This window comes from Saccharopolyspora antibiotica, assembly GCF_047200635.1.
Lineage (GTDB): Bacteria > Actinomycetota > Actinomycetes > Mycobacteriales > Pseudonocardiaceae > Saccharopolyspora_C.
Map to the genome: position 1 here is coordinate 169,761 of NZ_JBJZOI010000009.1, position 54,362 is coordinate 224,122.

Consider the following 54,362-nt stretch of genomic DNA (forward strand, 5'->3'; position numbering starts at 1 on the left):
GTGCTCGGGCCGCGCGCGAGCTGGTTCACCGAGGAGGCGCACCGCGCGCTGCTGGCCGAGCCGTTCGCGGTGAGCTCCGAGATCGACCGCGTCGGGATGCGCCTCGACGGGCCCGCCCTGCCGCGCGCCCGGGCCGACGAACTGCCCAGCGAGGGCGTGGTGCTGGGCTCGCTGCAGGTGCCGCCTTCGGGGCGGCCGACGCTGTTCCTCGCCGACCACCCGGTGACCGGGGGTTATCCGGTGATCGCGGTGCTGCTCGCCGCCGACGTGGACCGGGCCGCGCAGGCCCGGCCCGGACAGCGGGTGCGCTTCCGCGCGGTTCGGGGCTGAGGTCCCGGCCGAGGGGGCGTCCGATCCGGCGAGGTCTTCCCGAACGAGCCGCGCGCCCGCCCCGCGCGCGGATCATCTGTCGAGGCGGGGCGGAACGATCTAGGCTGGGTGGATTCGCGAACCTGGGGGTGGGCGATGGGAATCCGATCGGACGAGGTCGGTCGACGCGTGCTGGCCGGGCCGGAGCGGCCCGACGTGCCGTCCGTGGCGCGCGTCTTCGACCACCTGCTCGGCGGGACCAGCCACTTCGAACCGGACCGGCAGCTCGGCGAAGACCTGCTGCGGGTGCTGCCGGGCATCGCCGAGCACGTCCGGGTGGTCCGCGGTTTCCTCGGCCGCGCGGTGCGGTTCCTCGCCGCGAGCGGCATCGACCAGTTCCTCGACCTGGGCACCGGGCTGCCCACGGTCGGCGACGTGCACGGCACCGCGCAGCGGGTGGATCCGGGTGCCCGGGTCGCCTACGTGGACGCCGATCCGTTCGCGGTCCGGCTGGCGGAGGCCCAGCTGGGTGGGACTCGCGGGGTGACGGTCACCCGGGCGGACCTGTGCGAACCGGCCAGCGTGCTCACGGCGCCGGGCGTGACGGGGCTGCTGGACTTCACGCGGCCGGTGGCGGTGCTGGCGATGGGCGCGCTGCCGTTCATCACCGACGACGACGAGCTCTCCGGTGTGGTGGCGGCCTACCGGGACGCCTGCTCGGTGGGATCGGCGCTGGTCTGCTCCCACCTGTCGGCCGTCGCGGCGACCGCCGACGAGATCGAGCTGCTCGGCGACCAGGCCCAGCGGATCGGGCGACGGCCGGTCTGGCGCTCGCCGGAGGACTTCCGCGCCGTGTTCAACGGCTACGAGCTCGCCGAGCCCGGCCTGGTGCAGACCGCGCGGTGGCGGCCGGAGCTGGGCGAGGTCGGCGTGGGCACGCCGGGTGCGCTGGCCGCGGACACCTGGTCCGGGGTGGGCCTGCTGGTGTCCCGCCCGACCCCACCCGCGCTGCGGTTCTAGCCCCGCAGGTGTGCCGGGAATTGTTTTTCCGGGCGCCGAACGCAATTGTTTCGGCCTGCCGAAAAAGCTGTTCCGCCGCCGGGTCACCGTGAATTCGAGAAAGCGATCTCCCGTGAATTCATTGATTATCCCGATGCGGTGCGTACCCTTGTTCCGAGAAGGGGAGTAGCCCTCAATTCCGCGGTCGACATGCTGGCGCCGACGACGTGCGCCCGGGTGCGGAGCCTCTCGGGAGGCGGGCGAGACCTTCGATCCGATGCCAGTCGGATCGGAGGCGTGCTGCGCCCTGGTCCGCCCCAGGAGAGAGGTGTTCCCACCGTGCTGACCGGATTCGCCGTCAGTTCCGCGGCCATCTTCGTGGCCGAACTCGGTGACAAGTCCCAGCTGATGGCGATGACCTTCGCCACCCGGTACCGCGCCTGGCAGGTCCTGCTCGGCATCACGATCGCGACCACCGTCGTGCACGCCGCCTCGGTCGCCCTCGGTTTCGGCATGGGCTCGTTGCTGCCGACGGAGTGGATCGGGCTCGTCGCCGGGATCGCGTTCCTCGGCTTCGCCGCGTGGACCCTGCGCGGGGACCACCTGACCGACGCGGAGAAGAGCAAGGCGGGCCAGACCGCGCGTTCCGCCGTGATCGCGGTGACCGCGGCCTTCTTCCTCGCCGAGCTCGGCGACAAGACGATGCTGGCGACCGTCACCCTCGCCTCGCAGCACAACTGGCTGGGCACCTGGATCGGCTCCACGGTCGGCATGGTCGCCGCGGACGCGCTGGCCATCGGCGTCGGGCTGCTGCTGGGCAGGCACCTCCCGGAGCGCTTCATCCGCTACGGCGCCGCGGCGCTGTTCGCGGTCTTCGGCGGCTGGCTCGTCGTCGAGTCGGTGCTGGGCCTGATCTGATCGATCCCGGTGCGCGGGCGACCCCGCTCGCGCACCGGGATCGCGAGGGCCGGGGCGACCCGTGACCCGCCCGGCGTGTTCTCGTTGGACCGGGATGACGACGGGAGGTTCGCGGTGAGCTGGATGATCTACGGCGCGACGGGCTACACGGGACGGCTCATCGCCGAGCGAGCCGTCGACCGGGGGCAGCGGCCGGTGCTGGCGGGACGGGACCCGGCGAAGGTGGCCCGGGTGGCCACCCCGCTCGGCCTGCCGCAGCGGGTGTTCGACCTGCGGGACCGGGCCGCCGCCGAGGCGGCGCTCGCGGACGTCGAGCTGGTGGCGCACTGCGCGGGCCCGTTCTCGGCGACCTCGGCGCCGATGGTGTCGGCCTGCCTGGCGACCGGCACGCACTACCTGGACATCACCGGCGAGATCGACGTGTTCGAATCCGTCTTCGCCAGGCACGAGGACGCGGTGGCCGCGGGAGTGGTGCTGCTGCCGGGGGCCGGGTTCGACGTGGTGCCCACCGACTGCCTGGCCGCGATGGTCGCCTCGGCGCTGCCGGGGGCGACGAGCCTCGACCTGGCCTTCCAGGCCAGCGGCGGGATCAGCGGCGGCACCCTCAAGAGCGCGCTGGAGGGCGCCGCGCTCGGCGGCCGGGCCCGCGTCGGCGGTCAGCTGCGCGAGGTGCCGATGGGCTGGCGGCACCGCGAGGTGCCGTTCCCGTCCGGGCGGCACGCGGTGACCTCGCTGCCCTGGGGTGATGTGAGCACCGCCCACCGCAGCACCGGCATCCCCGACATCACCACCTTCACCCGCGTCCCGGGCCTGCACCGGATGGGGCCGCGCGCCAGCGCGGCCGGGCGCGCGGTGCTGGGCACGCCGCTGGCGCAGCGGCTCGGCAAGGCCGCGATCGGCGCCCTGGTGCGCGGTCCCGGCTCGGCGCGGCGTTCGCGCAGCTGGGTGGAGGTGTTCGCGGAGGCCACCGACGCGGACGGCCGCTCGGTCTCCGCCGCGCTCATCGGGCCGGACACCTACGAGTTCACCGCGGACGCGGTGCTGCGCATCGCGGACGGCCTGCTCGGGAGCGGCGTGGCCCCCGGTGCGCACACCCCCTCGACCGCGTTCGGCGCGGACCTGGTCCGCCGCCTGCACGGCGTTCGCGTCATCGAACCGGTGGCCTGAACCCGCTCACCCGTTCCGGCCGGGGGAGTGGGCGACCGACCTGAAGCTCACGGGCGCGTCGCGGAGGCGGCCCGCCCGGGGCGGGGTGGGGCGCTCCTCGCCGGGGACGTGCCGAGGGCCCGTGACGAGGTCGCCGAGCGACGTGCGCAGGGCGCGGGCGGCGAGCTGGCGGCGCACCGAGCGGGGCGAGAGCTCCGCCAGCAGCCAGCCGATCGCGGGCGGCAGCACCCGGGTCAGCCGCTCCCGCGCGCAGTGCCCCGCGCCCGGCACCAGCCACACCTGGGCCTCCGGCCGGTCGGCCAGCGCGACGGTGTCCCGCAGCGGGACGTAGGGATCGCTCGTGCCGTTGATCGCCAGCAGCGGCGCGGCCGAGGCCGAGCTGAGCAGGCCCTGCCTGCGCAAGGAGAACTCCAGCGAGAACCGGTCCGCGTCGGCCCGCTCCGGCAGCGCGGGCAGGTCCAGCGCGTTGCCGATGATCCCCGCCATCCCGTGCGGCAGCCCGAGCACGTCCACCGCGGACCCGTTCGCGCCGATCGGCCCGCCGAGGTCGATCGCGGCGTGCACCCGCCCGGTCAGCGCGAGCTTCGCCGCCCAGTGCCCGCCGAAGCTGAACCCGAGCACGGCGCTGCGCGTGCACCGCGCCCGCTCCGCGAGCCGGCGCACGGCTCCCGCCAGCAGCAGATCGGAGTCCGGTGCCATCGGCACCTGGGACTCACCGGTCCCGGGCATGTCCACGGCGGCCACGGTGAGCCCGCTCAGCAGCGCGATGCGCAGCGCGGTGCGGTGCAGCTCCACCTTCCAGGCCGCCGCTCCGCCGCACACCACCAGCAGCTGATCGCTGACCGCCCGGGGCCGCCGGTAGACGTGCGCGACCACCCGGGTCGTGGCGCCTCCGCGCGGCACGTCCACCGCGTAGCGGCGGAAGCTGACCGGCAGGTTCGCCGAAGCTCGCTGGAAGCACGCGAGCTGGCGCTCGTAGGCCTCCATCCGGTCCGGAGTGGCCAGGCACGGGAAGCGGGCCGCGCCCCAGCAGGCCGCGGCGCCCGCCCAGTCCAGTTCGGACTCGGCGCGGCGCGCTTCCGCGGCCCACAGCGGAACCCAGGCGGTGCGGCCGCGCCCCCACATGTCGTCGACGCGCTCGTGGACGCGGTGCAGCACGGGCGTGGGGACGCCCCAGCTGTGGAACTGCCGGGCGAGTTCGGTGAGCAGTTCCGCCGGGTGCACGGGGAAGGTGAACATGACCGCCTCCGTCATGTCAGGTGCTTTTCCGTCGTGGCGGGCGGGAAAGCCGGTGCCGTGGCCTGTCCGCCGATGGTCCCCCGGCTGGTGGGGGGGGCACCAAGCGACGTGGCCGGACACTACCCGAAAATACGTGCGCGAACGTGCGTTGATCTTGGTTACGCGCCGGTAGCACCCGTTTCCGGGACCACTCCCGGGCGAACGGGACCGCTCGGTGACGCACTGTTCCCGGCGCCGCCCACCCTGAACCGGCCTCGGGCCGCGCGGCCCGGAGGGGCGCTCAGTCGCGGGGGTAGTGCCAGTTGGTCCCGGTGCCGCGGTACTGCTCGACGGGGATCGGACTCGCGTCCGGCGCCAGGTGGTCGGTGCAGAGCACGCCGCAGAGGTGGTCCACCTCGTGCGCGACCAGCCGCGCGATGCCGTGCTCGAAGATCGTGATCCGCCGTTCCCCGGTGATGTCCTGGTGCTCCACGTGCACCACCACCGGCCGCGGGATCGGGCTGCGGACGTCGAAGAAGCTCAGGCAGCCCTCGTACTGCTCGTCCCGCTCCTCGCTGGACTCGATGATCCGCGGGTTGAGCAGCGTGATCAGGTCGTCGCTGCCGGGCGGGCGGACGATCGCGGCGGCTCGCTCGATGCCGATCTGCGGAGCCGCGATGCCCATGCCCTTGCCGAAGGTGTGCGCCTTCGCGATCCGCTGCGTCGCCGAGTGCAACTCGTCGATCACGCGCCGGGCGTCCTCGGCCTCCGCGGGCAACGTGAACGGCCGGGCCGGGCGCCGCAGCACCGGATCGCCCTCCTGCAGGACGCCCAGCGCCGTCATGGTCTCGCTCGGCTTCGGCGGTCCCGCCGGGGTCGCGGGGGCGTGGTTGCGGAAGTGCCACTCCAGCCGGTAGCGCGCGTGCAGCGGCGGATCCTCGGTCGACCAGGCGTAGACCGTGCGGTCCTGCTCGTGGCGCGTCTCGATCGCCGTGTGGAACGGCATCGACTCCGCCGTCATGGAGGTGTGCAGCCCCCACACCGCGGGTTCCAGCTCCGCGGGGAAGTTCAACGTCACCGATAATCGCGTCGTCGGCAGCCGCACCGCGCGGCGGAACCAGTGGCCCCACTTGTCGTCGCTGACCGTGTAGGTGTACTCGATCCAGGCGCTCTCCCCGGGGTAGAGCGGGAATCGCCCGGAATCGTTGGCGAACAGCAGCCACACCTCCTTGAAGGCGTCCCGGTCGTGCTGCACGCTCCAGCGCATCGGTTCCTCGCGCCGTTCTCCGTGCCAGGCCTGGAGGTCGATCTCCTCCCAGGTCAGCGGCGCGTCCCGGTACAGCCGGTTGGAGCGCTCCGGGGCGCCGGGGAACCGGTCCACCGAGATCCGGATCAGGTAGCGGGTGATCGGCTCGGTGCCGTTGTTGACCAGATGCCGCCGCATGGTGGCGCGGTAGGAACCGTTGACGTAGAACAGTTCCGCGTGGTCGTGTTCGACCACGAGCCCGCCCGCGGGCTCGATGACCGGAGCCGCCTGCTGCGGCGGGCTCGGCTTGCGCGGGACGGGGACCGCGTTCTGCTCCCGCCACGCGCGGCGCAGCGAACCGCCGGCGTTGAGCGCGCCGTCGGCGGCCTGGGCGAACTCGCGGGAGGCGTGCTCGCCACCGCTCTCGACCTTCGACACGTACGACCTGCTGTACCCCATCTCCCGGGCCAGCGCGGATCTCGACAGACCGCGGACGTCGCGCCACCGCCGGAACTCGGCCACGAACACGTCCTGCTCCGCCGCCGGGTCGAGATCGGCTTTCGCCTGGCCGGTCATGGTCACCATCCCCATCACGTCCGGCGTGCGTGTGCGTGAGCTCACCGTGAGCAGGCGCTCAGCCTACGCACACGCACCCCGGGTGCGGTCCCCTGCGAACGAGGTTCTCCGACGCCGACCGCAGCAATCACACAGATGGCGGGTAGCTGAGCGAAAAATGTTCCCAGAAGTATTCGCGCGCACAACGATCTCGCGTCCGCCGGCCTCCTCCCGGTGGTGCGGACCCCAAGGATCTGATCACGTGAGCAGTCCCCTCGCGATTCACGGCGGCCCGCCCGCGGTGCGCTCGGCCGCCCCGCAGGTGACCTGGCCGCCGCTCGACGTCGGCAGAGCGGTGGCCGTGACCGCGCAGCTCTGCACCCGCGTCTCACCGCCCGGTCGCGGCGGCGTCATCGCTGAGCTGGAGGGCGGGCTCGCGGAGTTCTTCGGGGTGCGGCACGCGGTGCTCACCTCCTCCGGGACCGCCGCGCTGCACGCCGCCTACTCGGCGCTCGGGCTCGCCGACGGCGACGAGGTGATCGTGCCCGCCTACACCGCGCACCCGACCGCGACCCCGCTGTTCCACCTGCGGGCGAAACCGGTGCTGGTCGACTGCGACGAGCTGGGCAACCTCGACCCGCTGGGGGTGGAGGCCGCGATCACGCCGGCCACCCGGGCGATCGTGGTCACGCACCTGTGGGGCGTGCCCGCGCGGATCGAGGCGCTCGCCGAGATCGCGGAGCGCCACGGGCTGCGACTGGTGGAGGACGGCTCGCACGCGCACGGCGCGGCCGTCGGCGGCCGCCGGGTCGGCACCTTCGGGGACGTCGCGGCGTTCAGCGCGGGCGGCACCAAGCCGTTGTCGGCGGGGGAGGGCGGATTCGTGCTCACCGATGACGACGACCTGTACTACGGGGTGCTGCTGCACGGCCAGGACGGGGCGCGCTGCCGCGCCGAGATTCCGATCGACCACCCGCTGCGCCGCTACGCGGTGACCGGCACCGGTCTGGCGCAGCGGATGCACCCGCTGGGGGCGGCGGTGGCGCTCGGCCAGCTCGGCGAGCTGGACCGGCGGCTCGGCGGGCGGCGGCAGCTCGCCGCGCGCATGATCGCGGAGCTGCGCGGGCTGCCCGGCATCTCCGTGCCCGAGGTGCCCGCCCGATCCGCCCCCGCCTGGTACGCGCTGGCGCTGCTGCACCGGCCGGAGGAGCTGGGCGGACTGCCGGTGGACGCGCTGGTCGCGGCGCTGCGTGCGGAGGGCTGCCTGGAGGTCGAACACCCGAGGTCCCCGCGTCCGCTCAACGAGCACCCGCTGTTCGACGCCCCGAACCGGATCTTCCCGAACCTGCCGGAGGGCTGGCCGCGTTACCGGGCGGGCCAGTACCCGCGAGCGGAGCGGCGGCACCGCAACACCCTCACCGTCCGCGTCCCGCACGACGACCCGGTCCTGGCCGAGGGCTACGTCCGCGCCTTCCGGAAGGTCATCGCCCACCACCGCGCCCTCATCGAACCGGCACCGTGACCGGTCGCGGCGCGGGTTCGCGGCCAGCGGTCACAGGGCGCGGTCCCGCAGGTCGGCGAGGAGGGCGGGGAGGACGGTCTCCTCCTCCACGGCGCGGGCGGCGGTGGACATCAGGTCGGCGAGCTGCGGGTCCCACGGGCTCCCCACCGGGGAACCCACCAGGTTCGGCAGGTCCGCGCGGTCTCGCGCCGCGCGGTCGAGCGCCTCCCGGTAGTCGGCAGCCGACATGCGCCACGGGCCCGCGCCGTGCTCCGACCACAGCGAGCCGGCCAACGCGAGGCCCGGCCAGTCGAAGTCGCCGTGGTAGCGCAGCCGCGCCCCGTCGGCGCGCAGCCGCCGCAGCAGCTCCAGCGCCACCGGCGGGGGAGGCCCCGCCAGGCACACCAGCGGATGCCGGATCCCGGCCCGCACGGCGGCTTCCAGCACGCGCGGGGTCTCGCAGACCGCGATCGCGGTGTCCGGGGCCACCAGCCGCTCCGGCGCGACGGCCAGGTCCCGGTGCGAGAGCTGGGCCGGCAGCGCCAGCGCGGTGCGCTCGGTGATCGACCGGGACCAGGCGTCCGCACCGGTCAGCGGCAGCGCCCAGGTCAGCACCGAGCCCGCCACGGCGTCCACGACCACCCCGCAGCGCTCCCACAGCGCCTGCCGCTCCCGCGCGTTCCCGGGGGGATCGACGTCGTGCGCCAGCGCCGCCGCGCGCAGCACGATCCGGCTCAGCGCGCCGCCGTCGTCGAGCTCGTGCGGGGCGTCCGGCGCGGCCAGATCGGCGCGGGAGACCCAGCTCGCCGGAGTCCGCGCCGGGTCCAGGTCGAGCGCCGCGAGCACCGCCGCCGCCCGCGCGGCCGCGGCGGGCAGTTCCGCCTCGGCGATCCGGCCGTACTGGTGCAGCCAGCGCAGCCACGGTTCCGCCCAGGGCGCCCGGTCCAGCCCGTGCGCCGCGAGCGCGGCCAGCGCCGGGTCCGCCGCGGTGGTCTCGGCACCGGTCGGCCCGGGTTCGGCGACCGGTCTGCCGTGCAGGGCCTCCAGCACCCGGGGCAGGTCGAGCCCGGCCTGCTCGCGCACCACCCGGTCCAGCTTCGCCAGCATGATCCGCGAGTGCCCCAGGTGCAGCGCCCGGCCGTAGACCGCGCTCACCGCGGCGCGGGTCGCCTCGTCCGGCAGCGCGACGCCGAAGCGGTCCGGCCGCTTCGGCGATTCCAGCGCCTCCCGGGCGCCCTCCCAGAGCCCGCGCAGCTCCGGTCCGCCCCAGGTCTCCCGGACCTCCGCCTCAGCCATCGGTGCGCTCCATGTCCCGGCCGTCCCAGGTGGTGTGGGTGCAGGCGATCCCGTGCCCGCTGCGCGGCCGCAGCACGTCGTAGATGTGCATCTTCGGGATCTTCGGCGACACGCCCCACCCGCTCGGCCAGGTGATCAGCCAGTCCATGTCCAGGTCCACCAGCAACCCCAGCATCCGCGCGATCGTCGGATCGTCCAGCCGCTCGAACGCCTCGTCCAGCAGCACCAGCCGCAGCGGCCCCCGCCCGCCGGAGGACACGCTCACCGCGTCGTAGAACGCCGCCGCGGCCGCGAACAACGTCACGTAGGAGATCAGCCGCGTCTCGCCGGAGGACAACTGCCGCAGCCGCCGGACCCGGGGCCTGCCCTCGGGGCCGGTGTCGCGCACCCGCACGGTGAACGCGAACCAGGAGCGGTAGTCCAGGGCCCGGGACAGGATTTCCGCGTAACCGCCGGAGGCGCTGTCCCGCTCGGCCTCGATGAGGTCGGTGAACACCTTGCGCAGCAACGAGTCCTGGTCGTCGCTGCGATCGGAGAACGGGGTGCGCACCAGGTCGATGGCCTGCTTGATGTCGTCGCCGAGCGAGGGCGCGGGCTCCCACTCCAGCTGGACGTGCACGCCCTGGCTGGAGCGGGCGCCGTCGAGCACCTCGTTCATCCGCGCGCACAGCGACTCGGCCACGGTGACCTGGCCGCGCAACCGCTCCGCGAGGTCGCGGATCAGGTAATCGGCGAAGATCGACCGGTACCGCTCCCCGAGGAAGCCCCGCTGCTCGGCCAGGCGCTCGGCGACCCGGCGGGCCGCGTCGGCCACGGGCTGCGGACCTTCCTCGCCGGTGACGGTGACGGTGAGCAGGCCCCGCTGGTCGCCGGCGGCGATGTCGTAGCCGCCGCTGAGCGAGTTCTGCAGGGCCTGGAACCGGTTGAGCACCGCGGTCTCGCCCGCGGTCTTGCGGTCGGTGACCGCCGCCAGCAGCTCGGCCGCCTCCGCCGGATCGGCCGGGGGTTCGACGCGGTGCGCGCCGTCCTCGCCCACCACCTCGGCGGCCGCCCACACCCCGGGCACCCGCAGCGCGGCGGTGAACGCGGATTCCGCCGTCGTCGCCTCGGATTCGCGTCCGGCGAGCTGCGCCTGCCGGGTCTCCTGCTGGGTCTCCAGCCGCACCACCTGCTCGCGGGCGGTGCCGATCCGCTCCCGCGCGGCGGGCAGGTCCTGTCGCAGCCGCGCCCGTTCCCGCTCCAGTTCGCCGACCTTGCCGGAGATCTCCTGCGCCTGCCCGCCGACGGCCTCGCTGAGCTCGGCGAGCCCCGCCGCCTGCTCGGCGTGCTCGGCGCAGCGCCGCTCGGCCTGGGACTCGGCCTCCATCCGGTCGGCGATCGCGGCGTCGTGGTGCAGCGCCAGGTCGCGGAGGTCGGCCAGCGTCGTGAGGCAGCGGGACTCCACGACCTCGCGGAGGGCCTCGATCGCCGAGCGCGCCTCGCTCGCGGCCCGGTTGGCCTGCTCCAGGGCCTGCGTCTCCGGTGGCAGCTCGGCCTCGCCCGCCGCGCGCACCAGCTCGGCGCGGGTCGCCTGCCAGCGCTGCTCGGTGCCGTCGAGCTCACCGCGCGCCTGCCTGGCGTGTCGGTCGGCGTCCTCGGCGGCGTCGGTGGCCGTGGCGACCTGGGCGTGCGCGGTGACCAGGTCGGAGTCGTCGGGGAAGGATTCCAGGTGCCGTTCCAGGGCCTCGCCGTGCTCGGTGGCTTCCCGGTGCCGCCGCTCCACCTCGCCGATCTGCTCGCGCAGCCCGGCGAGCTCCTCCTCCAGCTCCGCGACGCGCCGGGCGCGGGAGGCCTCGCGGGCACCCGCGCCGACGAACTCGGCGGCGTCCTTGCGCCAGGTCCCGGACAGCACCCCGGCCCGCCAGCCGCCGTCGGTGCGCACCACCAGCCCGGGTCCATCCGATGTGGACACCGAGGCGAGCAGGGCGGCGACGTGCCGCTCGGCGACGGGGCCGTCCGGTTCGGGCGTCGGCACGAGCAGTTCGGCCAGCGTTCCCGTCGCGCTCCCGGTCCCGGGAGCGGCGAGCACGTCCGCGAGCTCGGCGACGGCGCCCCCCTCCGAGACCCAGGCGTTGAGCAGCCCGCTGGCCTGCAACGCGGCCTCCAGCCCGGCCCGCTCCCGCTGGTCCAGCGACGGCCGGAAGTCCACCAGCCGGTAGAACGCGCTGCCCCGCTGACCGTCCCGCTCCGCCGAGGCCCACTCCGGGCGAGGCGGGGTGCGCTCCACGCCGGAGCGCAGCTCGGCGAGCTCCCGCTCGCCGGTGCGCACCCGCGCGCGGACCTCGCCGAGCTCCTGCTCCACGGCCGAGATCCGCTGCCGCGCCTCCTGCGAGCGGGGTCGCGCCCAGCGCCGGGCCCGCTCCCGCGCCTCCCGCGCGGCGGACCGCTCCGCGAGCAGCTCCTCCGCGGCGGGCGGCCCGGGCACCGGATCGTCCGAAGTGGACTCCGGATGCGCGGCGGCCCAGCGGCGGGCCAGCTCGCGCCAGTCCTCGGCGGCGGCCGCGAGCCGCTGGTGCGCCTGGTTGCGCCGCCCCACCGCTTCCGTCGAGATCAGCTGGGCCTGCCGCGCCTGCTGCTGAAGCTTGCCGACCTGCTCGCGCTCCCGGTCCAGCTCCACCGCCCGCTGGTGCAGCGCCAGGGTCAACGCGCCCCGCCGCTGCGCCTCCGCGCCCGCCTGAGCTGCCCGGTCCGCCGCCGCGCGGAAGCGCTCGGCGAGCGCGTCGGTGTCCACCTCGGGCGCGCTGCGCCGGTCCACCTCCACCAGCTCCGCCTCCGGCTCCGGCGCGGCCCGCACCCGGTCCGGGGTGCTGATCGGCTCCGCCTTCGGCACCTCCGGGGGGCGGGGCACCAGCCCGGCGTCCAGCCCGGCCGCGCCGAGCTGCCGGTTCGCCCGCTGCGCGGCCTGCTCGGCGGCCTCCGCGTCGCCGACGAGCCTGCGCAGCGTGCCCAGCACCGATTCCGCCGAGCGATCCTCCTGCGCGCGGTGCCGCGCGGCGGTCTCCAGCGCGGACACGGCCGCCGAGCGCGAGCCCTCCACGACCCGCTCCCGGTCCCGCAGGTTCTGCAGCTCCGCGTAAGCGGGGTGCGAGCGCAGCGCGTCGATGCTCGACTCCAGCGAGCCCTCCCGCTGCTCCAGCTCGGCGACCGCGCGCTGCGCGGACTCCCGCTCCGCGCGGTGCTGAGCGACCTGCCGGTCCAGCTTCGCCAGTTCCTTGCGCAGCGAACCCAGCCGGTCCTGGGCCGCGCGCATCGACTCGGCCCGCTCCCGCAGCGCCCCCAGCGCGTAACCGGAGTAGGTGGACAGGAAGGCGCTCAGCGCCTTGTCCGCACCGGTGAGCCGGACGATGTTCTCCCGGATCGACTCCAGGTCGTCGAAGGAGCTGGCCAGCCGCTCGATCAGCGCGGGCTCCAGCGGAGGCAGCGCGTCGGAGAGGATCTGCTCCAGCTGCCCCTCCAGCACCTTCAGCCCGACGTCCGGGTTGCGCAGCGTCCGCTGCAGGTGCAGCAGGTCGCCGTAGCGGGCGGCGGGCACGCCGTAGACCTGCGCGGCGATCTTCGCGCGGAAGCTCTGGTCGTCGAGCACGCAGTCCGCGCCCAGGGCCTCCCGCAGCTGAGCGGGCCCCAGCGGTACCCGGTCGGCGCCCACCAGGTGCAGCGTCATCCCCACCCGGCGGCTCGTGACGAACCGCCAGGAGTCGCTGACCGCCTGCGAGGTCTTCGAGGCCTTCACCCCGATCCCGCAGGTCAGGAACTCCTCGCCGCCCTCGGGGGAGTCGCGGCGCAGCTCCACCCAGGCGTAGCCGATCCGGTTCGGACCACCCGGGTACTCGTCGAGCATCAGCCGCCGGATGCTGACCGTGTCGAAGCCCTTGGAGCCGAGCTGGCGCAGGTCGCCGTCCAGGCACAGCGGCAGCAGCAGCTCCAGCGTCCGCGACTTCCCGGAGCCGTTGGTGCCCTGGAAGATCGCCCGCCCACCGGAGAGGTCGAAGGTGTGCTCGGCGTACTGCCAGATGTTCACGATCCCGCCCCGGTGCAGCCGCCAGCGGTGCACCGGTCCCGCGGACAGCGTGCCGCCCGCGTCCGGGGTGGTGGCCTGGTCGGCCGGGGGCGCGTCGTCGGGGCTCACCGTGAACCGTCCTCTTCCAGATCGTCGAACAGGGACAGGCCCGGAGGTTCCGGCGCCGGTGCGGGTTCCGGTTCCCGGCCGGGCGCGGGCGTCGCGTCCGGCTCCGGCAGCCACCGGTGCGCCGCCGGGCTCAGCCACCAGGTCGATCCGGCGGGACCGCCATGATCCTCCCCGGCGAGCGCGGTGCCGTCGGCGGCCTCGGCGCGCAGCACGCCGAGCCTGCGCAGCAGGTCCACCACCGAGCGGACCAGCTCGGCTGGCTCCTCGGTGGCCTGCCGGGACCAGGCGGCCGGGTAGGAATCGACGAGCTCGGCGCACACCTCCTCGAAGTCCCGCCAGGTCACCGGGTGCCTGCCGTCGGTCTCCCTGGGCGCACCGCGTTCCAGCAGCGGGGGCAGCGCCAGCAGCGCCACCCGGGCCACCGTGCCGGTGCCGGGGAAGGGGGTGTCGGTGAGGTAGTCCTCCGGGTCGCTCACCACGATCCCCTCGGAGCGGATCTCGGTGACCAGCCCGAAGAACCGCTCCAGCAACCGGGATTCGGCGGTGAGGTTCCGCAGCAGCCAGTCCCGCTGCTCCGGCGGCAGGTCGGCGTGCAGCACGACCGGGTCCTCCACGAGCCGACGCCGCACCACGTGCTCGATGCTGCGCGGGCCCGCCTGCGCGGCGGCCGCCACCAGCTCCGCCGGTCCGGCCGAGGCCCCGATCGGGCCCGCGGGCAACTGGCCCAGCAGGTCGGTGTCGATCGTGATGAGCGCTTCGGCCGCGGAGTCGGTCGCGGTCACGGTGCCCTCGGTCTCGCTGATCACTCCGAGGGCGACCAGGTGCCGCAGCGCGGCCGTCAGCGCCCGCCGGTCGGGCTGGTCGTCGACCACCGCCACGCCCGCTTCCACCGCCGCGGCCCGCACGTCGACCACCAGCCGCGACAGCAGCACCTGGCGGCCGATCCCGGTGAGGGTGGCCAGCGTGAGCGCCACGTAGGCGTAGCCGCGCGGGGTCAGCGCGGGCTCGCCGCGCGTCGCGTCCTCGCCCGGCCCCGCCTTGTAGAGCCGCGCGAACCGGCGCTCCACCACCAGCCGGTAGCCGAGCAGCGAGGAGAACACCTCGTGCAGCGCGGCCCGCTGCCGGTAGATCATCGGCAGCAGGTCGCCGTCCGGCGCGCCCTCCCGCAGCAGCGGGCGGCGCAGCAGCGCCCGCGCGCAGCGCACCACGTTCGAGGCGTCGATGGCGGAGAGGTCGTCGAAGGCCCTGGTCGCCGTCATCGCACGGCCTCCGCCGGAACTGCCCCGTCGCCGCGCAGCTCCAGCACCGCTCCGGAGAGCGTGAGGCTGCCGGAGGTGCTGCGGATGCGGGTGTCCGTGCCCGGTTCGGGGCGGATCGTTACCCGCAGCCGGTGCACCGGGTCCAGCGCCGTGCCGGGGTCCTCGGAGCTGTCCCGCTGCGCCATCGCCAGCGTGAGCAGCTCGCACAGCACGCCCAGCGCCTCCCCGGACAACCGGGTCTCGGCCAGCGCCCCGCCCGCCGCCGCGAGCTCGGCGACCGCCGCCCCGCGCCGCGCGTCCTCCTCCCGGGCCTCCGCCAGCAGGGACTCCTCGGTCATCGGGTCGTCGAGCACCCGCGAGGTGCGCCCGCGCGCTCCGCGATCACCCCGGCTGCGCACGCTCACCGTCACGTCCTGCACCGGGCCGTCGCGCCAGGCGACGTCGTGGTTGTCGCTGTCGTAGTCCGGCGCGGGCAGCAGGTGCCGCGCCGAGTGCAGCCCGAAGGCGGCGGCGTAGAGCCGGTGCGCCTCGTGCGGCTCGGACTCGTCGAACCAGCGCGCCAGCTTGAGCAGCTCGCCCCGGCGGCCCGGCAGCAGCCCGCCGCCGGAGGTCGCTCGCTTCACGCTCGCCAGCAGGGAGCCGATGGCCCGCGCGGTCGCCTCGCGCAGCGCCGCGACCTGGCTGGGCCGCCCGGGGGCGTCCACGAACCAGTCGGTGAGCTCCTGCCAGTCCGCCGCGGTGCGCCCGCGCGCCCGCTCCACGTCGGTGCCCAGCTCGTCGGCGGGGCCCAGCAGCCGCAGCAGCTCGCCGCGCGCCCTGGCCAGACCCGCCAGCGAGCCGGCGATCGTCTCGGTGTGCCGCAGCACGTCCTCCACGACCATCTGGATGTACTCGACGAGCAGGTTGCGGAACCCGGAGATCTCGTCCGGCGCCAGGTGGTGCCGGGTGACGATCTCGCCGAGGTAGGCGTAGAAGTCGCGGACCGTGGCGGCGAGCTCGGCGTGCTGCAGGAACACCGTGGTCACGTGCTCGGCCAGCCGCTCCCGGGTCTGCCGGGACCGCTTCGAGCCCGGATCCCCCGACTCGGCGGTCAGCGCCGCCGACAGCGCCGAGCCGATCTCGCCGAGCCCGCGCTCGATGGCGGGCAGCAGCTCGCGGGAGACCTCGCGGGCCCCCTCCGGGACCCGCAGCAGCGCGTCCACGTCCCGCTGCACCCGCACGGCGAGCTTGCTGACCTGGTAGCGCACGCTGCCGTGCTGGAACTCGGCGATGCTGGCCGCGATCGTCTCGCGACGGCCCAGCACCAGGTTGCCCCAGCTGCGCAGCTGCTTGAGCCGCTCGACCACGGTGTCCACATCGGACTCGCCGGGATCGATGCGATCCTCCCGCTCGGCGGCGGCCAGCGCCGCGGTCACCTCGCCGATGGAGAGGTCCGCGAGCAGCGTCGAGGTGAACAGCCGCATGATCGCCAGGTAGGTGCGGTGCTCGCGCGCGCTGAGGTAGGCGAACAGCCGCAACCGCTGCTGGTCCGCCCGAACGTCGTCAGCCGCCTGCGCGGGGGCGGCGGACTCCGCGTCGGTGCCCGCCACCCCCGCGCGCAGCACGTCAGCTTCGTGATCCGGGGCCGTCACGGTCGGCCACGATAACCCGAGGCTTGGACACTCCCCGTCAAGAGCCCGGGGAAGCGCTCGCCCCGCGAGCCCCGGCGGCGGGGACGGCTGCTCGCACCGCGCTCGGTGGCGGTAGCGTTCTGTGCTGCCCGGACGGGCGAACGAAGGGGGAGTCGCAGCGGTGAGCGCGGGACGAGCAGTCGGATTGCTACTCGGAGTCGCAGCGGACGCTGCACTCGGTGACCCCCGGAGGAGGCATCCGGTGGCCGGTTTCGGCAAGATCGCGCAGACCGCCGAGACCCTGCTGCACCGCGATCACCGCGCCGCCGGCGTGCTGCACGTCGGTGTGCTCGTCGGCGGCACCGCCATCGCGGGCGTGCTCGTCGAGCGCGCCGCCCGGCGCAGCCCCGTGCTGGAGGCGGCCGCCACCGCGCTCACCACCTGGGCCGTGCTCGGCGGGGCGTCGCTGGCCGACGAGGGCACGGCGATGGGCAGGCTGCTCGACGCCGGCGATCTCGACGGCGCCCGCGGCCGCCTGGCCCACCTGTGCGGCCGGGAAGCCGCGCACCTCGACGGCCAGGGCCTCGCGCGGGCCACCGTGGAGTCCATCGCGGAGAACACCTCCGATGCCGTGGTCGCCCCGCTGGTCTGGGGCGCGGTCGCCGGGATTCCCGGCCTGCTCGCCTACCGCGCGGCGAACACGCTGGACGCGATGGTCGGGCACCGCAGCCCGCGCTACCTGCGGTTCGGCTGGGCGGCGGCCCGGTTCGACGACGCGCTCAACCTCGCCCCGGCCCGGCTGGCGGCGTTGCTGACCACGGCCTGCGCCCCCGTGGTCGGCGGCTCGGCGGGCGGGGCCTGGCGCACCTGGCGCCGCGACGCGGCCGCGCACCCGAGCCCCAACGCGGGGCAGATCGAGGCGGCCTTCGCCGGGGCGCTGCAGATCCGCCTCGGCGGGCGCACCGTCTACGGGCACACCACCGAGGAGCGGCCGATCATGGGGGAGGGGCGCACCGCCGACGCGGGCGACGTGCGCCGCGGCGTGGAGCTCTCGCGCGTCATCGGCTCGGTCACGGGCGTGCTGGCCGCGACCGCCGCCCTGCTGCGCGGACGCCGCTGAGGTCTTCTCGGGAACGGCTTCCCCGGCAGCGTCCGGGGAAGCAGGTCACTCGCCGCGCGCCGCGGCCTCCTCGCGCTCGCGGCGCTCGTCCTCGGCGACCGCCTCGGCCACCGAGAGCTTCCGCGGCTTGCGGTTCTCCGCGGTGCGCGGAGCGCTGAGCTCGGCGTGCACCAGGTAGCCGATCGCGGCCAGCGCCATCACCCCGAACGCGATCCACTGCAACGCGTAGGAGAAGTACGGTCCCGCCGACAGCTGCGGCAGCGGCAGCGGGCCGAGCACCCCCGGCTGGCCCTCGACCAGCGCGAAGTACCCGGGCCGCAACGGCACGCCGCTGCCCGCGCCGACCACGCGCGAGTCCACCGAGTACGTCCACCGGTGGCCCTGGCGCTCGAACACCGGCCGGTGCTCGGTGTCCCGCTCGTCCATCCGGATCCGCGCGGTGATCGTCACCTGCCCGGCCGGGGCCGGGTCGTAGGCGGGGGCGTCGGTGCCGACGGGCCGCACGAACCCGCGGTCCACCAGCAGGACCTCGCCGGTGGTGGTGCGGAACGGGGTGAGCACCTCGATGGCCGGTTCGCCCTGCACCGAGCGCAGCCAGGCCAGCGTCTCGCCCTCCGGCAGGTAGCTGCCGGTCGCGGTGATCTTGGTCCACTCGGTCGCCCGGTCCGGGCGCGCGCTGGCGGGCAGCACCTCGGTCAGCGGGCGCGGCTCGGCGGTGAGCGAGCGGGAGATGGCGTCGTTGCGCGCCTGGGTCTCCTCGTCCCGGCCGAACTGCCACGGCGCGAGCAGCGTGAAGCACAACGTGGCGAACAGCACGACCAGCAGGATCAGGCCGATCCAGCCGGGCCGGAGCAGGAACTTCAGGCGCACGCTCCCACGGTAGGCGGCCGCGCCCCGCCCGCGCCGCCCGCCCCCGAGGCGGCCTCGGTCACAGCGGGGCGGCGCGCGCGGCGGCGACGGCCTGCCGCGCGTACCCGCCGCCGAACAGCACGGCGTGCACCAGCAGCGGGAACAGCTGGTGCACGCCGATCCGGTCCTCCCAGCCCGGCGCCAGCGGCCGGACCTCCCGGTAGGCGGCCCGCAGCCGGTCCAGGTGCGGGCAGCCGAACAGCGCGAGCATCGCCAGATCGGTCTCCGGGTGCCCGCCGTGCGCGGCCGGGTCGATCAACCACCCGGCGCCCCCGCTCCAGTGGACGTTGCCCGCCCACAGGTCCCCGTGCAGCCGCGCGGGCGGCGCCCCGGCGCCGGGCAGCTCGGACAACCGCCCGCAGACCCGTTCGACGAGCGCGGACTCCTCGGCGTCCAGCAGCCCGCGGTCCGCGGCGCCGCGCAGGTAGGGCAGCACGCGGTGCTCGGCGTAGAAGGAGGGCCAGTCGGCGGCGGGTTCGTCGCGCATCGGCGCGAGACCGATCCAGGCGTCGGCGGGCCCGCCGGGCGGCGGCGAGCCGTGCGCGGGCGCGCCCGCGTCGTGCAACCGGGCCAGGCCGCGGCCGAGCTCCTCGGCGGCCGCCGCGTCCGGCCGACCGGGCTCCAGGTGCTCGGTGATCAGGTACCGCTCGGTGCTGCCCAGCACTTCCGGCACCGGCACCACCCCGGGCTCGGCCAGCCAGGCCAGCGAGGCCGCTTCGGCGGCGACGGCCCCGGGCAGCTCGGGCGGGTTCGCCTTGACGAACACCCGCCTGCCGTCGGCCAGCAGCACGGAGCGCGCCGCGCCCGCGTCCCCACCGCCGAGCTCGCGGACGTCGGCGACCTCGCTCCCGGTGAGCCGCCGCACCACCTCGTCGATCTCACCCATCGCGCACCTCCGGAACAGCACCCCGCGAGCGGGGTGCGCGGTTCGTCCGCCGGACGCTCAGCAGCGTTCGCGGGTCCAGTCGAGGAGTCCGGGCACCGAGGCCTCGATCATGGCGAGGACGTCCTCGAAGCCGCGGTCCCCGCCGAAGTACGGGTCCGGCACCTCCGCGCCCTCCGCCGAGGCCGGGTCGAAGGAGCGCAGCAGCCGAACCCGTTCGGGCTCCTCCAGCGCGTCGCGCACCACCCGCAGGTGTCCGGCGTCCATCGCCAGCACCAGGTCCGCGCCCAGGTGCTCGTCGCCGAGCTGCGCGGCCACGTGCTCGGTCGGGTAACCGTGGTCGGCGAGCACCTTCAGCGTCCTCGGGTCCGCGCCCTCGCCCACGTGCCACGGGCCGGTACCGGCGCTGCTCACCTCGATCCGCTCGTCCAGGCCCGCCCGGCGGACGTGTTCCCGGAACACCACCGCCGCCATCGGCGATCGGCAGATGTTCCCGGTGCAGACGAACGACAGGTGCACGGCTACTCCTCCGGCGGGGTGAGCTGGGCGGTCGGCCACCGACGGTACGGGGCGCGGTCGCGGGGCACTTCCGGGGCCGCCGATGATCATCAGCCGCTCGGTACACTCCCCGTGATGACTAGCGAAAACGAGCTCGATCCGCTGCGCCACCACGGTGATGTGGACGCCACCGCGGGCCTGCTCGACTTCGCCGTCAACGTCCGCCTCGAACGCCCGCCGCGCTGGCTGCGCGAGCACCTCGCGGGCGCGCTGGAGGACCTGGGCCGCTACCCCTCGGCCGCCGACGACCTCGCCGCCCGCACCGCCGTCGCCGCCCGGCACGGCCGGGACCCGGCGGAGGTGCTGCTGCTGTCCGGGGCGGCCGAGTGCTTCGCGCTGCTGCCCGCGCTGCGCCCGGAGCTCGCCGCCGCCGTGCACCCCTCGTTCACCGAGCCGGAGTTCGCGCTGCGCTCGGCGGGCGTCCCGGTGGAGCGGGTGCTGCTGCCGGACCACCGGCTCGACCCGGCGCTGGTGCCCGGCGCGGCGGACCTGGTGGTGCTGGGCAACCCGACGAACCCGACCTCGGTGCTGCACCCGGCGGAGGCGATCCGCGCCCTGGTCCGGCCGGGCCGGCTGGTCGTGGTGGACGAGGCGTTCTCCGACGCCGTGCCGGGGGAGCCGGAATCGCTGGCGCCGCACCGGATCCCGGGCGTGCTCGTGGTCCGCAGCCTCACCAAGACCTGGGCGCTGCCCGGCCTGCGCGCCGGGTACGCGCTCGGCGAGCCGGAGGTGCTGGACCGGTTGCGCGCTCCCCGGCCGCACTGGCCGCTGGGCACCCTCGCCCTGGCCGCGATCGCCGCGTGCAGCGCTCCGGGCGCCGTCGAGGAGGCCGCCCGAGCCGCCGTCGAGATCGCCGCCGAGCGGGACCGCTTCGCCGCCGAGCTCGCCGCCGTCCCCGGGATCGAGGTCGCGGGCCCCGCCCGCGCGCCCTTCCTGCTGCTGGACGTCCACAATGGTGCGAAGGTGCGCCGCGCGCTGCGGGACCGGGGGATCGCGGTCCGGCGCGGCGACACCTTCCCCGGGCTCGGACCGGACCACCTGCGGGTGGCGGTCCGCGACCCGCGGCGCAACGCGGTCCTGGTCGGGGCGTTGCGCGAGCTTCTCGGATAGTGCGAAGACCGAACCAAGGGGTGCGATTCGGATGACCGTGCGGATTCAGGACGTCGTGGAGTCGCTGGAGGCCGCCTACCCGCCGGAGCTGGCCGAGAGCTGGGACGCGGTGGGGCTCGTCTGCGGTGATCCGCAGGCGTTGGTGCAGCGGGTGCTGATCTGCGTCGACCCGGTTGAGTCCACTGTGGACGAGGCGATCGGATTCGGCGCGCAGCTGGTGGTCGCGCACCACCCGCTGCTGCTGCGCGGGGTGCACGGGGTGCCCGCCGACGACCCGAAGGGGCGGCTGGTGCACCGGCTGATCCGCTCCGGCATCGGGCTGTACTGCGCGCACACCAACGCCGACAGCGCGGCGGTCGGCGTCTCCGACGCGCTGGCCGAGGCGATCGGGCTCACCGTCACCGGTCCGCTCTCCCCGCACTCGCCGGGGGCCGCCACCGGGCTCGGCCGCATCGGTTCGCTGCCGGCACCGGAGCCGTTCGGCGGCTTCGTCCGGCGGGTCGCGGAGAACCTGCCCACGACCGCCTGGGGCGTGCGCGGCGCGGGAGACCCGGACCGGGAGATCCGGACCGTGGCGGTCTGCGGCGGCGCCGGGGACTCGCAGCTCGCGGCTGCCGCGGCGGCGGGCGTCGACGCCTACGTCACCGCCGACCTGCGCCACCACCCGGCGGACGAACACCTGGCCAGCGACGTCCGGGCGCCCGCCCTGGTGGACGTCGCGCACTGGGCGAGCGAGTGGCCGTGGTGCCAGCAGGCGGCCGACGTCGTGGGCGCGGCGCTACCGGATACTGTCGAAGTTCTCGTCTCCACTCGCCGCACCGACCCGTGGACCACCCACGCCACCGGTGCGACACCCGACTCCGGGAGGACCCCCGCGTGAAAGCCGACCCCGCCGTGCAGCGCCGGTTGCTCGACCTGGCGGAGGTGGACGCCGAGCTCAACCGCGTCAACCACCGCCGCCGGACGTTGCCCGAACTGGAGGAGATCGGCCAGCGCGAGCGCGCGCTCCAGACCCAGCGGGACTCGCTGGTGGCCGCGCAGACCTCGTTCGGCGACATCGACCGCGACGCCAAGCGCCTGGAAGCGGAGATCGACCAGGTCCGCAAGCGCGAGGACCGGGACCGCAAGCTGATGGAGTCCGGCGGCTCCGCCAAGCAGCTGGAGGACCTGCAGCACGAGCTGCAGACCCTCGCGCGCCGCCAGGGCAACCTGGAGGACGAGCTGCTGGAGGTCATGGAGCGCCGGGAGGCGCTGGAATCCGACGTCGAGCGCGCCCGCGCGGGGGTCGCCGAGGCCGAGGAGCGGCTGGCCGACGTGCAGCACCAGCGCGACGAGGCGATGGCGGACCTGGACTCCGCCGAGGCGAAGCGGACCGTGGAGCGGGAGTCGCTGGCGGGGACGCTGCCGGAGCCGCTGCTGGCCCTCTACGACCGGATCCGCGCCGCGAAGGGCGTCGGCGTCGGACCGCTGCAGGGCAACCGCTGCGGGGCCTGCCGCATCGAGCTCGACCGCTCGAAGCTCAACGACCTGCGCGACGCGGCCGCCGACGACGTGGTCCGCTGCGAGGAGTGCGGCGCGATCCTGGTTCGCACCAAGGACTCCTGATGCGCGTCCTCGTCGAGGCGGACGGCGGGTCGCGCGGCAATCCCGGTCCCGCCGGGTGCGGAGCCGTGGTGCGGGACGCGGCGGGAGCGGTGCTCGCGGAGCGCTCGCGCTGGCTCGGCACCGCGACCAACAACGTCGCCGAGTACGAGGGCCTGCTCGCCGGGCTCCGCGCCGCGGCGGAGCTCGGCGCGGACGAGGTCGAGGTCCGGATGGACTCCAAGCTCGTCGTGGAGCAGCTCTCCGGCCGGTGGAAGATCAAGCACGAGGCGCTGCGGGCGCTCGCCGAGCGGGCCCGGGAGCTGATCGCCGACTTCGACGCGGTGACCTTCGAGTGGATCCCCCGGGCGAGCAACGCGCACGCCGACCGGCTGGCCAACGAGGCGATGGACACCCGAGCCGATCGCGACGGCGGGGGCGAGGCCGCTCCCGGGCCGGCGACCGAGCAGCGGATCCGGCCCTCGGGCTGGAACGGCGCGACGGGCTCGCCGACGAAGCTGCTGCTGGTGCGCCACGGGCAGACCGCGATGTCGATCGACCGCCGCTACTCCGGCCGCGGCGACGTGCCGCTGACCGAACTCGGCGAGCAGCAGGCGCGCGCCGCCGCCGCCCGGGTCGCGGGCCTGGACGGGGTCGACGGCACCGCGCCGGTGCTCGCCTCGCCGCTCGGGCGCACCCGGCAGACCGCCGAGGCCGTCGCCGCCGCGACGGGCGGGGAGCTCCGCTTCCACGACGGCCTGCTGGAGACCGACTTCGGCGCCTGGGAGGGGCTGACCTTCCTGGAGGCGGCCGAGGCGTACCCCGAGCTGCACCGGTCCTGGCTCGGGGACTCCACCGTCGAACCGCCGGCGGGGGAGAGCCTCGAAGCCGTCTTCGAGCGGGTCACCGCGGTCCGCGACGAGATCGTCGAGACCTGGGCGGGCCGGACGGTGATCGTGGTCAGCCACGTCACCCCGATCAAGGCCCTGCTGCGACTCGGCCTCGGCGTGGGGCCCGCCCTCTACTACCGCCTCCACCTGGACCTGGCGTCCCTGTCGATCGTCGAGTTCTACCCCGACGGCAACGCCTCGGTCCGCCTGGTCAACGACATCTCGCACCTCGTCTGAATTCCCCGCGCGTCCTGGCGGGCTGGGGGGTCGAGCCCCGGCGGCGGTGCCGGTCGCTCGGGCCCGCCCCGCTCGGCGGCGGTGCCGTCGGCGGGCCAGCAGCGCGGATTCGGGCAGCGAGCGCCGCGGACGTGCCCGGATCGCGGCCGCGTTGATCATCTCGGCGGTGGACCAGCGCGAAGATCGGGCGGTCCACCGCTCCCGCGGCGCGGGGAGGAGGGGGTGGAGGAGTCGGCCTGTAAGCCGGATCCTGTTCCCGGAGATCTCGCGATGCTCCGGTCGGCGACCATCCATCTCGGCCTGCCGTCACCGGCAGGCTCCAGCGGCCTACCCGCAGGCTCGGGCGGGCAGCCCTCGATCACCTGCGCAGACGCCCGGGGGCGTCCTCTTGGCCTTGCTCCGGGTGGGGTTTACCAAGCCGCCCCGGTCACCCGGGGCGCTGGTGGTCTCTTACACCACCGTTTCACCCTTGCCCGGTCGGCGAACCGTCCGGGCGGTCTGTTCTCTGTGGCACTGTCCCGCGGGTCTCCCCGGGTTGCCGTTAGCAACCACCCTGCCCTGTGGAGTCCGGACTTTCCTCGACGCGGGCCGTGCCCGCGACGCGGCCGCCCGGCCGACTCATCCACCGCCCCCAGTCTAGCCACCGGACTCGTCCGCCCGGCCCGGCGGCCTGCGCGGATCCGGGCATTCCGGGCGCCGCTGATCGGGCTCGCTGGTCACTGCCCGTGGAGGCACCTGCACGCGGTGGTGGCCGGTGGAGCCGCTACGCTGGATGCAGTCAAGATCACGTCCGGGTGGCGGGCGTCGAGCGGTGAGGAGATCGCCGGATCGGTGCCCGTGATCGGGTTCCAGCGCCCCGCAGCGGGGTGTGCGGAATTCCACTGACCGGCCGATTCGTGCACGGTGCGTGAGGAGGGGGCTCGCAACAGGGTGAACGATCAGGAGTTCCCGATCCGGCGCGGGTTCGACCGCCGCCCCTCTGCCCCCGTTGATCCATTCGAGGTAAGCCCGATCGGCGCAGTCGATGGCTGAGCGGGTGCGCAGCGCTACCCGATGGCGCCGGATCAGCCACTACTGCTGGTGACCGTGTCATGTTCTACTCGTATCGTCGCGACCGGAAGATCCGGACGGACGCATCCGCCCGACGACCCTTCACGCACTCAGGGGTAACAAGATGACCGCCATGCCGCTGGAAACGTTGGCGCACGTGAACGTGCTGGCCGCGCTCGACCCGCTGGCGCAGCAGACAGGTCTCGGGACCGAAGGCATCCGCGGGTGGATCATCAACAACCTGCTGCCGCTGCTGCTGCTCGCCGTCGCGCTGCTGCTGCTGTGGCTCGGTGGCGGCAAGGGCGACAACGCGGGCGTGATGCGCCGCGTCATGGGCGTCTTCGTCGCGCTCGCCCTGATCGGCTTCGCGGTCACCGGAGCGGGCGTGGACATCGGGACGTTCATCGCCGGCCTGTTCAGCACCAGCGGGTGATCGCCAGTGCGGATCCGCACCGATGACGAGATCTACCGGGTGGACGCCGTCTGGCTCGGTCCGCCGAAGGCGACGTTCCCCTGGCGGGTGCGCTACGTGGCGTGGGGCGTCGGGACCGTGGTCCTGCTGTTGGTCCTCGCCGTGGAACGGCGGATGAACATCGGCTTCGGCTTCTTCTCGACGGCCTGGGCCGTGGTCATCACGATCGTGGTTACGCGGATCGTGTGCTCCCGGATCACCCACGAACGGCCGCTGGGAGCGGTCATGGTGATGTGGTTGCGTGAGCTGACCGCGCCGCGGGAGCGCACCACCGGCAGCGGCGGAGCGGCGGGCGCGGACCGGATCAAGGTGCGCGCCGACCGGCCACGACCCAAGCAGAAGCAGCCCAGACAACCCACCCAGCGCGGCCGATCCACCCCGGCGCCGCAGGCCCGGCGGTCCGGTCGGCCCCAGCGCGGGACCCAGCCGGCCGGGAGTTCCACCAGGCAGGCCCGCCGTCCCAGGAAGTCCGCGGGACGCACCGACGCCGCAGGCGGGCGTGCGCGTAGCAAGGAGGTTCGCGGTGTTCGGTCGCCGTCGAGGCGGTGAGCGCCAGGCCCACGGGCAGGGCGCGCCCCAACGCACCCCGCAGGGCAGGGCTGCGAAGCGGGGCGGGGCGAAGAAGCGGCAGGACCGCAGGCTCCCCGGGGAGCAGTCGCTGCCGTCGTACACGCCGTCCATCGCCGCGCGGTCCATCGACGGTCACCTGCTGCGCACCGGCCAGGACGTGTTCGCCTGGTACCGGCTCTCGCCGCAGCGCTGGTCGTTCCGCTCGGACTCGCAGCGCCAGGACCTGATCGCCGCGATCGCCGGGCAGTACGCCGAGCTCCAGGGCCGCTGGATGCACCTGCGCGTCACCAGCCGCCCGTACCCGATCCGGATGTGGGCCGAGGCGCACGTGCACAACGCGCGCGGTGCGCTGCCCGACGTGCCCGGGGCGCTGAGCTTCGACGACTACATGGTCGGCGAGCAGCAGCAGCTGATGGGCCGTTCGATGGCGGAGAAGGAGGTCTACCTCGGCGTCCAGGTGCAGACCCGCAACGTGGTCGACCGCGCCGTGGAGACCGCCGCCCCGCTGCTGCGCCGGGTGTTCCCGGAGGCCGTGGACGCCGAGCTCGTCGCCCTCGACAGCGAGATCGAGCACCTGGACCAGGTGATCGGTTCCGCCGGGCTGGACGGACGCCCGGTGACGGCCGAGGAGATCTCCTGGCTGATGCACCGATCCTGCTCGCTGGGTCTGCCCGCGCCGCGCAACCTGCCCGCCGTGCCGGGAGCGCAGTGGGAACCGGAGGACCTGGCCTCGTTCACCGACGCGGCCGACATGCACCAGGAGCCCTACGCGCCGACCGCCACGGTCCGCGGCCGCACCGGCTCCAACGCGGGCATCACCCGGCACGTCGCGGTGCTCACCGTGGGCCAGAGCCACGGCCTCCAGATCCCGGAGATCGACGACCCGTGGATCCAGCACTCCGACCGGCTGCCGGCCCCCGTCGAGTGGTCGGCGCGGATCTACGTCCGCCGGCCCGAGGACGTGGGCGGCGAGTTGCAGCGCCAGATGAACAAGGTGCGCTCCCAGGTCCGGCACTACACCGAGGAGCACGGCCTGGAGCCGCCGACCTCGCTGGCCCGGCAGGCGGGCCGGGTGCTGGAGATCGACGACGAGATGACCACCGGCTTCACCGCGCTGGCCACCCGGGTGCGCTCCTGGTGGCGGCTGGCGGTGTCCGGTCCGACCGAGCGCGACGCGCTGCGGCTCGCCCAGCAGATCCTGGACCTCTACAAGCCGAAGGTCGCCGTCGAGCACCCCGAGGCGCAGTACGCGATGGCCCGCGAGTTCATCCCCGGTGAGCAGCTGGCCTCCGGCGCGTACATGCGGCGCGGCTCGGTGCTGTGGGCCGCGGCGGCGGTCCCGCAGGCCACCGCGGAGGTCGGCGACCGGCGCGGCGTCCTGCTCGGCGAGACCTGCACCGCGACCCGGCGGCCGGTGGCCTGGGACCCGTGGATGGCGCAGGAGGTCCGGGACGCCTCGGGCCTGACCGCGATGGTGGCGGGCCTGGGCGGCGGGAAGTCGTTCCTCGGGGGCGGGACGGTCTACAAGACCCTCCGCGCGGGGGCGCACTGGACGCTGCTGGACCCGTCGGGCCCGCTGGCGGAGCTGTGCAAGCTGCCGGAGCTGGCGCCCTACGCGCGGCCGATCAACCTGCTCAACGCCCAGCCCGGCATCCTCAACCCGTACCGGGTGGTGGCCGAGCCGCAGCTGGAGCACTTCGTCGACGAGGACGACCCGGAGCGCAGCTGGCGCCGGGAGCGGGCGCTGTCCGCCGCGACCCGGCGGCGGCTGGTGCTCGACGTGCTCACCGGCCTGCTGCCCTACGAGGTGGCCCGGCTCCCGCAGACCCGGATCGTGCTGCTGCGCGCCGTGCGCGCGGTGGGCGGCCGTCCGGACGCGCACCCGGGCATGGTGTTCGAGGCGCTGCGCCGCGACGCCTCCGAGCACCACGAGCACGCGGTGGTCGTCGCCGACTTCCTCGACGAGATCCGCGAGCGCATGTCGCTGCTGATCCCGGAGGCCGACGCCGACCCGTACTCGGAGACCCGCGAGGACCGGCTCACGGTGCTGACCATGGCCGGGCTGACGTTGCCGAAGGACGGCGTCGGGCGCGAGCACTGGACCGACGCCGAGGCGCTCGGCGTGGAGATGCTCAACCTGGCGGCCTGGCTGACCCAGCGCTCCGTCTACGAGCGGCCGAAGAACGAGCGCAAGGGCGTCTGGATCGACGAGGCGTTCTTCCTCTCCGAGGTGCCGACGGGCCGGGTGCTGATGAACCGGTTCGCCCGCGACTCCCGGAAGTGGAACGTCCGGGTCCTGCTGTCCAGCCAGATCCCGGCGGACTTCCTGCGCATCCAGGGCTTCGTCTCGCTGCTGGACTCGGTGTTCGTCGGCAGGCTCGACGACGACCAGGCCCAGTCCGACGCGCTGCGGTTGCTGAAGGTCCCGGTCGGCGCCGGGTACGAGCAGGTCGTCTCGGCGCTGGGCCGCAGGCCCGGGCCGGCGCGCAACAGCACCGAGCGCGACCGCGCGCCCCGGCAGTTCATCTTCGGCGACGGCGCGGGCGGCGTGGAGCGGATCCGGATCGACTTCGGCGGCCCGCACCTGGAGCACCTGCGCGAGGCGCTGGACACCACCCCGGCCACCAGCGAGTCCGAACAGGACCTGCGCGCGCTGCCGGGCGCGGAGGGGGCGGCGAACTCCGACACCCCGCCGCTGCCCGCCCCGCCACCGGTGCCGCGGGACGACTACCCCGACGACATCGAGGGCTTCGACGAGTTCGAGCTCGAAACCGTGGGCATCGGCCCCGGCGAGGAACGCGGCAACGGCACCGACCGCTCGCAGCAGCGGCCCGGTCGAGGCGGAGACGAACTGCGGTGAGCGGACTGGTCGCTCCCACGATCATGGCGGCGGTGATCGTGGCGGTGATCCGGGCCGCGAAGCGCAGGCCGTCCCGGCGCGCCCGGGGCCGTCGTCCGGCCGTGCTGCTGGTCGGCGCGCTGGTGGCGATCCAGGCGCTGATCGGGGCCCCGGCCTCGGCGCAGGGCCTGGACTGCAAGGAGGCGCCGAACCCGGAGCGCCCCGGCTCGGGCATGGTCGGTGCGATCGACCCCGCCCCGCTGGGGTCGGGCCAGCCGGGCAGCGCCTACGACGAGGTGGCCTACGCCGGAACGGTGTGGAACACCTACGACCTCGGCTGCGGTCCGCAGGGCGTGACCAACCCGAACGCGCTGGTCGACACGTGGCTCGGCAACGAGCTGTTCAACGTGGCCAAGAACCTCGTCGGCGCCACCAACGGGCTGCACTACGCGCTGCTCAACGGCGAGCTGATGGGGCCGTTGGACGACCTCATCGCCACCGGCACGGTCGCGCTCTACGACAGCGTGTTCACGCCCTGGTTCGGGGTGGCCGCGCTGGTCCTGGCGGTGCTGCTGTTCCGCTACATCTGGCAGGGCGACCTGGCGGCGATCGGCAAGCGGACCATGTGGGCGCTGGCCGGCCTGTGGTTCGCCTCCGCGACCTACCTCACGCCGATGATCTACACGCACGCCCTCGACGAGATCGTGATCACCGGGACCTCGGCGGTGCAGGCCGGGTTCCTGCAACAGGTCGGGGTGGACGAGGCCAACACGCTGCCGACCGTGCTGCACGACCAGGTCGTCTACCGCAACTGGCTGCGCGGCGAGTTCGGCTCGCCCGACACCCCGCAGGCCAACGAGCTCGGCCGGGAACTGCTGCGCGCCCAGGCGTGGACCAAGCAGGAGGTCGCGGCGGGTGCCGACGCGGGTTCGCCGGAGCCGAAGAAGCAGGCCTTCGAGAACGTCGCGGGCCGGATGGGCAGCGCCTACGGCTACTTCCAGGGTCTCGACGGCAGCCGTGTCGGCGCCGCGATGCTGGCGCTGGTGCAGAGCCTCGCGTTCGCCTCGTTCCAGCTGATGGCGAAGGCGGCGATCCTGCTCGCGCAGGTGCTGCTGCGGGTGCTGATCCTCGCCGGGCCGCTGATCGGCCTGGTGGCGCTGCTCAACCACCAGATCCTGCGCGCGGTGGGCCGGGTCGCGGGCGCGGCGATGCTCAACGTGCTGGTGATCGCGGCGATGGCTGGGCTGCACACCTGGGTGCTGGCCTGGATCTTCAACCCGCTGCGGGCGTTCCCGGTGCTCACCCAGATCCTGCTGGCCGGGCTGGTGACGATCGTGTTCATCATGGTCGGCAAACCGGTCCGCCGGATGGGCCAGATGGTGCAGCTGTCCATCGGCGGCACCGGAGGGGTCGCGCAGGCCTCGCGCGGGGTGTTCGGCCGGATGCGCGGTCGCGGCTCCGCCGAGGACCCCAGCGGCCAGTTCTGGGATCAGGTCCGCGAGTCCGACCCCGACGCGCCCCCGCCGGACCCGGCCGGGCGGCGCGGCAGCGGGCAGACCCGGCCGGAGGCGGAGCACCAGACCGTCTCGGCCTCGGCGCAGCGGATGGACCGGCAGTCGATGCCGTGGACGGCGCTGCCCGGCAGCGCCGCCCCCACGAGCGCCGGTGGCGCGGGATCGCCCGCGCTGCCCGGGTCGGGCCCGGCCGAGGTGCGCCGGCCCGGCGGCCCGGCCGCGGCCCTGCCCGAGGGCAGGCCGAGCCGGGTGGTGAACACCGCGCCGGTCGTGGACGCCCCGTGGGACCGGCGGGAGGAGGACCCGGTGCTGGTGCCGTCCCGGACGGACGTCGCGGCGATGCCCGCCGCCGAGCCGATGGCGCCGCGCCGCGCGGACATGGAAGTGGTGGCGGGCAAGCCGGTGCACGTGGTCTACCGGCCTTCTCGAGGACTCGAGGTGGCCGATGAGGACTACTGATCGCCCGCGCGGGCGAGGAGTGTCGGGCACGCAACGAACGCAGCGGGCCGGGGCGCGCCCCCGGTCGGCGGGGTGAAGGGGAACGGGCCATGCCGATCCGGACGCATCGGGGACGCGCCGCGGTCTACCGGAGGCTGTGGGGCTGGCCGCTGCGCTCGCCGAAGCACCTGGTGAGCGCGCTGGTCGTCCTCGCCGCCGCGGCCACCGCGATCAGCTTCGCGCTGCCCGACCCGCCGCCCTCGCCGAGCCGTCAGGACCGGCCGGCGCAGGTCGGGCAGCCGCAGGCCGCGCCGGCCCCGCAGACCCCGACCGCCGCGCCGCCGCGCATCTCGGTGCCGAACACACCGGTCGCCCCCGCCCCGCCGGACCCGGCCGGGGTGCGGGTCGTCGAGGCGTGGGGCCAGAAGTGGGCCACGCACCCGCCGGGCACGGCGGCCCCGGAGTGGGTCGAGGGCCTCCGCCCCTACACCACCGACGAGTTCATCACCGTCATGGCCTCGGTGGATCCGGCCAACGTGCCGTCCACCCGGATCACCGGCCCGGCAACGCCGGTGCGCTCCACCGCGACCTCGATGGGCGTGCGGTTGCCGACCGACGCCGGGGAGATCGAGGTCGACGTGATGAAGACCCCGCAGGGATGGCGCGTCTCCGGCTACAACAAGGTGAGCTGACATGCGAAAACTCGTGGTGGCGATCGTGGTGCTCGCCGGCTTCGCCGGATTGGCCGGGCTCGGGGCGTTCGTGGTCGTGCTCTCCGGAATGCAGGGCGCGCAGAGCTGGTCGCGCTGCAGCGCCGACCTCGGGCCGTGGGGCGACGGCGCGGGCCGCGGCGAGCGCGACGCCGGATCCCTCGACCAGGAGTCCGTGGGCATCGTGAAGTCGATCATCATGATCGGCAAGGAGCGGGACCTGCCGCCGCGCGCTTGGCAGATCGCGATCCAGGCGGGCAAGACCGAGTCGAACCTGGCGAACCTGACCCACGGCGACCGGGACTCGCTGGGCATCTTCCAGATGCGGCCCTCGATGGGCTGGGGCAGCGTCGCGCAGGTCACCGACGTCGAGTACCAGATCAACAAGTTCTACGACGTGCTGCTCGAGGTCCCGGGGTGGGAGGACATGCAGCCCGGCACCGCCGCGCAGAAGGTGGAGCGCTCCGCCTACCCGCTGCGCTACCACGAGTGGGAGTCGATGGCCGCGCACCTGGTCAGCGTGGAGGGCCAGGTCGCGGGCTTCAGCGGCTGCGAGGACCTGCCCGCGGCGAGCGTGCTGGCGGGCAAGGCGCTGTCGTTCGCCGACGACCAGCTCGGCAAGCCCTACGTGTGGGGCGCGGCCGGGCCGGACTCCTTCGACTGCTCCGGTCTCACCCAGATGGCGTGGAAGGCGTCCGGGGTGGACATCCCGAAGTACTCGCGCTCGCAGTACAGCCAGGGCGGGGTGCACGTGCCGCTGACCCAGGCCCAGCCCGGTGACCTCGTGTTCTGGGGCGCGGGCCGGGATCCGGGCGCGATCCACCACGTTGCGCTCTACCTCGGCAACGACGAGATCCTGCACGCGCCGCAGCCCGGTGAGTCGGTGGAGCGCACCGAGATCTGGGACGGCGGGGAGCTGCTGCCGACGGTGGTGCGCCCCGCCACCGACGCCCCGGTGCCGCCGCAGGTGTCGACCCCGCCGTCGACCTCGCCGTCGACCCCCACCCCGGCACCGGGGGACCAGTCGGTCGCTCCCAGCGCTCCGCAACCGGTCGACCAGCCCGTCCGGCAGCCGGTGTAGCCGGGGAGCGGCAACCGGGTCAGGCCTCGCCGACGTGGTGCGGAGCCGGGCGACACGACCCCGGGACCGCTGATCGAGCCGGTCCGCTGTGGCAATCTTGGTCGGGGGCCGACTCGTCGGCCCGACCTGGCGGCGCGCGGGTCCCGCGGCCCGTTCCCGCCGCGTGCGCGAGGCGCGCACCGCCGATCCGGTGCGCGTCCGGCGGCTATCCCGGGAGGAAGCATGTTCACCCCAGACCCCATTCCGAGGCGATCCGCTCCTCCGGCGTCGAGCACGCCCCTGGGCGACTACCTGTCGCGCGCCGGGCACGGGGTCGACGCCGGGTACGCGGTGCTGCCCCGCTCCTTGGCGGAATCGATGCCGTTGCCGTGGCAGCAGCACATGCGCTACCTGCTCGCCGAGTTCCACCAGGCCTTCGGGCACCTGCAGTGGCCGGTGTACCGCGTGGTGCCCTCGCGCTACGAACGGCTGGTGGACCTCGACGAGGACCAGCTCGCCGAGGTCGGCTGCACGGTGGAGGTCGGGGACAGCGGCGAGCTGGAGTACCGGATGCGCGACGGCAGGCGCATCGAGAACCCGGAGGCCCAGCAGGTCCTGGTGTCCTGCTTGGACCCCATCCCGCGCCGCAACCCGGCCGGCCCGCCGCCCGCGCCGGGAGCTCCGCCGCCGCCCGCCTGGTGAGCCGCCGAGCGGACGCGGCGGACGGCGCCCGGCGTGCGCGTCCTCGCACGGTGGACCGTCCGGAGGCGTGACACGAGGCGGTCCCGCGTGCGAGGCTCGAAGCATGGCCCGCGAAGGTTGGTACTTCTGCTTGAAGCACCGGCAGGTCGAGCCCGCCGCGGGATGCCGCGCCGCCGACCGGCTGGGGCCCTACCCGGACCGCGCGGCGGCCGAACACGCGCTCGAACTCGCGAAGGAGCGCACCGACTCCGCCGACGAGGCCGACCGCCGCTGGTCCGAGGGGGATTGAGCGGCGATGGCGACGGCGCGGGTACCACGTGGTGGCACCGATGCCGTCGTCGCGGCCCGCTCCGGCGGCGCTGGTCCGCCGCGGCCCCGGCGGGCCGCTGAGTTCCCCTGCGACTTCTCGACCGTGCGAGCGGACTTCGGCCTGCCCGCGGAATTCCCCACGGCCGCGCTCGGCGAAGTCGAGCAGACCGTCGCCTCGCCGGTGCTGGAGGTGGGCCGGGAGGACGCGACCGACCTGCCGCTGGTCACGGTCGACCCGCTGGGTGCGAAGGACCTGGACCAGGCGGTGCTGCTGACCCGGCGCGGCCGGGGCTTCCGCGTGGACTACGCGATCGCCGACGTCGCCGCCTTCGTGCGGCCGGGCGGGGCGCTGGACGCGGAGGTGCGCCGCCGGGGGCAGACGCTGTACCTGCCGGACGGGAACGTGCCGCTGCACCCGACGCTGTTATCGGAGGGCGCGGCGAGCCTGCTGCCCGACCAGGTGCGGCCCGCCGTGCTGTGGACGATGGACCTGGACGCGGACGGATCGCCGGTGCGAACGCGGGTCCGCCGGGCCGTGGTGCGCTCGGTCGCCCAGCTGGACTACGAGACGGTGCAGCGCTCGCTGCGAGCGGGAACCGCGCACCCCTCGATCGAACTGCTGCCCCGCATCGGCAGGCTGCGGCGCGAGCACGCCGTGCGGCGCGGGGCGATCGAGCTGGGGCTCCCGGAGCAGCAGGTCGAGCCTGACGAGGCCGGCGGCTGGCGGGTGTCGCTGCGGCCCCGGCTCGTGGTGGAGGAGTGGAACGCGGAGATCTCGCTGCTCACCGGCATGTGCGCGGCGGAGCTGATGCTGGAGGCCGGCGTGGGGATCCTGCGCACGGTGCCGGACCCGGAGCCGCCGACGGTCGCGGCGTTGCGCCGCTCGGCCGAGCGGCTGGGCGTGGTGTGGCCGGAGGACCTGCCGCCGGCCGAGGCGCTGGCGGGCCTGGACCCGGTGCGCCCGGAAGCCCTGGCGGTGCACGTGGCGGCCACCCGGCTGCTGCGCGGGGCGGGCTACACCGCGTTCGACTCCGGCCCGCCGTCGAAGTCGCGGCACGCGGGCATCGGCGCGTCCTACGCGCACGTCACCGCCCCGCTGCGGCGGTTGGTGGACCGCTACGCCACCGAGGTGTGCTTGGCCGCCGCCGAGGGCAGCGAGGTGCCGGAGTGGGTGCGGCAGGCGCTGCCCGCGCTGCCCTCGGCGATGGGGTCCTCGGACCGGGTGGCCGCCCAGGTCGAGCGGGCGTGCCTGGCGCAGGCCCAGGCGTGGGCGCTGGCAGGCCGGGCGGGCACGGTGTTCTCGGCGACGGTGCTGCGCGCCGGTGCCGGCGATGGCGAGGTGTTCATCCCGGAGCCGCCGGTGATCGCCCGTTGCGAGGGCGAGGATCTCACCGGTGGCCGCCGCATCCGGGTCCGCCTCACCCGCGCCGACCCCCGCACCCGCGAGGTCTCCTTCACCCGGGCCCCCTGACCGCGATTTCTCGCGAAATCTCGCCCCGCCAACCCGGTCCCACCGCGATTTCTCGCGAAATCGTGCCCCGCCTGCCGTCCCTGACCGCGATTTCTCGCGAAATCTCGCCTTGCCCACTCGGTCTCACCGCGATTTCTCGCGAAATCTCCGGGGTGGGGGCGTGCGAACGGGTGATACCGGGGCGAGGGGGTGGTGCCGTTCAGTGGGACGGAGCACAGCGGAGCCGCCTGGCGGAGCCCGCGCCGCGTGCGGATCGTGGGAGGGCAACGTCGCGATGACAGACGAGGAGGCCCGTCGTGGCTGAGGTGCGCGAGATGACCGTCGGTGTGCTCGGAGGCACCGGCGCGCAGGGCAAGGGCTTGGCGATCAGGTGGGCGGCGGCCGGGCTGCGGGTGGTGATCGGCTCGCGCAAGGCCGACCGCGCGCGGGACGCGGCGAGCGAGATCGCCGAGGTCGCGGGTGGCCGGGTCACCGGTGCGGACAACGCGGAGACCGCCGCGAGCGCGGACCTCGTGCTCGTCGCGCTGCCCTGGGACGGGCACGCGGAGACCCTGGAGTCGCTGCGCCCGCAGCTCGCCGGGAAGATCGTCGTGGACTGCGTGAACCCGCTCGGCTTCGACGCGAAGGGCCCGTACCCGCTGGAGGTGCCGGAGGGCAGCGCCGCCCAGCAGGCGGCCGCGCTGCTCCCGGACTCGCGGGTCACGGCGGCCTTCCACCACGTCTCGGCGGTGACCCTGGCGGACCTGTCGGTGGAGCACGTCGACCTCGACGTGCTGGTGCTCGGCGACGACCGCGAGGCCACCGACGTGGTCCGGGCGCTCGCGGGCACGATCCCCGGGGTGCGCGGCATCTTCGGTGGCCGGCTGCGCAACGCGCACCAGGTGGAGGCGCTCACCGCGAACCTCATCGCGATCAACCGCCGCTACAAGGCGCACGCCGGCCTGCGCATCACGGACGTGTGAGGCGGCCCCGGTCCGGGATACCCGGACGGGAGGAGGTGGTCGTGGTGGGGAAGCCCGACCAGCTGCCGTCGGAGGCGGCGGCGTGGACCGATGACGAGCGCGAGCGCGGCGGTCAGCTGCTCGACGGCCGGGCCGTGGTGGTGAACGTGCGCAAGAACGGACCGCACCGGCACCTGCTGCCGTGGCTGGAGGACCGGGGACTGCTGACCTACGTCGGGCATTCCGGGCCGCGGCACTCCTGGCCCGCCTCGGACTTCGCGAGCCCGTTCGTGAAGGAGGCGAAGTCGGACCGGGAGGGGATGGTCCGCCACTACGAGCAGTGGCTCGACGAGCAGCCCGACCTGCTGCACCGCCTCCGCGAGGGCGAGCTCAGCGGCCGGGCCCTGGGCTGCTGGTGCGCCCCCGAGCCCTGCCACGCCGACGTCCTCGCCCGCAGAGCGGGTTGAGCGAGCGGACCGTTGGTCCCAACCGGTTGGTCGAACGGTCCGCTCGCCCGGGAACCGACCCGGGTTGGACGGCCCGCCGGTACGAGCGGCCCGCCCACCCGGTGCTCAGGTTCGCGGCGAGCGGACCGGTGGTCTCCTCGCGTTGGTCGAACGGTCCGCTCGCCCCGAAGCGGAGCTGGGGGAGCGGACCGTCGGTCCGGTCGCGCCGGACGGGCGGTCCGCTCACCCGGTCTCCTACTGGAAGGAGTGCTCCGCCGCCGGGAAGGAACCGCCGCGGACGTCGTCCGCGAAGCGGGTGGCGGCGTCGGCGAGGACGCCACCGAGGTCGGCGTAGCGCTTGACGAAGCGGGCGGTGCGCCCGGTGTTCATGCCCGCCATGTCGGTCCACACCAGCACCTGCGCGTCGGTGTCCGGCCCGGCGCCGATGCCGACGGTGGGGATGCGCAGCTCGCCGGTGATCCGCTTGGCGGCCTCGGCGGGCACCATCTCCAGCACCACCGCGAACGCCCCGGCCTCCTGCAACGCCAGTGCGTCGTCGAGCAGCGCGTCGGCCTGCTCGCCGCGTCCCTGCACCCGGTAGCCGCCGAGCCCGTGCTCGCTCTGCGGCGTGAACCCGAGGTGCCCCATCACGGGGACACCGGCCGCGACGAGCGCCTCGACCTGGCCCGCGTAGCGGCGGCCGCCTTCGAGCTTGACCGCGTGCGCGCGCCCCTCCTTCATGAACCGGGCGGCGGTCCCCAGCGCCTGCTCCGGGGAGGCCTGGTAGGAGCCGAACGGCAGGTCGGCCACGACGAGGGCGTGCTCAGCGGCGCCGGTGACGGCGCGGACCAGGGGCAGCAGCTCGTCGACGGTCACCGGTAGCGAGGACTCGTAGCCGTAGACGTTGTTGGCCGCCGAGTCACCGACGAGCAGCACCGGGATCCCGGCCTGGTCGAAGATCCGGGCGGTGTACATGTCGTAGGAGGTGAGCATCGGCCAGCTCTCGCCGCGCTCCTTGAGCTGGTGCAGGTGGGGGATGCGGACCCTGCGCCGGGCGGGGGTGGACCCGTACGGGGCGGCGGTCTCGCCGGAGGGGGGCTGCGGTGCGTGTGCAGCAGTCATCATCGACCGTCCTTAATCCTCAAGGCCCGCGCGCGGGTCCCTGGGCGTGTCACGACGTCTTGCAGGTTCCAGGGTGACACGCAACGCGGTGCTGGGAGCCGGTCGGAGGAGGGACGTCACAGCGTCCGGACGTCCGCGGCCGCAACGCCGTCGCATCGCACGGCTCCACCTGGGGGGCGGCCGAACGCAGCAACGTGCCGTTGGGAGGGCCACGGTCGGCCCAGCGCGTTGCGCCCTCCGGGTCACATCAAGATCATCTGCTGGACCTGGTTCGGTTCAGCTGCCTAGCCTGTGCCGGTTGCAATGCATTGAAGAGGGAGCAGCATGACCGCGGCCCAACAGGCTCCAGACATCTTGTCCCCGGAGTTCGCCACCGATCCCTACCCGTTCTACCGGGTGCTGCGGGACGACTACCCGCTCCTGTGGCACGAAGCGACCCAGAGCTACATCGTCTCCCGCTACGAGGACGTCAAGCGCGCCTTCCGGGAGCCGGTGTTCACCACCCAGAACTACGACTGGCAGCTGGAACCGGTGCACGGCCGGACCATCCTGCAGTTGGACGGCCGGGAGCACGCGGTGCGGCGCGCGCTGGTCGCCCCCGCCTTCCGGGGCAGCGAGCTGCAGGAGAAGTTCCTGCCGGTGATCCGCCGCAACTCGCGGGCGCTGATCGACACCTTCCGCGGCACCGGGCAGGTCGACCTCGTCTCCGACTACGCCACGAAGTTCCCGATCAACGTGATCGCGGACATGCTGGGCCTGCGCGAGGAGGATCGCGGTCGCTTCCAGGGCTGGTACACGTCGATCATCGCGTTCCTCGGCAACCTGAGCCAGGACGAGGCGGTCGTCGAGGCCGGGATGCGCACCCGCGAGGAGTTCGCGGAGTACATGATCCCGGTGATCCGGGAGCGCCGGGAGAACCTGGGCGACGACCTGCTCTCCACGCTGTGCACGGCGGAGATCGACGGCACCAGGATGAGCGATGAGGACATCAAGGCGTTCTGCAGCCTGCTGCTCGCGGCCGGAGGGGAGACGACGGACAAGGCGATCGCCGCCCTGTTCCTGAACCTGCTCCAGCACCCGGAGCAGCTGGCGGCGGTGCGCGCGGACCGCGAGCTCATCCCGCAGGCCTTCGCCGAGACGCTGCGCTTCACCCCGCCGGTGCACATGATCATGCGCCAGCCCGCGGCGGACGTGGAGCTCTCCGGCGGCGTGATTCCCGCCGGCAGCACGGTGACCTGCCTGATCGGGGCGGCGAACCGGGACGACCAGCACTACGCGGACCCGGAGTCCTTCGACGTGTTCCGCGAGGACCTGCCCGCCCGCACCTCGTTCACCGCTGCCGCGGACCACCTCGCGTTCGCCTTGGGCAGGCACTTCTGCGTCGGCGCGCTGCTGGCGAAGTCGGAGATCGAGGTCGGGATCAACGACCTGCTGGACGCGATGCCGGATCCCGTGCTGGCTCCCGGGTTCGAGCCCGCGGAGCTCGGCGTGTTCACGCGCGGACCGCAATCGGTGCCGGTGCGTTTCACCCCGGCGTGAGGTCGCGGGGCCGCGCCCGGTCCGGGCCGGGCACGGCCCCGTCGATCAGGGATCGACCGCGATCACGAGCCGACGGCGTAGCTCGGGCTGAACTCCACCGGCAGCGCCGTGAGCCCGCGCATCCAGACCGAGGGCAGCCACTCCAGCTGCTCGGGCGGGACGGCCAGGCCCACGTCGGGCAGCCGGTCCAGCAGCACCTCGATCGCGATCCGCGAGATGACCTGCCCGATCTCCGGACCGGGGTGCGGGCAGCCGTGCTCCCCGTGCCCGAAGGACATGTGCGCGTTGTTGCCGATCGAGTCGGTGTACGCGGCCGGGCGCACCTGCGGGTCGGTGTTGGCGGCGGCGAAGCCGAGCACCAGCATGTCCCCGGTGTGGATGCGCTGGCCGCCGAGGTCGGTCTCCCGGGAGGCGAACCGGCCGATGAAGTTCTGCGTCGGCGTGTCCTCCCACAGCACCTCGTTGAGCGCCTGCCCGATGGAGCGCCTGCCCCCGGCGAGGGTGACGGCGAAGCGCTCGTCGGTGAGCATCAGCCGGATCGCGTTGCCGATCCAGTACGCCACCGGCTGCTGCGCGGCGGTGAGCACCACCAGCAGGTCCTGGAGGATCTCCTCCTCGGTCATGCTCGCCGGGTGCGCCAGCAACCGGGAGGGCAGGTCCGCGCCGGGGTTCTCCCGCTTGCGCTCCACGAGCTGCTGCATCCGGTCCTGGATGCGCTGGTAGGCGGCGACGCCGTCGTCGCTCGCGACGGTGTCGGTGAGGTCCTGCCCCAGCTGCGCGGCCTCGTCGTCGCCGAGCCCGAACAGCCGCGCCATCACGCGCAACGGCATCGAGTGCGCGAACTCGGCCATCAGGTCGGCTCGGCCGCGGCCCGCGAAGGAGTCGATGAGGTCGTCGGCGATCTCCTCGCACACACCGCGCAGCTCGAACTGGTCGACGGCCTCCAGGGATTCGCCGATCGCCCCGGTGCGCCGCCGGTGCTCGGCTCCTTCGGTGAACATCAGCGAGGGTTGGTAGCCGACGAACGCCATCAGCGACCAGTTCTCCGGGACCTGGTCCCACGCGTTCCAGCGGCGGGTGTCCCGGGCGAACAGCTCCGGGTTGCTCTCGACCTGGTGGATCTCCCGGTAGCCGAGCACGAGCCAGGCGGGCACGCCGCCGTCGAGCAGCACCGGCGCCACCGGCCCGTACTCCTGGCGCATCTGCCGGTACAGCGCGGCGGGGTTCTGCTGGAACCTCGCCCCGTGCAGCGCGATCGGTTCGGTGCGCACCGGGCAGCCCGCGGCGGGGTCGGTGGTGGGCCAGATGTCTGGATTGGTCATGGGGATGGAGCTCCCGGGTTTCCGTTCGGACAGGGAGTAGCACCCGACGAGAGGTGCGCGCCGGACTGGACCGGTGCGGTCGGATCACCGGATGTCGTCAGGTGACGCCGGCCCGGCGCCCGGGAGGGCGACGAGGCCGACGACGGATGACGGCATCCGCGCGGTGCTGCCGGTGCCCGGGTGGCCGGTCGGCCGCCCACCCGGGCGAGGCGATCAGTCTCCGACGACGTGGCTGGGGCTGAACTCGACGGGAAGCGCCACGAGCCCGCGCGTTCGCACCCGCTCCTGCAGCTCGACCGCGTCGTGCCGCACCGGGCACGCCTCCTGGGCGCTGCGCGGCCAGGCTTCGGCGACAGCGGCCGGAGCGGTCACGGCCTCGCCCCCTGCGGGGCGGTGGCCAGCGCGTACAGGTGGTTCACCAGGCTGATCAGCACCTTCTTGCTCGACGCGCGGTCCCGGGCGTCGCACTCGATCAGCGGGATCTCCGAGGGCAGCGACAGCGCGTCGCGCACGTCCTCGAGCGGGTGGTCCTGCTCGCCGAAGTTGTTGCGCGCCACGATGAACGGCATTCCGTGGTGCTCCAGCCGGTCGATGGCGTACCAGGAGTCCTCCAGCCGCCGGGTGTCGACGAGCACGACGGCGCCGAGCGTCCCGGAGAACAACCGGTCCCACAGGAACCAGAACCGCTGCTGCCCCGGGGCGCCGAACAGGTAGAGCACCCGCTCGGCGTCGAGGCTGATGCGCCCGAAGTCGAACGCGACCGTGGTGGTGGTCTTGTCCCGCACCGCGGTGGCGTCGTCGATGCCCAGGCTGGCCTGGGTCATGGTCTCCTCGGTGCTCAGCGGCCTGATTTCGCTGACCGAGCGGACCATGGTGGTCTTGCCCACCCCGAAACCGCCGACGATGACGATCTTGAGCCCGTCGCTGGCGGTGCTGCGCAGCGGCGCGCTCGTGGGGTCAGAGGTTGTGGAGTCCAACGAGAACCTGCTTCAAGACGTCGGGATCGGGCAGTTGCGCCTGCTTCCTGCCAGACGCGGAGGTGGGGTGCCGGGCGGTGATCCGGTTCGTGTCGAGCAGGTCGCACAGCAGGATCTTCACCACGCCGACCGGCATGCCGAGGTGCGAGGAGATCTCCACGACGGCCATCGGCTGCCTGCACATCTGGAGGATCCGGATGTGCTCGGACTGCATCCCGGGCGCCGGATCGCACTCGCTCACGATGAGCGTCACCAGGTCCAGGGACTCCTCGTCCGCGCTGCTGCGTCCCCCGGTCACCGTGTAGAGCCGGTCCGGATCTTCTCCGTCGAGGGGCCGCCAGATCATGACAACCCGCTCGGCTGGGCCTGTCGGGGCGGAGCGCTGAGGTAATCGCCGATCTGCTCGACGAGCTCGTTCATGTTGTGCCCGATGACGCCCACGTCGGAGTCCTCGTCGGCGAGCACCGCCAGGTGCGCGCCCTCACCGGCCTCCACGATGAACAGCAGGCCGCCGTGGAACTCGGTCATGGACTGCCGCACGCCACCGCTGCCGTCACCGAACTCGACCGAGGCGCCGTAGGAGAGGCTCTGGATGCCGGAGGCGATCGCGGAGAGCTGGTCGGCCTGGTCGTTGTTCAGCCCGGGGGAGTGGCAGACCTTCAGGCCGTCCTTGGAGAGCACCAGCGCGTGCTTGGCGCCTGGCGTGCGTCCCAGCAGGTTCTCCAGCAACCAGTCGAGATTGTGGTCGTTGGTCATCAGCGTGTCGGGGCGTTCCGGCGTGGCCGGTCCCGCCCCTGCCTCCTTCTCTTGTGCTCGTCAGCCGGGGGTCAGCGCGCGTCGTCGGACTGCGGGCCGTCGCTGGGCCGGCGCGCCTGCCGGAACGCGCCGAAGCGGGCGCCCGCGTTCGGCCGCGGTCGGGCCGGAGCGGGTTTCTGCTGCGGCTCCTCGTCGGAGCCCGACAGCAAGGTGGGGGACGTGGCGGCGAGGGTCTCGCCGCGACGGCGCTTGGGCAGGCTCTGCACGGTCGCCTCCGATCGGCTGGCGGGCTCGGCGGCCGCGCGGTCGGTGTCCTGCCGGGTCAGGGTGCCGGTGGCACTGGTGGTGGTGCCCGAGCCCACCGAGGTCAGCTGCGCGGGCTGCCCGCCGCCGACGCCGCGGGTGGGCACGGCGAACTCCTCCTGCTGGCGGGGCTGGGTGATCAGCTTGCGCGGGATCATCACGACGACGCCGGTGCCGCCGCGCGAGGAGGGGCGGAAGGACACGGTCAGCCCGTGCTTGCGGGCGAGGCAACCGACGACGGCGAGACCGAGGCGGGTGCCGTTGAGCGTGGTGAGGTCGAGCGGTTCGGTGCCGACCGCGTGCACCGCGCGCTTCATCGCGGCCTCGCCCATCACCAGGCCGCCGTCCTCGATGGTGACGACGATGCCGGAGTGCACTTCTTCGACGTAGACGTGCGCGAGCTCGGAGGGCGGCGAGAAGCTGGTGGCGTTGTCCATCAGCTCGGCCAGCGCGTGCATGACCCCCTCGGCCGCGTAGCCGACGATCGCGACGGTGCTGGTGGAGTGCAGCCGGACCCGCTTGTAGGCGGCGATGCGGCCCACCGCGCCGCGCAGGATGCTCTCCATCTTGATGGGCTTGGTCCAGCGGCGGCCGGAGCGGGCGCCGGTGAGGACCGCGATGCTGTCGGCGAGCCGACCTGCCTGCGCGGTGGTGTGGTCGAGTTCGAGCAGATCGCCGAGCACCGACTCGTCGTGGCGCTCCTCCATCTCGCGCAGGCTCGCGAGCATGTTGGTCGACAGCGCCTGCATCCGGCCCGCCGCGTTCGCGCAGGCGAGCATCGCGGCCGCGCGGGCGCGCTCGCCCTGGCTGATCTCCTGGCCGAGGGTGCGCAGGATGCGCTGGTGGGCGGGGTTGCGCGGGTGGTCCATCTCGCTGAGGGCGGTGTCCACGGACGATCCGGCGCGCAGCCGGGTGACCAGCGCGGGCAGGGTCTCGTCGGCGAGCTTCCCGGTGGCGCTCTCGGCCTTCTCGGCGCGGGTGCGGAAGAACGCGGCGTTCTGCACGCCCCAGCTCGCCACGGCCAGCGCGATGCTGACGAGGCCGGCGGCGATCCCGGTGCTCCAGGCGATCAGCGGCTGCGCGGAGCCGGGGCTCGCCAGCGCCGCCCAGGTGCTCAGCCCACCGGTGACGATCCCGGAGACCAGCAGGACGAGCAGGGATCGGGCCAGGTGGCGGCGCCTGGCCGCGGATTGGGTGTGGGTGGGTGCTGACATCAATCAGTTCCTCGTCGCGGTCGGTGGCACTGGCCTGCGCACCGCGGGCCCTAGGCGGTGCGGCGGGGAGCGGCGCGGGAGCGAGGTGAACCGGACCGGGCTCCGGTCTCCCGCCGATTCGGCTCTCTCGGTGAAATCCCGCGGATCTCCCCTGGGTTCGGGATGCTACTCACTCTCCGGGGGCCGAAAACACCGGTGGGTGATCTTCGCTGGTGGGGCGCGTGTCCCGGTGCGTGCGGGACAGGTGGAGGGTCCCGATTCCCCCGTTCGCCCGAGTGTGGATCTTCCGGGTGGAGTTGATTCCTCCTTTCGAGTTCAGCCGATCCACGGTTCGGCGATCCGGTCGTAGGTGCCGTCGTGCTGGCGGAGGCGAAGCCATTCGTTCACGTACTGCTGGAGAACCACGTCGCCGCGGGGCAGCAGGTAGGCCTTCTCGGCGAAGGTGAACGGTTCGTCCGGGTGCACCGCGCACAGCTCCGGGTGCCGCTTGGCCTGCCACCTCGTCTCGGCGCCATCGGTGATCATGAGATCGGCGCGCCCGGTGCGGACCTCCTCGAAGATGGTGTTGTTGTCCGGGTGCGTCACGATCTCCGCCCGGTGCAGCTCCTCCCGCGCGAACCGCTCGTTGGTGCCGCCGGGGTTCACCACGGCGCGCACTCCGGGCTGATCGATCTGCCGCACCGTCTGGAACCGGGAGGCGTTCTCGCAGCGGGTGATCGGCGTCTTGCCGTCCACCAGGTAGGGATCGCTGAAGGAGGCGGTCCGCGCGCGTTCCAGCGTGATGGAGATGCCGCCGACCCCGATGTCGCACCGCTGCCGGAAGTCCTCGCCGAGCGATTCCCACGTGGTCGCCACGAAGGTGGCCCGCACGTCGAGGGATCTGGCCAGGTCCCGCGCCATGTCCACGTCGATGCCGCTCCAGTCGCCGGCGGCGTCCCGGTAGGTGAACGGCCGGTAGTCGCCGGTGCTGCACACGCGCAGTTCCCCGCGCGCCAGCACGTCGTCCACTCCGGAGCGTCCGGGATCCGGGCCCCCGGCGGAGGATTCCGGTTCCGCGCTGGTGCAGGCGGTACCGCAGAGCCCGATCAGCAGCAGCGCGGCGGTCGTGGCCGCCGTTGTCCACCCCATGCACGTCCTCCCGGCTGCGCCGCTCCGGCGCGGTTCGCGGGGAGACTAACCGAACCGATGGCCCGTTCGGTCAACAAGATCGGTCCAGAGGAGCGGTGTTCCCGCCGCTCCGGTTCCCGCGACCGGTGCGCCCGGTCGCCGACGCGCACCGCCCGAGTGGCCGCGAGAATTCCCGCCGCACCCCCGAGATCGACGCCGAGGTGCCCGCGCTCCCGGCCTCGCGCGTCCGCGCGAGGGGTGCCGCCGCGCGCTTCGACACCGCTGCGGTCGCGGGTCCCGCCGCGACTGCTGGCCCCGCCGCTGGTGCCCTGACGGAGTCCGCGCCTGTCCACGATCGACGGCGGCGCGGAGCTGGTCGAGAGCGCGGGCGCGGATCCGGACGCCTTCGTCCTCGGTGACGTGCGCGCAGCGCCCGCCGAGGTCGGCTGGTCGCCGGAGGCGGCTCGCCGAGCCGGAGCGGTTCGAGCGGAGCGGCCCGGGACGCGGTTGGTCCACGATGGACGGAGGGTGCTCCGGAGCACCAGGTGCGGAGGCCGCTCGGCCAGTTCGGTCCGGCGGGCGAGCCGCCGTCCGGGATCGTCGGGGAGCCGGTGGACGACGCCGCGCGAGATCCCGCCCACGCGAACCAGCACCGCGGCGGCTTCTCGCGTGCGCCGCGCCTGGCGCTCCGGGCGGGAGCGGACCCGCGCTCGTTGGCGCGTTCCCAGCGCTTCCGCCCGATCCCCCGCCCCACCCTGCTTCGATCGCGCGGCTCAGGAGGCGGAGGAGGGATCCGGCCGGCTCGCCGCGCGGGCAGGTCGACCCCGGGCCGCCGAGGAGGTGACCTCGCTCGAAGAAACTCCAGTGCGGTCGGCCCGGCGGCTGCGCGAGTCGCGCCGCCAGGGGCGGTCCCGACCTCGCGGAGCTCACCACCCGACACCGGTGGAGCGCGGCTCTCCTCCTCCTGGAGTTCTCGATCGGCCGGGGCGCCCCCGGCCGCGCTCCGCGACGACTGCCCCGGCGCCGAGCCGCGCGCCCAGCGCGGAGCCGGTCAGGGGCGGCTCTCCCGCCAGCGGTTCGTGATCGGCAGTCGCCGGTCCCGGCCGAAGGCCTTCAGCGTGATCTTGGTGCCCGGCGGGTACTGCCGCCGCTTGTACTCGGCGCGGTCGACCATGCGGATCACTCGCTCCACCAGCTCCGCGTCGAACCCGTCCGACACCAGGTCCGAGTAGTCCCGATCGCCCTCCACGTACCCGTCCAGCACCGCGTCCAGCACGTCGTAGGGCGGCAGCGAGTCCTGGTCGGTCTGGTCCGGGCGCAGCTCGGCCGAAGGCTCCTTCGAGATCGAGTTCTCCGGGATCGGAGGCACCTCGCCGCGCTTCTCCGCCTCCGCGTTGCGCCACCTCGCCAGCTCCCACACCAGCGTCTTCGGCACGTCCTTGATCGGCGCGAACCCGCCGACCGCGTCCCCGTAGATCGTGGAGTAGCCGACGGCCAGCTCCGTCTTGTTCCCGGGGGCCAGCACCAGGTGCCCGTGCTGGTTCGACATGGCCATCAACGTGATGCCCCGGCAGCGCGCCTGCACGTTCTCCTCCGCCAGCCCCGTCAGGCCCAGCGGGCCGACGAACGCCGAGACCATGTCCGCCACCGCGATCTCCTCGAAGTGGCAGCCCAGCCTGCGCGCCAGCTCCGCCGCGTCCGCGCGGGAGTGCTCCGAGGAGTACTCCGAGGGCATCGCCACCCCGTGCAGCGCGTCCGCCCCCAGCGCGTCCACCGCCAGCGCCGCGCACACCGAGGAGTCGATCCCGCCCGAGAACCCGAAGGTCACCGAGCGGAACCCGTTCTTGTGCACGTAGTCCCGCAGCCCCGTCACCAGGGCCGCCCAGATCTCCGCGAGCTCCGGCAGCGGCTCGGCGGCGGGCGGGAGCGGCAACGGCTCGTACGCGGCCAGCGGCTCCGGCTGCAGCACCGTGCGCGTCACGTCGAACGCGGGCATCCGGATCCGCCCCGGCTGCTCCGGCACCGTCGTCGAGGTGTGCCCGCCCGCGGACAGGTCCAGGTCCGCCACCAGCAGGTGCTCGGCGAACTGCGGGGCCCGCGCCAGCACCTCACCCCCGGCGCTCATGATCATCGAGTCGCCGTCGAAGACCAGGTCGTCCTGCGCGCCGACCATGTTCACGTAGGCCATCGGCGCCCCGGCCTCCTCGGCCCGGCGCGCGACCAGCGGCACCCGCACGTCGTCCTTCGAGCGCTCGTAGGGCGAGGAGTTCACGCATACCACGAGGTCCACGCCCACCTGGCCCAGCGCGGCCACCGGTCCGCCGTTCTGCCAGATGTCCTCGCAGATCACCACGCCGATGTCCAGGCCGTGCAGCTTCACGATCGGCAGGTCGAAACCCGGCGCGAAGTACCGCGCCTCGTCGAACACCCCGTAGTTCGGCAGGTGGTACTTGTCGTAGGTCACGACCACCTCGCCGCCGTGCAGCAGCGAGGCCGAGTTCCGGACCCCCTCGTCGTCGCGGTCCAGGTGCCCGACGATGACCAGCGCGTCCCCGCATCCGGCCTCGCGCAGGTTCACCGCCAGCGCGTCCACCGCCGCCCGGTTCGCCGCCGCGAAGGACTTGCGCAGCGCCAGGTCCTCCATCGGGTACCCGGCCAGCACCGTTTCCGGGAAGGCGACCACGTGCGCCCCCTCCCGCACCGCCTTGCGGGTCCAGTCCAGGACCATCGCCTTGTTCCCGGCGATGTCCCCGACCGTCGCGTTGACCTGGGCTAGAGCGAGACGCAGCTGCGGCATGGACGTCATCTTCGCCTACCGTCCCGGTGAACTCCCACCGCCCGTGACGAAGTCGACTCCATCCGCGTGACACCATCGCCCGAATGAGTCGTGTGCTGACCGCCATCTGCGTCTCGTTGCTGCTCGGCGGCTCAGCCGCGTGCACCGGCTCGCCGTCCACCGGCCCGCTGCTGCAGCCGCGCACCGAGCGCAACGGCCCCGCGGGTCCGGTGCCCGCCGGCCTGGGTGACTACTACGGCCAGGAGCTCTCCTGGGGACCGTGCTCGGACTACGCCTCCACCGAGCCCGACCGCTCCGCCTTCCAGGCCCGGACCCTGGAGTGCGCCCGGCTGCGCGTCCCGCTCGACCACGAGCGCCCCGAGGGCAGGCAGATCAGCATCGGCGTGCTGCGCAAGCCCGCCACCGACCCGGACAGCAGGATCGGCTCCCTGCTGATCAACCCCGGTGGCCCCGGCGCCTCCGGCATGAGCGCCGCCGCCGGGATCGCGGGCGCCGTCGAACCCACCGGCCTCGGCGAGCGCTTCGACCTCGTCGGCTTCGACCCCCGCGGCATCGGCGCCAGCGAACCCGAGGTCCGCTGCCTCACCGACCGGGAGTGGGACGCCGACCGGCTCGACTCCGACGCCGACACCTCCCCCGAGGGCACCGCCGAGACCGAGCGCGAGGTCCGCGACTACACCGCCAAGTGCGCGGATCGCACCGGCACCGACGTCCTCGCCCACGTCGGCACCCGCGACGTGGTGCGGGACGTGGACGTGCTGCGCTCCGCGCTCGGCGACCCGAAGCTGACCTACCTCGGCTACTCCTACGGCACCCGCATCGGCTCCGAGTACGCCCGCCGGTACCCCGGCAACGTGCGCGCCATGATCCTCGACGGAGCCATCGACCCCGGCCAGGACGCCATCGAGCAGCAGGTCATGCAGGGCCAGGGCTTCCAGCGCGCCTTCGAGGCCTTCGCCCGCTGGTGCGCCGGGCAGGACGGCTGCGCCCTCGGCACCGACCCCACCCGCGCCGTGCCCGAGTTCCAGCGGCTCACCCGGCCGCTGCTCGACCGGCCCGTCGCCGGCGGAGCGGGCGGCCGGGAGCTGTCCTACACCGACGCGACCACCGCGACGATCCAGGCGCTCTACGCGGAGAGCATGTGGCCCGCGCTCAACGCCGGGCTCTCCGAACTCGGCCGGGGACGCGGCACTGTGCTGCTCAGCCTCGCCGACTCCTACTACGGCCGGGACCCCGACGGCACCTACTCCAACATCACCGATGCCTTCAACGCGGTCCGGTGCGTCGACGACCAGCGCGTCACCGACCGCGAGGTGCTGCGCGAGGCCGATCGCCGCTACCGCGAGGTCGCCCCCTTCCTCGACGACGGGCTGCCCGCCAACAGCGCGATGGACATGTGCTCGTTCTGGCCCGTGCCCGTCACCGGCGATCCCGCCGCGCCCGACGTGCCCGGACTGCCGCCGGTCCTGGTGATCTCGACCACCGGCGATCCCGCCACCCCCTACGACGCCGGGGTGCACCTCGCGGAGGCGCTGCGCGGCAGGCTCCTGACCTTCGAGGGCACCCAGCACACCGCCTTCCTGCAGGGCAACTCGTGCGTGGACGACGCGGGCGCGGCCTACCTCGTGGACCCCGGCACGCCCCTCGACACCGAGCGCTGCGCCTGATCCCGGACCGGCACCGGACGGTTGCCGGGGCTCAACGCGCAGGGTCCCGCGTGCGCCCGAGCGCAGGAATTAGGCTGCGGGCATGAACCGCCAGCAGGAGTTCGTGCTCCGCACCCTGGAGGAACGTGACATCCGCTTCGTGCGGCTGTGGTTCACCGACGTCCTCGGCATCCTGAAATCGGTGGCGATCTCGCCCGCCGAGCTCGAAGGTGCCTTCAGCGAGGGCATCGGGTTCGACGGCTCCGCCATCGAAGGGTTCTCACGCATCTACGAGTCGGACATGGTCGCCAAACCCGATCCGGCGACCTTCCAGGTGCTGCCCTGGGAGACGCCCGACGGCGAGCACTACTCGGCGCGGATGTTCTGCGACATCGCCATGCCCGACGGCTCGCCGTGCTGGGCCGACCCGCGGCACGTCCTGCGCCGCACCCTGTCCAAGGCCACCGAGGCCGGGTTCACCTGCTACGTGCACCCGGAGATCGAGTTCTTCCTGCTGAAGAACCTGCCCACCACCGGGGTCGAACCCGAACCCGCTGATTCCGGCGGCTACTTCGACCAGGCCAGCCACGACGCCGCCCCGCACTTCCGGCGCAACGCCATCGAGACCCTCGAGGCGATGGGCATCTCCGTGGAGTTCAGCCACCACGAGGCGGCGCCCGGCCAGCAGGAGATCGACCTGCGCTACGCCGACGCCCTCACCATGGCCGACAACGTGATGACCTTCCGGTACACGGTCAAGGAGGTCGCGCTCATGCAGGGCGTGCACGCCTCCTTCATGCCCAAGCCGTACACCGCGCAGCCCGGCTCCGGGATGCACACCCACTTCAGCCTGTTCGAAGGCGATCAGAACGCCTTCTACCACCCGGAGAACCCCTTCGAGCTCTCCGACACCGGCCGGGCCTTCGTCGCCGGCATCCTGCACCACGCCCGCGAGATCAGCGCCGTCACCAACCAGTGGGTCAACTCCTACAAGCGGCTCATCGTGGGCGGCGAGGCGCCCACCGCGGTGTGCTGGGGCCACGCCAACCGCTCCGCGCTCGTCCGGGTCCCGATGTACTCGCCGGGGAAGTCGTCCTCGCGGCGCGTCGAGGTCCGCAGCCCCGACTCGGCCTGCAACCCGTACCTGGCGTACGCGGTGATCCTCGCCGCCGGCCTGCGCGGCGTGGAGCAGGGCTACGAGCTGCCGCCCGCCACCGAGGACGACGTGTGGTCGCTGACCGAGTCCGAGCGCAAGGCCGCCGGGTACGCCAGCCTCCCGCAGAACCTCAACGACGCCCTGAGCGAGATGGAGGGCTCCGAGCTGGTCGCCGAGACGCTCGGCGAGCACGTCTTCGACTTCTTCCTCCGCAACAAGCGCAACGAGTGGGACGCCTACCGCAGCCGCGTCACGCCGTTCGAGTTGCAGAGCCTGATGCCGATGCTGTGACGGTCGTCGTGGGGTCGGGGCGTGGGCACCCGGGCGGCGGAGCGATAGGTTCGGCCCGTGACTGATGAGCAGCCGCCGCCCGAGCCCGCCGGCCCCGACTCCGACGCCGCCGCCGACCCGCTGGAGCAGCGCTCGGACGAACCGGAATGGCCCGCGGAACACCCCGAGGGCACGGCCGACTCGGCCTTCGACGCCGACCAGGCCACCCTCATCGGGTGCACCATCGCCGGGCCCGGCCAGTTGCCCGCCGCCCGGGTGCTGCGCGAGTCCTTCCTGCGCAGTCACCCGGGAGCCCGGTTCGTGCTGCTGCCGCTCGGCGCCGAGCCCGCGCCCGGCGGCGACGTGCTCACCCCGGGGCGGATCGGCGTCGACGCCGACGAGTTCGCCCGGTTCGCCCTCGCCTGCACCGCGGACCAGCTGCGCGCCGTGCTGCGGCCCCGGCTGCTCGCGCACCTGCTCACCACCGGCGCGACCGTGCTCTACCTCGAACCCTCGGTGCAGGTGTTCAGCGAGTTCGACGACCTGCTGCGCGAGCTCAGCCCCGACCGGCCCGTCGCGCTCGTGCCGCGCGTGCTGCGGACCCTCTACGCCGACGGGTTCCGGCCCAGCGCCACCGACCTCGTCGAATCGGGGCCCTTCGACCCCAGCGTGCTCGGCGTGCGGCCCGGGGCCGAGAACTTCCTGGGCGAGTGGGCCGACCAGGTCCGCGCCGACCCCAGCGTCGGGATGCTCCTCGACGGCGCCCCCGCGCTCGTCGACCACCACGTGCTGCGCGATCCCGGTGTCGGGCTCTCGGTGTGGAACGCCGCGCAGCGCGAGCTCCTCCCCACCGGCGACGGCGGGCACGCCGTGGACGGCGCGCCGCTGCGCAGCATCCACTTCGACGGCTTCCAGCCGCAGCGCCCGTGGTTGCTGTCCACGCACTACGCCGACCGGCCGCGCGTGCTGCTGTCCGAGCACCCGGTGCTGGCCGGGCTGTGCGCGGCCTACCGCAACGCGCTCGTCGAGGCGGGCTACACGCGGGAGAAACCGCACCCCTTCGACGCGCTGCCCGACGGCACCCCGCTGCCCGAGGGGCTGCGGCGCGACTACCTCGACGCCTGGCAGCGCGATCAGGCCCCCGCGAGCCCCTTCGCCCCCGGGACCGATGCGAGTGAATTCCTGGACTGGGCGTGCTCCCCGGTGGACGAGCGCCAGCGCGCCGCGGGCGGCTCCCGCTGGAGCGCCGCCGTCTGGGCCGACGACCCGGTGCTGCGCGGCAACTACCCGGATCCGTTCGGCGCGGACGCCGACGCCTTCCGCGAGTGGTGCGCGAGCGTGGGCGTCGCCAACGGGCGGCTGCCCACCGCCGCGGTCCGCACGCTCGGCGACGGCGGCGGTTCGACCCTGGTCGACCAGCTCGGCGTCGCGGTCCTCGGCTCCGGGCGCACGGCCGAGCTCGTCCGCGCCGCCGTGCGCGCCTCCGGCCTGCCGTCGGCCGACACCCCGTACTACCCGGTGGTGCTCCGCTGCGAGCCCGGTCTCGCAGTGCCCGCCGGCCGTCACCTGATCGACGTGCAGCCGGAGTCCGCCCAGCACACCGGCGCCGTGGAGTCCTGGGTGCGCACCGAGGCCGCCCGCCAGGCCGCCCGCCGCGCCGGCGGGCCCACCACGCGGGTCGTGGCGCTGCCGCTGCTCGATCAGGGGGAGGTGGACCTGCCGACCCGCAAGGCCGCGCGGGCCCGCTTCGCCCTCTCCGAGGAGTTCGTGATCGGCGCGTTCGCCGATCACGCCGACGAGCGCCGGGACAACGTGCTCGGCCTCGTCACCGCCTTCTTCGCCGCCTTCCCCGAACGCGAGGACGCGCACCTGCTCATCGCCGTCACCGGCGCCGCCGGACACCCGGAGGCCGCGGAACGCCTCCGCCTCGCCACCGCGGCCGACCCGCGCGTTCACCTCGTCGAGGAGGAGATCGGCACCGACGGGTTGCTCGCGGCGGCCGACTGCGTCGCCTCGCTGCACCGCCCCGCGGGCGGTGACCGCTACGCGGACCGGTTGCTGGAGGTCGCCGCGCGCGGGGTGCCCGTGCTCGCTCCCGACCACGGCGCCGTCACCGAACTCCTCGGCTCGGCGGGTGCGACCCTGATCGCCTGCCAGGGCCGGGGCGAACCGGACCTGGACGCCGCCGCCGAAGCGCTCCGCGCCGCGGCCGACGACCCCGAGGCGACCGCCGCCGCCGGAACCCGAGCCCGGGGCCACTTGCTCGCCCAGCACAGCGTCAACCACGCGGCCGAGCGGCTCCGCGAGCACGTCGAGCACGCCTACCGGAACTGGCGCACCAAGTGGGCCAAGGACCGCCACGGCGACCTCGACGACCCGCTGCACCCGCTGCTGGTCGCCCGGCACGCGCTGCACCGCGCCCCGGACGTCGGCGGCAGCGGGCGCAACTCCGTGGCTCCCGCGCTGCGCAAGGCCGTGCTCCGGGTGCTCAGCCACTACGACGACCACATCCGCGACGTGCTGCGCTCCATGGTCGACGGCGTCGAGCAGACCGCGGCCGAGTTGCTGCGCAGGCAGTACGACGCGGACGGCGGAGGGGAGGAGCTCGACCTGCTCCGCACCGAGCTCGGCAGGCAGGACCAGCGCCACGACCAGCTCGACGAGCGGCTCACCAGCATCGACGACGGCATGGTCCGCGCCCGCGCCGACCTCGCCGACCAGAGCCGCAGGCTCCGGGCGCTGGAGACCGGAGCTCCGGGCGGCACCTCGAACGAGGACCTGCTCGCCCAGCGCCTCGACAGCCTCACCACCGCGGTGGAACGCACCCTCGACCGCATCGACGTGCTGGAGAACGAGCGCGAGGCCGCCCGGGACCAGGAACTCGAGACCACGCTGCGCTCCGCGACCAGCGACGCCGCCTACGCGCTGCACCGCACCGACGTGCTGCAGCGCATCCTGCTGCGCGAGCACGAGCGCACCACCGGTGCCGCGGACGGCACCAGCACCCCCGTGCTCTGCGACGCGGGGTTGCTCCGGCTGCCCGCGGACGACGCGCTGATGCTGCCCTGGTTGTCCTCGCACGCCGCCTGGGACGCGGACACCTCCGCGCTGGTCGACTCGCTGCTCGAACCGGACGGGATCTTCCTCGACGTCGGTTCCTACGTCGGCTACCAGGCGGTGCGGGTGCTGAGCAGGCTCGGCAACAGCGGCGCGGTGGTCGCGGTCGAGCCGGGTGAGCGGGAACGCGCCCTCCTGCGGCGCAACGTGGAGGTGAACGTCCCCGCGGCTTGGGGAGAGCGCCTCATCACCGTCGAGTCCGCCGCCTGGGATTCCCCGGCGGACCTGGTCGCCGAGCCCTCGCCGGCCGGCGGGATCTCGGTCCGCCCGGGCGAGGAGTCCGACGACGAGGGGTCCGGGTCCGGCACCCGGGTGCCGGGAGTCCGCCTGGACAAGGAGCTGGAGAACATCCCGGCGCTGGGGGACCTGACCCTCTCGGTCGTCCACGTCGACGTGGGTTCCCGGGTGCACCGGGTGCTGGGCGGCCTGGTCCGGCTGCTCCGCCGCGATCGCCCGTCGATCGTGTGCTCCTTCACGCCGGCCGGCATCGAGGAACTGGGCGATGACCCGGCCACGGCTCTGCGGGAGTTCGGCACCTGGGGCTACGAGCTCGTCCCCGTCGGCCGCACCCACCCGGTCTCGGCGGCGGAGCTTCTCGAAGCGGTGCGGGCCGCGGGCTCCAGCACGGTCAAGCTGTGGCTGCGCCCCAAGAGCAAGTCCTGACCCCCGGCCAGTGGTCGAATGTCAAGGGTCTGACCAGGCGATTTGACATTGACGGAGAGTGTGCGTAACTTTCTCCCAGTCGCACGGAATGCCGGACGGAACAGGACGCACGAGCCTGGCGGGGACGGCAGGGTGGCAGCCCCGGGGTCTTCCTCGGGTGGCGCACCGATCGGGACGCGCGGGTTGACACCGCGAAGCGGACCGGGTAAAGTACGACAGCCTCCAAGGATCGAGAAGGTGCTCCTCGCCGGAGCAAGTCTCGGCTTGGCAGTAGATAACTCCAGAACAGGTCGGAAGATCTGGCGAAAAGGGAGCGGGCA

The 54,362-nt window shown here is 74.0% G+C and carries 43 protein-coding genes and 1 other RNA gene (1 of these 44 only partly in view); 25 read left to right on the top strand and 19 right to left on the bottom strand.

What is annotated here, in order from left to right:
• The 4 genes from ACL03H_RS09765 to ACL03H_RS09780 all read left to right on the top strand — a co-directional run.
• On the top strand, positions 1-330 hold the end of the coding sequence (locus ACL03H_RS09765) for a 5-oxoprolinase subunit C family protein (protein WP_412810811.1). 528 nt of this gene lie to the left of the window's left edge; 330 of the gene's 858 nt are visible here — the last part of the coding sequence; its start codon lies beyond the left edge, outside the window; it ends in the stop codon at positions 328-330.
• 135 nt (positions 331-465) lie between these two features.
• Complete coding sequence (locus ACL03H_RS09770; protein WP_412810812.1) at positions 466-1,329, top strand: SAM-dependent methyltransferase; 864 nt, start codon at positions 466-468, stop codon at positions 1,327-1,329.
• Between the two features lie 318 nt (positions 1,330-1,647).
• Positions 1,648-2,226, top strand: coding sequence for a TMEM165/GDT1 family protein (locus ACL03H_RS09775; RefSeq protein ID WP_412810813.1), 579 nt, complete (start codon positions 1,648-1,650; stop codon positions 2,224-2,226).
• 75 nt (positions 2,227-2,301) lie between these two features.
• Positions 2,302-3,393 carry a saccharopine dehydrogenase family protein gene (locus tag ACL03H_RS09780; protein ID WP_412810814.1) on the top strand — a complete coding sequence of 364 codons (1,092 nt, stop codon included), beginning with the start codon at positions 2,302-2,304 and terminating at the stop codon, positions 3,391-3,393.
• Between the two features lie 6 nt (positions 3,394-3,399).
• On the opposite strand, the gene ACL03H_RS09785 is transcribed toward ACL03H_RS09780, so the two are convergent.
• Together ACL03H_RS09785 and ACL03H_RS09790 are read right to left on the bottom strand one after the other, a co-directional pair.
• Positions 3,400-4,647, bottom strand: a complete 1,248-nt coding sequence (locus ACL03H_RS09785; protein ID WP_412810815.1) for an alpha/beta fold hydrolase — start codon at positions 4,645-4,647, stop codon at positions 3,400-3,402.
• A gap of 265 nt (positions 4,648-4,912) precedes the next feature.
• Positions 4,913-6,478: a peptide deformylase gene (locus ACL03H_RS09790; protein ID WP_412810816.1), complete on the bottom strand. Its 1,566-nt coding sequence runs from the start codon at positions 6,476-6,478 to the stop codon at positions 4,913-4,915.
• 196 nt (positions 6,479-6,674) lie between these two features.
• Here ACL03H_RS09790 and ACL03H_RS09795 point away from each other — a divergent pair, with 196 nt between their 5' ends.
• A complete protein-coding gene (locus tag ACL03H_RS09795; protein ID WP_412810817.1) occupies positions 6,675-7,934 on the top strand; it encodes a DegT/DnrJ/EryC1/StrS family aminotransferase in 1,260 nt (419 codons plus the stop codon).
• A 30-nt stretch (positions 7,935-7,964) separates the two neighbouring features.
• On the opposite strand, the gene ACL03H_RS09800 is transcribed toward ACL03H_RS09795, so the two are convergent.
• From ACL03H_RS09800 to ACL03H_RS09815, 4 genes are read right to left on the bottom strand one after another with little or no spacing between them, the layout of a single operon-like run.
• Positions 7,965-9,209 (bottom strand): DUF2399 domain-containing protein, encoded by a 1,245-nt coding sequence (locus ACL03H_RS09800; protein WP_412810818.1) that lies wholly within the window; start codon positions 9,207-9,209, stop codon positions 7,965-7,967.
• Entirely contained in the window at positions 9,202-13,374 is a 4,173-nt protein-coding gene (locus ACL03H_RS09805) for a TIGR02680 family protein (RefSeq protein ID WP_412810819.1), read from the bottom strand. The genes ACL03H_RS09800 and ACL03H_RS09805 overlap by 8 nt, the downstream gene beginning before the upstream one ends.
• Positions 13,371-14,633 carry a TIGR02678 family protein gene (locus ACL03H_RS09810; RefSeq protein ID WP_412810820.1) on the bottom strand — a complete coding sequence of 421 codons (1,263 nt, stop codon included), beginning with the start codon at positions 14,631-14,633 and terminating at the stop codon, positions 13,371-13,373. Before ACL03H_RS09810 ends, ACL03H_RS09805 begins: the two co-directional genes overlap by 4 nt.
• Complete coding sequence (locus ACL03H_RS09815; protein ID WP_412810821.1) at positions 14,630-16,264, bottom strand: DUF2397 domain-containing protein; 1,635 nt, start codon at positions 16,262-16,264, stop codon at positions 14,630-14,632. The genes ACL03H_RS09810 and ACL03H_RS09815 overlap by 4 nt, the downstream gene beginning before the upstream one ends.
• 160 nt (positions 16,265-16,424) lie before the next feature.
• Between ACL03H_RS09815 and ACL03H_RS09820 the strand changes: the two genes are divergently transcribed.
• Positions 16,425-17,363 carry a cobalamin biosynthesis protein gene (locus tag ACL03H_RS09820; RefSeq protein ID WP_412810822.1) on the top strand — a complete coding sequence of 313 codons (939 nt, stop codon included), beginning with the start codon at positions 16,425-16,427 and terminating at the stop codon, positions 17,361-17,363.
• A 45-nt stretch (positions 17,364-17,408) separates the two neighbouring features.
• Here ACL03H_RS09820 and ACL03H_RS09825 read toward each other — a convergent pair whose 3' ends face one another.
• Genes ACL03H_RS09825 through ACL03H_RS09835 form a run of 3 tightly spaced genes read right to left on the bottom strand, consistent with a single transcriptional unit; the run spans position 17,409 to position 19,674 of the window.
• The gene (locus ACL03H_RS09825; RefSeq protein WP_412810823.1) at positions 17,409-18,233 is read right to left on the bottom strand and encodes an SURF1 family cytochrome oxidase biogenesis protein; all 825 of its coding nucleotides are present in this window, start codon (positions 18,231-18,233) and stop codon (positions 17,409-17,411) included.
• A 58-nt stretch (positions 18,234-18,291) separates the two neighbouring features.
• Positions 18,292-19,158: a fructosamine kinase family protein gene (locus ACL03H_RS09830; protein WP_412810824.1), complete on the bottom strand. Its 867-nt coding sequence runs from the start codon at positions 19,156-19,158 to the stop codon at positions 18,292-18,294.
• Between the two features lie 57 nt (positions 19,159-19,215).
• Positions 19,216-19,674, bottom strand: coding sequence for a low molecular weight protein-tyrosine-phosphatase (locus ACL03H_RS09835; RefSeq protein ID WP_412810825.1), 459 nt, complete (start codon positions 19,672-19,674; stop codon positions 19,216-19,218).
• A 114-nt stretch (positions 19,675-19,788) separates the two neighbouring features.
• Here ACL03H_RS09835 and cobC point away from each other — a divergent pair, with 114 nt between their 5' ends.
• Genes cobC through ACL03H_RS09855 form a run of 4 tightly spaced genes read left to right on the top strand, consistent with a single transcriptional unit; the run spans position 19,789 to position 23,531 of the window.
• The gene (gene cobC / locus ACL03H_RS09840; protein ID WP_412810826.1) at positions 19,789-20,823 is read left to right on the top strand and encodes an Rv2231c family pyridoxal phosphate-dependent protein CobC; all 1,035 of its coding nucleotides are present in this window, start codon (positions 19,789-19,791) and stop codon (positions 20,821-20,823) included.
• Between the two features lie 31 nt (positions 20,824-20,854).
• Entirely contained in the window at positions 20,855-21,703 is an 849-nt protein-coding gene (locus ACL03H_RS09845; protein WP_412810827.1) for a Nif3-like dinuclear metal center hexameric protein, read from the top strand.
• Positions 21,700-22,428, top strand: a complete 729-nt coding sequence (locus ACL03H_RS09850; protein WP_412810828.1) for a zinc ribbon domain-containing protein — start codon at positions 21,700-21,702, stop codon at positions 22,426-22,428. The genes ACL03H_RS09845 and ACL03H_RS09850 overlap by 4 nt, the downstream gene beginning before the upstream one ends.
• Positions 22,428-23,531, top strand: coding sequence for a bifunctional RNase H/acid phosphatase (locus ACL03H_RS09855; protein ID WP_412810829.1), 1,104 nt, complete (start codon positions 22,428-22,430; stop codon positions 23,529-23,531). Before ACL03H_RS09850 ends, ACL03H_RS09855 begins: the two co-directional genes overlap by 1 nt.
• Before the next feature lie 223 nt (positions 23,532-23,754).
• On the opposite strand, the gene rnpB is transcribed toward ACL03H_RS09855, so the two are convergent.
• Positions 23,755-24,152, bottom strand: an RNA gene (gene rnpB, locus ACL03H_RS09860) — RNase P RNA component class A.
• A gap of 553 nt (positions 24,153-24,705) precedes the next feature.
• Between rnpB and ACL03H_RS09865 the strand changes: the two genes are divergently transcribed.
• The 11 genes from ACL03H_RS09865 (at position 24,706) to ACL03H_RS09915 (ending at position 36,074) form a co-directional block, all read left to right on the top strand.
• Positions 24,706-25,014, top strand: coding sequence for a hypothetical protein (locus ACL03H_RS09865; protein WP_412810830.1), 309 nt, complete (start codon positions 24,706-24,708; stop codon positions 25,012-25,014).
• A 6-nt stretch (positions 25,015-25,020) separates the two neighbouring features.
• Positions 25,021-25,602 (top strand): hypothetical protein, encoded by a 582-nt coding sequence (locus tag ACL03H_RS09870; RefSeq protein ID WP_412810831.1) that lies wholly within the window; start codon positions 25,021-25,023, stop codon positions 25,600-25,602.
• Positions 25,577-28,483, top strand: coding sequence for an ATP-binding protein (locus ACL03H_RS09875; RefSeq protein WP_412810832.1), 2,907 nt, complete (start codon positions 25,577-25,579; stop codon positions 28,481-28,483). The genes ACL03H_RS09870 and ACL03H_RS09875 overlap by 26 nt, the downstream gene beginning before the upstream one ends.
• Complete coding sequence (locus ACL03H_RS09880; protein ID WP_412810833.1) at positions 28,480-30,435, top strand: hypothetical protein; 1,956 nt, start codon at positions 28,480-28,482, stop codon at positions 30,433-30,435. Before ACL03H_RS09875 ends, ACL03H_RS09880 begins: the two co-directional genes overlap by 4 nt.
• Positions 30,436-30,524: 89 nt before the next feature.
• A complete protein-coding gene (locus ACL03H_RS09885; protein WP_412810834.1) occupies positions 30,525-31,106 on the top strand; it encodes a hypothetical protein in 582 nt (193 codons plus the stop codon).
• Between the two features lies 1 nt (position 31,107).
• Positions 31,108-32,205, top strand: a complete 1,098-nt coding sequence (locus ACL03H_RS09890) for a C40 family peptidase (protein ID WP_412810835.1) — start codon at positions 31,108-31,110, stop codon at positions 32,203-32,205.
• A 222-nt stretch (positions 32,206-32,427) separates the two neighbouring features.
• Positions 32,428-32,886, top strand: coding sequence for a hypothetical protein (locus ACL03H_RS09895; protein ID WP_412810836.1), 459 nt, complete (start codon positions 32,428-32,430; stop codon positions 32,884-32,886).
• A gap of 103 nt (positions 32,887-32,989) precedes the next feature.
• Complete coding sequence (locus ACL03H_RS09900; protein WP_412810837.1) at positions 32,990-33,175, top strand: hypothetical protein; 186 nt, start codon at positions 32,990-32,992, stop codon at positions 33,173-33,175.
• A gap of 6 nt (positions 33,176-33,181) precedes the next feature.
• Positions 33,182-34,666, top strand: a complete 1,485-nt coding sequence (locus tag ACL03H_RS09905; RefSeq protein WP_412810838.1) for an RNB domain-containing ribonuclease — start codon at positions 33,182-33,184, stop codon at positions 34,664-34,666.
• 296 nt (positions 34,667-34,962) lie between these two features.
• Positions 34,963-35,628, top strand: coding sequence for an NADPH-dependent F420 reductase (gene npdG, locus ACL03H_RS09910; RefSeq protein ID WP_412810839.1), 666 nt, complete (start codon positions 34,963-34,965; stop codon positions 35,626-35,628).
• A gap of 41 nt (positions 35,629-35,669) precedes the next feature.
• The gene (locus ACL03H_RS09915; RefSeq protein WP_412810840.1) at positions 35,670-36,074 is read left to right on the top strand and encodes a DUF4326 domain-containing protein; all 405 of its coding nucleotides are present in this window, start codon (positions 35,670-35,672) and stop codon (positions 36,072-36,074) included.
• A 234-nt stretch (positions 36,075-36,308) separates the two neighbouring features.
• Here the strand turns inward: ACL03H_RS09915 and panB are convergent, their stop codons facing one another.
• A complete protein-coding gene (gene panB, locus ACL03H_RS09920; protein ID WP_412810861.1) occupies positions 36,309-37,175 on the bottom strand; it encodes a 3-methyl-2-oxobutanoate hydroxymethyltransferase in 867 nt (288 codons plus the stop codon).
• Between the two features lie 324 nt (positions 37,176-37,499).
• On the opposite strand from panB, the gene ACL03H_RS09925 reads away from it, so the two are divergent.
• Positions 37,500-38,714, top strand: coding sequence for a cytochrome P450 (locus tag ACL03H_RS09925; RefSeq protein ID WP_412810841.1), 1,215 nt, complete (start codon positions 37,500-37,502; stop codon positions 38,712-38,714).
• Between the two features lie 62 nt (positions 38,715-38,776).
• Here the strand turns inward: ACL03H_RS09925 and ACL03H_RS09930 are convergent, their stop codons facing one another.
• From ACL03H_RS09930 to ACL03H_RS09965, 8 genes are all read right to left on the bottom strand, one after another.
• On the bottom strand, positions 38,777-40,036 hold the full coding sequence (locus ACL03H_RS09930; RefSeq protein WP_412810842.1) for a cytochrome P450: 1,260 nt from the start codon (positions 40,034-40,036) through the stop codon (positions 38,777-38,779).
• 213 nt (positions 40,037-40,249) lie between these two features.
• Entirely contained in the window at positions 40,250-40,408 is a 159-nt protein-coding gene (locus tag ACL03H_RS09935) for a hypothetical protein (protein WP_412810843.1), read from the bottom strand.
• Entirely contained in the window at positions 40,405-41,013 is a 609-nt protein-coding gene (locus ACL03H_RS09940) for a GTP-binding protein (protein WP_412810844.1), read from the bottom strand. Before ACL03H_RS09940 ends, ACL03H_RS09935 begins: the two co-directional genes overlap by 4 nt.
• Positions 40,994-41,359, bottom strand: a complete 366-nt coding sequence (locus tag ACL03H_RS09945) for a DUF742 domain-containing protein (RefSeq protein WP_412810845.1) — start codon at positions 41,357-41,359, stop codon at positions 40,994-40,996. Before ACL03H_RS09945 ends, ACL03H_RS09940 begins: the two co-directional genes overlap by 20 nt.
• Entirely contained in the window at positions 41,356-41,769 is a 414-nt protein-coding gene (locus tag ACL03H_RS09950) for a roadblock/LC7 domain-containing protein (RefSeq protein WP_412810846.1), read from the bottom strand. Before ACL03H_RS09950 ends, ACL03H_RS09945 begins: the two co-directional genes overlap by 4 nt.
• Positions 41,770-41,840: 71 nt before the next feature.
• On the bottom strand, positions 41,841-43,286 hold the full coding sequence (locus tag ACL03H_RS09955; RefSeq protein ID WP_412810847.1) for an ATP-binding protein: 1,446 nt from the start codon (positions 43,284-43,286) through the stop codon (positions 41,841-41,843).
• Positions 43,287-43,601: 315 nt separating this feature from the next.
• Entirely contained in the window at positions 43,602-44,414 is an 813-nt protein-coding gene (locus tag ACL03H_RS09960; protein WP_412810848.1) for a transporter substrate-binding domain-containing protein, read from the bottom strand.
• A 1,030-nt stretch (positions 44,415-45,444) separates the two neighbouring features.
• A complete protein-coding gene (locus tag ACL03H_RS09965) occupies positions 45,445-47,190 on the bottom strand; it encodes an NAD+ synthase (protein WP_412810849.1) in 1,746 nt (581 codons plus the stop codon).
• Between the two features lie 83 nt (positions 47,191-47,273).
• Between ACL03H_RS09965 and ACL03H_RS09970 the strand changes: the two genes are divergently transcribed.
• The 3 genes from ACL03H_RS09970 (at position 47,274) to ACL03H_RS09980 (ending at position 54,042) form a co-directional block, all read left to right on the top strand.
• Positions 47,274-48,857, top strand: a complete 1,584-nt coding sequence (locus ACL03H_RS09970) for an alpha/beta hydrolase (protein ID WP_412810850.1) — start codon at positions 47,274-47,276, stop codon at positions 48,855-48,857.
• 82 nt (positions 48,858-48,939) lie between these two features.
• Positions 48,940-50,283 (top strand): glutamine synthetase family protein, encoded by a 1,344-nt coding sequence (locus ACL03H_RS09975; protein ID WP_412810851.1) that lies wholly within the window; start codon positions 48,940-48,942, stop codon positions 50,281-50,283.
• 57 nt (positions 50,284-50,340) lie between these two features.
• Positions 50,341-54,042, top strand: coding sequence for a glycosyltransferase family protein (locus tag ACL03H_RS09980; RefSeq protein WP_412810852.1), 3,702 nt, complete (start codon positions 50,341-50,343; stop codon positions 54,040-54,042).
• The last annotated feature ends 320 nt before the right edge of the window (positions 54,043-54,362 follow it).

Coding starts and splice junctions, on each gene's coding strand:
- ACL03H_RS09770 (WP_412810812.1), top strand. CDS start 466: ATGGGAATCCGATCGGACGAGGTCGGTCGACGCGTGCTGGCCGGGCCG.
- ACL03H_RS09785 (WP_412810815.1), bottom strand. CDS start 4,647: ATGACGGAGGCGGTCATGTTCACCTTCCCCGTGCACCCGGCGGAACTG.
- ACL03H_RS09800 (WP_412810818.1), bottom strand. CDS start 9,209: ATGGCTGAGGCGGAGGTCCGGGAGACCTGGGGCGGACCGGAGCTGCGC.
- ACL03H_RS09810 (WP_412810820.1), bottom strand. CDS start 14,633: ATGACGGCGACCAGGGCCTTCGACGACCTCTCCGCCATCGACGCCTCG.
- ACL03H_RS09830 (WP_412810824.1), bottom strand. CDS start 19,158: ATGGGTGAGATCGACGAGGTGGTGCGGCGGCTCACCGGGAGCGAGGTC.
- cobC (WP_412810826.1), top strand. CDS start 19,789: ATGACTAGCGAAAACGAGCTCGATCCGCTGCGCCACCACGGTGATGTG.
- ACL03H_RS09845 (WP_412810827.1), top strand. CDS start 20,855: ATGACCGTGCGGATTCAGGACGTCGTGGAGTCGCTGGAGGCCGCCTAC.
- ACL03H_RS09855 (WP_412810829.1), top strand. CDS start 22,428: ATGCGCGTCCTCGTCGAGGCGGACGGCGGGTCGCGCGGCAATCCCGGT.
- ACL03H_RS09865 (WP_412810830.1), top strand. CDS start 24,706: ATGACCGCCATGCCGCTGGAAACGTTGGCGCACGTGAACGTGCTGGCC.
- ACL03H_RS09885 (WP_412810834.1), top strand. CDS start 30,525: ATGCCGATCCGGACGCATCGGGGACGCGCCGCGGTCTACCGGAGGCTG.
- ACL03H_RS09890 (WP_412810835.1), top strand. CDS start 31,108: ATGCGAAAACTCGTGGTGGCGATCGTGGTGCTCGCCGGCTTCGCCGGA.
- ACL03H_RS09895 (WP_412810836.1), top strand. CDS start 32,428: ATGTTCACCCCAGACCCCATTCCGAGGCGATCCGCTCCTCCGGCGTCG.
- ACL03H_RS09900 (WP_412810837.1), top strand. CDS start 32,990: ATGGCCCGCGAAGGTTGGTACTTCTGCTTGAAGCACCGGCAGGTCGAG.
- ACL03H_RS09905 (WP_412810838.1), top strand. CDS start 33,182: ATGGCGACGGCGCGGGTACCACGTGGTGGCACCGATGCCGTCGTCGCG.
- panB (WP_412810861.1), bottom strand. CDS start 37,175: ATGACTGCTGCACACGCACCGCAGCCCCCCTCCGGCGAGACCGCCGCC.
- ACL03H_RS09925 (WP_412810841.1), top strand. CDS start 37,500: ATGACCGCGGCCCAACAGGCTCCAGACATCTTGTCCCCGGAGTTCGCC.
- ACL03H_RS09930 (WP_412810842.1), bottom strand. CDS start 40,036: ATGACCAATCCAGACATCTGGCCCACCACCGACCCCGCCGCGGGCTGC.
- ACL03H_RS09945 (WP_412810845.1), bottom strand. CDS start 41,359: ATGATCTGGCGGCCCCTCGACGGAGAAGATCCGGACCGGCTCTACACG.
- ACL03H_RS09950 (WP_412810846.1), bottom strand. CDS start 41,769: ATGACCAACGACCACAATCTCGACTGGTTGCTGGAGAACCTGCTGGGA.
- ACL03H_RS09955 (WP_412810847.1), bottom strand. CDS start 43,286: ATGTCAGCACCCACCCACACCCAATCCGCGGCCAGGCGCCGCCACCTG.
- ACL03H_RS09960 (WP_412810848.1), bottom strand. CDS start 44,414: ATGGGGTGGACAACGGCGGCCACGACCGCCGCGCTGCTGCTGATCGGG.
- ACL03H_RS09965 (WP_412810849.1), bottom strand. CDS start 47,190: ATGCCGCAGCTGCGTCTCGCTCTAGCCCAGGTCAACGCGACGGTCGGG.
- ACL03H_RS09970 (WP_412810850.1), top strand. CDS start 47,274: ATGAGTCGTGTGCTGACCGCCATCTGCGTCTCGTTGCTGCTCGGCGGC.
- ACL03H_RS09975 (WP_412810851.1), top strand. CDS start 48,940: ATGAACCGCCAGCAGGAGTTCGTGCTCCGCACCCTGGAGGAACGTGAC.